Annotated in this window: 50 protein-coding genes and 5 pseudogenes (1 of these 55 only partly in view); 33 read left to right on the top strand and 22 right to left on the bottom strand. The window is 72.5% G+C overall.

Features of this window, described 5'->3' with window-relative positions; translation table 11 throughout:
- Both UW392_RS26960 and UW392_RS26955 read right to left on the bottom strand, forming a co-directional pair.
- A protein-coding gene (locus UW392_RS26960; protein WP_320777740.1) for a sensor histidine kinase crosses the window boundary here: on the bottom strand, positions 1 to 607 show its 5' portion. 593 nt of this gene lie to the left of the window's left edge; 607 of the gene's 1,200 nt are visible here — the first part of the coding sequence; the start codon lies at positions 605 to 607; its stop codon lies off the left edge, out of view.
- A 71-nt stretch (positions 608 to 678) separates the two neighbouring features.
- Positions 679 to 942 (bottom strand): hypothetical protein, encoded by a 264-nt coding sequence (locus tag UW392_RS26955; protein WP_320777743.1) that lies wholly within the window; start codon positions 940 to 942, stop codon positions 679 to 681.
- Between the two features lie 453 nt (positions 943 to 1,395).
- Here UW392_RS26955 and UW392_RS26950 point away from each other — a divergent pair, with 453 nt between their 5' ends.
- Positions 1,396 to 1,620, top strand: a complete 225-nt coding sequence (locus UW392_RS26950; RefSeq protein WP_320777721.1) for a hypothetical protein — start codon at positions 1,396 to 1,398, stop codon at positions 1,618 to 1,620.
- A 21-nt stretch (positions 1,621 to 1,641) separates the two neighbouring features.
- Here the strand turns inward: UW392_RS26950 and UW392_RS26945 are convergent, their stop codons facing one another.
- The gene (locus UW392_RS26945; protein WP_320777720.1) at positions 1,642 to 2,037 is read right to left on the bottom strand and encodes a ribonuclease; all 396 of its coding nucleotides are present in this window, start codon (positions 2,035 to 2,037) and stop codon (positions 1,642 to 1,644) included.
- Positions 2,038 to 2,180: 143 nt separating this feature from the next.
- Between UW392_RS26945 and UW392_RS26940 the strand changes: the two are divergent.
- A pseudogene (locus UW392_RS26940) lies at positions 2,181 to 2,288 on the top strand (dihydrofolate reductase); the annotation flags it as partial.
- Positions 2,289 to 2,385: 97 nt separating this feature from the next.
- Here UW392_RS26940 and alc read toward each other — a convergent pair.
- A complete protein-coding gene (gene alc, locus UW392_RS26935; protein ID WP_320777719.1) occupies positions 2,386 to 3,516 on the bottom strand; it encodes an allantoicase in 1,131 nt (376 codons plus the stop codon).
- 101 nt (positions 3,517 to 3,617) lie between these two features.
- Positions 3,618 to 4,967, bottom strand: a complete 1,350-nt coding sequence (gene allB, locus UW392_RS26930; RefSeq protein ID WP_320777718.1) for an allantoinase AllB — start codon at positions 4,965 to 4,967, stop codon at positions 3,618 to 3,620.
- A gap of 322 nt (positions 4,968 to 5,289) precedes the next feature.
- Here allB and UW392_RS26925 point away from each other — a divergent pair, with 322 nt between their 5' ends.
- The gene (locus UW392_RS26925) at positions 5,290 to 6,096 is read left to right on the top strand and encodes an IclR family transcriptional regulator (RefSeq protein WP_320777717.1); all 807 of its coding nucleotides are present in this window, start codon (positions 5,290 to 5,292) and stop codon (positions 6,094 to 6,096) included.
- A 50-nt stretch (positions 6,097 to 6,146) separates the two neighbouring features.
- Here UW392_RS26925 and UW392_RS26920 read toward each other — a convergent pair whose 3' ends face one another.
- A complete protein-coding gene (locus UW392_RS26920; RefSeq protein ID WP_320777716.1) occupies positions 6,147 to 6,461 on the bottom strand; it encodes a DUF5955 family protein in 315 nt (104 codons plus the stop codon).
- 203 nt (positions 6,462 to 6,664) lie between these two features.
- Here UW392_RS26920 and UW392_RS26915 point away from each other — a divergent pair, with 203 nt between their 5' ends.
- Together UW392_RS26915 and aceB are read left to right on the top strand one after the other, a co-directional pair.
- Complete coding sequence (locus UW392_RS26915; protein ID WP_320777715.1) at positions 6,665 to 7,285, top strand: nucleotidyltransferase family protein; 621 nt, start codon at positions 6,665 to 6,667, stop codon at positions 7,283 to 7,285.
- Between the two features lie 158 nt (positions 7,286 to 7,443).
- Positions 7,444 to 9,069, top strand: coding sequence for a malate synthase A (gene aceB, locus UW392_RS26910; RefSeq protein WP_320777714.1), 1,626 nt, complete (start codon positions 7,444 to 7,446; stop codon positions 9,067 to 9,069).
- 18 nt (positions 9,070 to 9,087) lie between these two features.
- On the opposite strand, the gene UW392_RS26905 is transcribed toward aceB, so the two are convergent.
- Genes UW392_RS26905 through UW392_RS26895 form a run of 3 tightly spaced genes read right to left on the bottom strand, consistent with a single transcriptional unit; the run spans position 9,088 to position 11,315 of the window.
- The gene (locus UW392_RS26905; RefSeq protein ID WP_320777713.1) at positions 9,088 to 9,384 is read right to left on the bottom strand and encodes a SelT/SelW/SelH family protein; all 297 of its coding nucleotides are present in this window, start codon (positions 9,382 to 9,384) and stop codon (positions 9,088 to 9,090) included.
- Positions 9,381 to 10,295, bottom strand: a complete 915-nt coding sequence (locus UW392_RS26900) for a HipA family kinase (protein ID WP_320777712.1) — start codon at positions 10,293 to 10,295, stop codon at positions 9,381 to 9,383. Before UW392_RS26900 ends, UW392_RS26905 begins: the two co-directional genes overlap by 4 nt.
- Before the next feature lie 27 nt (positions 10,296 to 10,322).
- Positions 10,323 to 11,315, bottom strand: coding sequence for a site-specific integrase (locus tag UW392_RS26895; protein ID WP_320777711.1), 993 nt, complete (start codon positions 11,313 to 11,315; stop codon positions 10,323 to 10,325).
- Here UW392_RS26895 and UW392_RS26890 point away from each other — a divergent pair.
- The 3 genes and pseudogenes from UW392_RS26890 (at position 11,284) to UW392_RS26880 (ending at position 13,182) form a co-directional block, all read left to right on the top strand.
- On the top strand, positions 11,284 to 11,571 hold the full coding sequence (locus UW392_RS26890; protein WP_414496705.1) for a hypothetical protein: 288 nt from the start codon (positions 11,284 to 11,286) through the stop codon (positions 11,569 to 11,571). The two genes, UW392_RS26895 and UW392_RS26890, sit on opposite strands and share 32 nt — an antisense overlap.
- Before the next feature lie 134 nt (positions 11,572 to 11,705).
- Positions 11,706 to 12,624, top strand: a pseudogene (locus UW392_RS26885) (mobilization protein); the annotation flags it as partial.
- Between the two features lie 135 nt (positions 12,625 to 12,759).
- A complete protein-coding gene (locus tag UW392_RS26880) occupies positions 12,760 to 13,182 on the top strand; it encodes an NUDIX domain-containing protein (protein WP_320777710.1) in 423 nt (140 codons plus the stop codon).
- Here UW392_RS26880 and UW392_RS26875 read toward each other — a convergent pair whose 3' ends face one another.
- The 3 genes from UW392_RS26875 to UW392_RS26865 all read right to left on the bottom strand — a co-directional run bounded on the left by UW392_RS26875 (position 13,183) and on the right by UW392_RS26865 (position 15,862).
- Positions 13,183 to 14,481, bottom strand: a complete 1,299-nt coding sequence (locus UW392_RS26875) for a helix-turn-helix transcriptional regulator (protein ID WP_320777709.1) — start codon at positions 14,479 to 14,481, stop codon at positions 13,183 to 13,185.
- Positions 14,482 to 14,661: 180 nt separating this feature from the next.
- Positions 14,662 to 14,958: a DUF397 domain-containing protein gene (locus tag UW392_RS26870; RefSeq protein WP_320777708.1), complete on the bottom strand. Its 297-nt coding sequence runs from the start codon at positions 14,956 to 14,958 to the stop codon at positions 14,662 to 14,664.
- Positions 14,915 to 15,862, bottom strand: a complete 948-nt coding sequence (locus UW392_RS26865; protein ID WP_320777707.1) for a helix-turn-helix transcriptional regulator — start codon at positions 15,860 to 15,862, stop codon at positions 14,915 to 14,917. The genes UW392_RS26870 and UW392_RS26865 overlap by 44 nt, the downstream gene beginning before the upstream one ends.
- 346 nt (positions 15,863 to 16,208) lie before the next feature.
- On the opposite strand from UW392_RS26865, the gene UW392_RS26860 reads away from it, so the two are divergent.
- The 8 genes from UW392_RS26860 (at position 16,209) to UW392_RS26825 (ending at position 25,344) form a co-directional block, all read left to right on the top strand.
- Positions 16,209 to 16,622, top strand: a complete 414-nt coding sequence (locus UW392_RS26860) for an ATP-binding protein (RefSeq protein WP_320777706.1) — start codon at positions 16,209 to 16,211, stop codon at positions 16,620 to 16,622.
- The gene (locus UW392_RS26855; RefSeq protein ID WP_320777705.1) at positions 16,619 to 17,020 is read left to right on the top strand and encodes a DUF6415 family natural product biosynthesis protein; all 402 of its coding nucleotides are present in this window, start codon (positions 16,619 to 16,621) and stop codon (positions 17,018 to 17,020) included. The genes UW392_RS26860 and UW392_RS26855 overlap by 4 nt, the downstream gene beginning before the upstream one ends.
- A 59-nt stretch (positions 17,021 to 17,079) precedes the next feature.
- Positions 17,080 to 17,691, top strand: a complete 612-nt coding sequence (locus UW392_RS26850) for a hypothetical protein (RefSeq protein WP_320777704.1) — start codon at positions 17,080 to 17,082, stop codon at positions 17,689 to 17,691.
- Positions 17,688 to 17,939, top strand: coding sequence for a hypothetical protein (locus UW392_RS26845; protein WP_320777703.1), 252 nt, complete (start codon positions 17,688 to 17,690; stop codon positions 17,937 to 17,939). Before UW392_RS26850 ends, UW392_RS26845 begins: the two co-directional genes overlap by 4 nt.
- Positions 17,940 to 18,144: 205 nt before the next feature.
- Positions 18,145 to 19,380, top strand: coding sequence for a hypothetical protein (locus UW392_RS26840; protein WP_320777702.1), 1,236 nt, complete (start codon positions 18,145 to 18,147; stop codon positions 19,378 to 19,380).
- 104 nt (positions 19,381 to 19,484) lie between these two features.
- Positions 19,485 to 20,822 (top strand): UDP-glucose/GDP-mannose dehydrogenase family protein, encoded by a 1,338-nt coding sequence (locus UW392_RS26835; RefSeq protein ID WP_320777701.1) that lies wholly within the window; start codon positions 19,485 to 19,487, stop codon positions 20,820 to 20,822.
- Positions 20,823 to 21,057: 235 nt separating this feature from the next.
- A complete protein-coding gene (locus UW392_RS26830; protein ID WP_320777700.1) occupies positions 21,058 to 21,444 on the top strand; it encodes an effector-associated constant component EACC1 in 387 nt (128 codons plus the stop codon).
- Positions 21,445 to 21,450: 6 nt separating this feature from the next.
- Positions 21,451 to 25,344: a caspase, EACC1-associated type gene (locus UW392_RS26825; RefSeq protein ID WP_320777699.1), complete on the top strand. Its 3,894-nt coding sequence runs from the start codon at positions 21,451 to 21,453 to the stop codon at positions 25,342 to 25,344.
- A 334-nt stretch (positions 25,345 to 25,678) separates the two neighbouring features.
- Here UW392_RS26825 and UW392_RS26820 read toward each other — a convergent pair.
- From UW392_RS26820 to UW392_RS26795, 6 genes and pseudogenes are all read right to left on the bottom strand, one after another.
- A pseudogene (locus tag UW392_RS26820) lies at positions 25,679 to 26,458 on the bottom strand (transposase family protein).
- A gap of 112 nt (positions 26,459 to 26,570) precedes the next feature.
- Positions 26,571 to 28,634 carry a TerD family protein gene (locus UW392_RS26815; protein WP_320777698.1) on the bottom strand — a complete coding sequence of 688 codons (2,064 nt, stop codon included), beginning with the start codon at positions 28,632 to 28,634 and terminating at the stop codon, positions 26,571 to 26,573.
- 85 nt (positions 28,635 to 28,719) lie between these two features.
- Positions 28,720 to 30,192: a DUF4041 domain-containing protein gene (locus UW392_RS26810; RefSeq protein ID WP_320777697.1), complete on the bottom strand. Its 1,473-nt coding sequence runs from the start codon at positions 30,190 to 30,192 to the stop codon at positions 28,720 to 28,722.
- A gap of 430 nt (positions 30,193 to 30,622) precedes the next feature.
- Positions 30,623 to 31,006 carry a DUF6281 family protein gene (locus UW392_RS26805; protein ID WP_320777696.1) on the bottom strand — a complete coding sequence of 128 codons (384 nt, stop codon included), beginning with the start codon at positions 31,004 to 31,006 and terminating at the stop codon, positions 30,623 to 30,625.
- A 29-nt stretch (positions 31,007 to 31,035) separates the two neighbouring features.
- Positions 31,036 to 32,529 carry a rifampin monooxygenase gene (gene rox / locus UW392_RS26800; RefSeq protein WP_320777695.1) on the bottom strand — a complete coding sequence of 498 codons (1,494 nt, stop codon included), beginning with the start codon at positions 32,527 to 32,529 and terminating at the stop codon, positions 31,036 to 31,038.
- A gap of 134 nt (positions 32,530 to 32,663) precedes the next feature.
- Complete coding sequence (locus tag UW392_RS26795) at positions 32,664 to 33,947, bottom strand: MFS transporter (protein WP_320777694.1); 1,284 nt, start codon at positions 33,945 to 33,947, stop codon at positions 32,664 to 32,666.
- A gap of 160 nt (positions 33,948 to 34,107) precedes the next feature.
- Here UW392_RS26795 and UW392_RS26790 point away from each other — a divergent pair, with 160 nt between their 5' ends.
- Positions 34,108 to 34,506, top strand: coding sequence for a helix-turn-helix transcriptional regulator (locus UW392_RS26790; protein ID WP_320777693.1), 399 nt, complete (start codon positions 34,108 to 34,110; stop codon positions 34,504 to 34,506).
- Between the two features lie 109 nt (positions 34,507 to 34,615).
- Here the strand turns inward: UW392_RS26790 and UW392_RS26785 are convergent, their stop codons facing one another.
- Positions 34,616 to 35,056 (bottom strand): molybdopterin-dependent oxidoreductase, encoded by a 441-nt coding sequence (locus tag UW392_RS26785; RefSeq protein WP_320777692.1) that lies wholly within the window; start codon positions 35,054 to 35,056, stop codon positions 34,616 to 34,618.
- Between the two features lie 162 nt (positions 35,057 to 35,218).
- Here UW392_RS26785 and modA point away from each other — a divergent pair, with 162 nt between their 5' ends.
- Genes modA through UW392_RS26770 form a run of 3 tightly spaced genes read left to right on the top strand, consistent with a single transcriptional unit; the run spans position 35,219 to position 38,014 of the window.
- On the top strand, positions 35,219 to 36,067 hold the full coding sequence (gene modA / locus UW392_RS26780) for a molybdate ABC transporter substrate-binding protein (RefSeq protein WP_320777691.1): 849 nt from the start codon (positions 35,219 to 35,221) through the stop codon (positions 36,065 to 36,067).
- Entirely contained in the window at positions 36,064 to 36,915 is an 852-nt protein-coding gene (modB, locus tag UW392_RS26775; protein ID WP_320777690.1) for a molybdate ABC transporter permease subunit, read from the top strand. The genes modA and modB overlap by 4 nt, the downstream gene beginning before the upstream one ends.
- Positions 36,916 to 36,922: 7 nt before the next feature.
- Positions 36,923 to 38,014, top strand: coding sequence for an ABC transporter ATP-binding protein (locus UW392_RS26770; RefSeq protein WP_320777689.1), 1,092 nt, complete (start codon positions 36,923 to 36,925; stop codon positions 38,012 to 38,014).
- 16 nt (positions 38,015 to 38,030) lie between these two features.
- Here UW392_RS26770 and UW392_RS26765 read toward each other — a convergent pair whose 3' ends face one another.
- The gene (locus UW392_RS26765; RefSeq protein ID WP_414496704.1) at positions 38,031 to 39,563 is read right to left on the bottom strand and encodes an IucA/IucC family protein; all 1,533 of its coding nucleotides are present in this window, start codon (positions 39,561 to 39,563) and stop codon (positions 38,031 to 38,033) included.
- 132 nt (positions 39,564 to 39,695) lie between these two features.
- Here UW392_RS26765 and UW392_RS26760 point away from each other — a divergent pair, with 132 nt between their 5' ends.
- Genes UW392_RS26760 through UW392_RS26750 form a run of 3 tightly spaced genes read left to right on the top strand, consistent with a single transcriptional unit; the run spans position 39,696 to position 43,345 of the window.
- Complete coding sequence (locus UW392_RS26760) at positions 39,696 to 41,207, top strand: IucA/IucC family protein (protein ID WP_320777687.1); 1,512 nt, start codon at positions 39,696 to 39,698, stop codon at positions 41,205 to 41,207.
- A 45-nt stretch (positions 41,208 to 41,252) separates the two neighbouring features.
- On the top strand, positions 41,253 to 42,524 hold the full coding sequence (locus UW392_RS26755) for a VWA domain-containing protein (RefSeq protein WP_320777686.1): 1,272 nt from the start codon (positions 41,253 to 41,255) through the stop codon (positions 42,522 to 42,524).
- Complete coding sequence (locus tag UW392_RS26750) at positions 42,524 to 43,345, top strand: hypothetical protein (RefSeq protein ID WP_320777685.1); 822 nt, start codon at positions 42,524 to 42,526, stop codon at positions 43,343 to 43,345. The genes UW392_RS26755 and UW392_RS26750 overlap by 1 nt, the downstream gene beginning before the upstream one ends.
- Positions 43,346 to 43,460: 115 nt before the next feature.
- Here UW392_RS26750 and UW392_RS26745 read toward each other — a convergent pair whose 3' ends face one another.
- Entirely contained in the window at positions 43,461 to 44,102 is a 642-nt protein-coding gene (locus tag UW392_RS26745) for a helix-turn-helix domain-containing protein (protein ID WP_320777684.1), read from the bottom strand.
- A gap of 86 nt (positions 44,103 to 44,188) precedes the next feature.
- Between UW392_RS26745 and UW392_RS26740 the strand changes: the two genes are divergently transcribed.
- From UW392_RS26740 to UW392_RS26700, 10 genes and pseudogenes are all read left to right on the top strand, one after another.
- Positions 44,189 to 45,397, top strand: a complete 1,209-nt coding sequence (locus tag UW392_RS26740) for a pyridoxal phosphate-dependent aminotransferase (protein ID WP_320777683.1) — start codon at positions 44,189 to 44,191, stop codon at positions 45,395 to 45,397.
- Between the two features lie 144 nt (positions 45,398 to 45,541).
- Positions 45,542 to 47,200, top strand: a complete 1,659-nt coding sequence (locus UW392_RS26735; protein WP_320777682.1) for an alpha/beta hydrolase — start codon at positions 45,542 to 45,544, stop codon at positions 47,198 to 47,200.
- Between the two features lie 58 nt (positions 47,201 to 47,258).
- On the top strand, positions 47,259 to 47,729 hold the full coding sequence (locus tag UW392_RS26730) for a hypothetical protein (protein WP_320777681.1): 471 nt from the start codon (positions 47,259 to 47,261) through the stop codon (positions 47,727 to 47,729).
- Positions 47,730 to 47,758: 29 nt separating this feature from the next.
- Positions 47,759 to 48,253, top strand: a complete 495-nt coding sequence (locus UW392_RS26725) for a type VII secretion target (RefSeq protein WP_320777680.1) — start codon at positions 47,759 to 47,761, stop codon at positions 48,251 to 48,253.
- Between the two features lie 36 nt (positions 48,254 to 48,289).
- Positions 48,290 to 48,889, top strand: a complete 600-nt coding sequence (locus tag UW392_RS26720; RefSeq protein ID WP_320777679.1) for a histidine phosphatase family protein — start codon at positions 48,290 to 48,292, stop codon at positions 48,887 to 48,889.
- Positions 48,890 to 49,013: 124 nt separating this feature from the next.
- Positions 49,014 to 51,749, top strand: a complete 2,736-nt coding sequence (lanKC, locus tag UW392_RS26715; RefSeq protein WP_320777678.1) for a class III lanthionine synthetase LanKC — start codon at positions 49,014 to 49,016, stop codon at positions 51,747 to 51,749.
- Positions 51,746 to 51,874: a SapB/AmfS family lanthipeptide gene (locus tag UW392_RS26710; RefSeq protein WP_320777677.1), complete on the top strand. Its 129-nt coding sequence runs from the start codon at positions 51,746 to 51,748 to the stop codon at positions 51,872 to 51,874. The genes lanKC and UW392_RS26710 overlap by 4 nt, the downstream gene beginning before the upstream one ends.
- A 91-nt stretch (positions 51,875 to 51,965) precedes the next feature.
- A pseudogene (locus UW392_RS26705) lies at positions 51,966 to 53,378 on the top strand (ABC transporter transmembrane domain-containing protein); the annotation flags it as partial.
- 235 nt (positions 53,379 to 53,613) lie between these two features.
- Positions 53,614 to 54,048 (top strand): annotated as a pseudogene (locus tag UW392_RS67065) (hypothetical protein); the annotation flags it as partial.
- Between the two features lie 130 nt (positions 54,049 to 54,178).
- Complete coding sequence (locus UW392_RS26700; RefSeq protein WP_320777739.1) at positions 54,179 to 56,026, top strand: ABC transporter ATP-binding protein; 1,848 nt, start codon at positions 54,179 to 54,181, stop codon at positions 56,024 to 56,026.
- Positions 56,027 to 56,066: 40 nt separating this feature from the next.
- Here the strand turns inward: UW392_RS26700 and UW392_RS26695 are convergent, their stop codons facing one another.
- A complete protein-coding gene (locus UW392_RS26695; RefSeq protein WP_320777738.1) occupies positions 56,067 to 56,666 on the bottom strand; it encodes a response regulator transcription factor in 600 nt (199 codons plus the stop codon).
- Between the last annotated feature and the right edge of the window lie 286 nt (positions 56,667 to 56,952).

The following is a 56,952-nucleotide window of genomic DNA, read 5'->3' as shown; positions in this document are numbered from 1 at the left end:
GGGCGATGGCCTCGCGGGCCAGTCGCTGCGCCTGCTCGGCCCGCAGCCGCGCCTCGTTCTCGGCGCGCCGGGCCCGGTCCCGCAGGCTGACGAGCAGTTGCCGTTTGGACCGGGCGAGCATGCCCCAGCCGAGCACCGCGGTACTGAGCAGCAGGCCGAAGGCGATGCCCCCGAGGTAGGACAGTTCGGGGTCCGGACGGAGCCAGAAGTACACGGGTACGAGCGCGATCGACGCGCCGCCCACCCAGGCCACGTACCGGAACGGCCGGTGCACGGCGAGGGTGAAGAGGGAGATGATCACGGCTCCGCCCGCCGAGGAGGAGACGAGCGAGACCGGGACCATCGCCACGGCGAGCCCCACCGGGTGGCGGCGCCGCAGCCAGACGGCGGCGCAGGACAGGGCGCCGATCAGCTGGTCCGCGGCCGCCATGGCCGGCGAGAGGCCCGGTTCGTGCTCCAGCGCGTCCGCTCCGAGCAGGCCGATGACGACCGCGAGCAGGAAGCAGGTGAAGTCGACCAGCCAGTCGCGGACGGTCCGCCGGGGCCGTCCGCCGGATCGCGACCGCGGGGCGGCGGGGTCGAGTGCGTCGAGGAGCGCGGAGGGCAGGAGCCAGTGCCGCCCGGCGAAGCCGGGGACGGCCTCGACCGCCCCACCGGGCCCACGCGACCCGCGCGGGCCTAGCGGGCCACCTGATCGACGCGGGCCTCGCGGGCCACCCGGACCAGGCGATCCACCCGATCCGCGCGATCCGGCCGCGTCGCCCACCCGGCCCGGACCGCCCGCGCCTCCAGCTTCGGCCGTGCTTCCAGCATGGTCTGGGCCTCCACCTTGGTCCGGGCCTCCAGCTTGGTCTGGGCCTCCGGACTCGTCTGGGCCTCCGGCCTCGCCCGCGCCTCCCGCGCCTCCCGCGCCTCCTGGACCGCCCGCGTCCCCGACCGCACCCGAACCACCCGGACCGCCCGTGCCCCCGACCGCACCCGAACCACCCATGTCCATTACCGCGGCCAGGCCGCCCGTGCCTTCCGCAGTACCCCGGCCGACAGCACCTCCCCCGGCGCCCGCCGGGCCGTCCCACGAATTCGGCGCGCCCGGCGCGCCCCTCCCGCCCGGCTCGTCCGCTCCGTCGTCTCCGTCCGGTCCGCTCGTCACGGTCGACAAATCTACGCAGCACTCGTCCCGGGCACCGCCTCCGCGACCGCATCCCCTACCGAAGTCGCAAGGCGGCGAACTTCCGTCGGCATGGGCGGTGGACGTTCGCCGCTGGGACGGTGGACTTTCGTCGCGGGCACGATGGACTTCCGTAGCGAGGACCGCGCGAGCGCGGGCCTTCCGTCGTACGGGTCTCGCCCCGCGGCCGATGTGCGTGGGGGGTCCGCGGGGCGAGAGTCTGTGCCATGAAGCAGTTGCTGGAGTTGCTGGGCGCCCTGGCCGTCCTGCAGGGAGCGGCGGGCCTGGCGCACGAGTTCACCGACTGGCACGTGGGGCTCGTGCAGCGGATCGGCTTTCTCGACGGTTACGAGATCTACGCGAGCGTCGCCCTGCTCGTCCTGGGTCTGGCGGTGTGCGCCGCCGCCGAGGGCATCGCGGGCGACCGGAAGGGCGGCGGGGGCCCCGGGTGAGCGCCGGGCCCCCGCCCGGTGTCAGCAGCCGTGGTCGACCAGGTCGAACGAGGCGTAGTGGTCGGCCGTGTAGTAGTCCTCCTGGCTTTCCTCACCGGTGACGATGCGGCGGGCGCCGCGCGTGGAGGAGCCCGGGGTGACCACCGTGTACTCGTGGTAGTAACCGCTGGACTGGCTGGGCAGGATGCCCTCACGGTTCTGGAAGACGGTCCCGTCCTGTTCGTACGGGTAGGGGCCGCCCTGCTCGATCAGGTCGAGCGTGTCGTGGGCCTGGGACGGCAGGTCGCTGTAGCAGATGTCGCCGACGGCCGCGGGCAGGGCCGCGGCCGTGGTCGCGGAGACGGTGCCGCCCAGCAGGAGGGCGGTCAGGGCTGCGGCGGCCGCGCCGACGCGTGCTGCGTGTGGGGGGAATCGCATGTCCCATGATGACGCGCGTAGACGATGGCATGTCAATGACAAGACCGAAGAATTATCCCTTCGGGTGTGATGAGTTTTCACGCGGTTAACCGACCGGCGCCTCTCAAACGTCCGCGGGCAGCTCGTACGTGCCGAACTCGGGCATGGGCAAGCTCGTGATCACCACCTTCGTCACCCTCGACGGCGTCTACCAGGGACCCGGCGGCCCGGGGGAGGACACCAGCGACGGCTTCCGCCGAACCCTAGGGGGCCTGCCTTCCGAGGTCGCGAGTCCGCTGTCCTCGGGGCAGACCCCTACGGCTGCCGGAACTCATCCCCCCGCGCGGCGCGGCGCGGGGCCCCCGCGGGTCAGCCGCCCAGTTCCTGGTGGCGGGCGGCCAGGCGGGTCGTGCCGTCGGCCGTGAGGGAGCCGAACAGGCGCAGCCGGGAGATACCGCCGTCGGGGTAGATGTCCACGCGCGCGTGGGTGCCGACGGCCTCCTCGGGGAGGACGAAGCGGTGGTCGGTGTCGGGCTGGAGGCGGGTGCGCGGCAGGATCTCGCGCCACTCGCCGTCCTCGCCGTCCTTGAGGGAGACGGCGGCCCAGCCGGCCGAGTTGCCCTTCAGATACGCCGTGTCGATCTCCAGGGCGCGGACGGCGGAGCGCTCGGCCAGGCGGTAGGAGATCCAGTCGTTGCCCCGGTCGCGGCGGCGCCGGGTCTCCCAGCCGTCGTCCATCTTGCGGGAGCGGCCGGGCTGGATGGTGTTGGTGGCGGGCGAGTAGAAGAGGTCGGAGGCGTCCTCGACCTGTCCGCCGTTCTCCAGGGCGACCACGTCGAAGGCGCCGAGCGCCGCGAGCCACGCCGGGTCGGGTACGACCTCGCCGTACACGCGCAGGCGGGCGATGCCGCCGTCGGGGTGCTGCTTGAGACGCAGGTGGGTGAAGCGCTGTTCGGCGGAGACGGCGAAGCCGTTGGCGGCGTGGCCGCCGACCGCGGTGCGCGGGACGAGCGTCGTCCACTTCACGTCCTCGGCGAGCAGTTCCTCCGGCGACGGGGAGCCCTGCAGCGAGGCGCCCTCGACGGAGACGGCCTGCGGGTAGTTGCCGCGGAAGTGCGCGGTGTCGACGACGATGCCGCGGATGACGCCGGGCGCGCCGAGGCGGATCAGCGCCCAGTCGTGGTCGTCGTCGGTGGGCCAGGGTTCGCCGGCGGAGACGCCGCGGCGCCGGCGGGTCTCCCAGCCGTCCATGATCTTGCCCTTGTGCCCGAAGTGCTCGGGGTCGAACTCGGCCCGCTCGGGCACCAGCAGGTTCTCGCGCTGGGCGAAGAACTCGTCGTTGGCGGCGACGACACCCGCGCCGAGCCGCCGGTCGGCGAGGTTGGCGAGGTGGGTGAAGGGGTGGTCGGCGGTGCGGTAGTCCGCGTACGGGTCACCGCCTCCGTAGGGGTTCGCGTCTCCGGTGAAGGTGGCCGACGAGGAACTCTGCTGGGCCGTCACGGTGATCGGGTCTTCCTTTCGGTTAGGGCTGGGGTGGGAGTGGGGGCGGGGGCGGGGGTGGTGGTCAGCGGCTTTCGGTTCAGGCGGGGCGGAGGTGGCGGTCAGCGGCCGCGGGTGAGGAGGCGCCCCTTCGGCTCGGTGAACGTGCCGTCGGCGGCCACGCGCTGTCCGCGCAGCCAGGTGGACTTGACGACGCCGTGGAGGGTCCGGCCCGCGTACGCGGTGACGCGGTTGCGGTGCTGGAGGGCGGCCGGGTCGACGGTGAACGTCTCGTCGGGCGCGAGGACGGCGAAGTCGGCGTCGCGGCCCACCGCGACGGCGCCCTTGCGGTCGAGGCCGACGAGTGCGGCGGTCCGGGCGGACATCCAGCGGACGACGTCCTCCAGGGAGTGCCCACGCGCGCGTGCCGCGGTCCACATCGCCGGCAGGCTGAGCTGGAGGCCGGAGATGCCGCCCCAGGCGGTGGCGAAGTCGTCCGTCTTGAGGTCGGCGGTGGACGGCGAGTGGTCGGTGACGACGCAGTCGATGGTGCCGTCGGCCAGCGCCTGCCACAGCAGGTCCTGGTTGGCGGCCTCGCGAATGGGCGGGCAGCACTTGAACTCGCTGGCTCCGTCGGGCACTTCCTCGGCGGTCAGGGTCAGGTAGTGCGGGCAGGTCTCGACGGTCAGCCGGACACCCTCGGCGCGGGCCTCGGCTATCAGCGGCAGCGCGTCGCTGGAGGACAGGTGCAGGACGTGCACGCGCGCGTCGTACCGCTTGGCCTGTGCGACGAGGCCCGCGATGGCGGTGTCCTCGGCGTGCCGGGGGCGGCTGGCGAGGAAGTGGCTGTAGCGGGGGCCGCCGAGCTGGGGGGCGGCGGCCAGGTGGTGCGGGTCCTCGGCGTGCACGATCAGCAGGCCGCCGAAGGAGGAGATCTCGGCGAGGGAGCGGGCGAGCTGCTCCTGGTCGAGGTGGGGGAACTCGTCGACGCCCGAGGGCGACAGGAACGCCTTGAAGCCGAAGACACCCTCTTCGTGCAGCGGGCGGAGATCCTTGACGTTGTCGGGCAGGGCGCCGCCCCAGAAGCCGACGTCGATGTGGGCCTTGTCGGCGGCGACCTCGCGCTTGACGCGCAGGTGGTCGGCGGTCGTGGTCGGCGGCAGCGAGTTGAGCGGCATGTCGACGAGGGTGGTGATGCCGCCGGCGGCCGCGGCGCGGGTGGCGGTCCAGAAGCCCTCCCACTCGGTGCGGCCGGGGTCGTTGACGTGTACGTGGGTGTCGACGAGGCCGGGCAGCACGACGTGGTCGCCGACGTCCTCCAGGCGGGCACCGGCCGGGACGGGGGCGTCGTGCGGCAGGACGGCCGAGATCGTTCCCCCGCGCACCAGGATCGACGCGGAGCGGGTCCCTTCGGGAGTGACCACCCGCGTCGAGCGCAGCACCAGTTCAGCGTTGGATTCAGCTTCGGACACACGAACCCCTCTCTCGCCGCCGTCGTCGTCCCGCGGACCCGCTTCGGGGGACCGGCGTCGACCGCCACGCAACAAACTTCAACGTTCTGTTGAAGGAGTCTTCCTCCGCCGCTTCCGCGCCGTCAAGAGGCACACTGCCCGTGGACTCACCCGTGGACGCGCCCGTGGACCCACCCCTGGACGCGGTGGACGCACACCACTGGACGTTTCCACAAAGCGGAATTAAACTTTCGGTACGCAGAACGTAGCTACGTACAAGCAGGGAGTCAACCGGCCGCCGGGTAGGCTTCTGCCCTCCCGTCCGCCCCGAAAGGAACGCGCCGTGCCGACGTCCAGCGCCAGCACCACCGACTCCGCCAGGCCCTCCGCGAGCGGTGGCGTCCAGTCCCTGGAGCGCGCCTTCGACCTGCTCGAACGCATGGCGGACGCGGGCGGCGAGGTCGGCCTGAGCGAGCTGTCCGCGAGCAGCGGGCTGCCGTTGCCCACCATCCACCGCCTGATGCGCACCCTGGTCGCCTGCGGGTACGTACGGCAGCAGCCCAACCGCCGGTACGCGCTCGGCCCGCGGCTGATCCGGCTCGGCGAGTCGGCCTCCCGGCTGCTGGGCACGTGGGCGCGTCCGCACCTGGCCCGGCTGGTCGAGGAGACCGGTGAGACGGCCAACATGGCGCTGCTCGACGGCGACGAGATCGTCTACGTGGCGCAGGTGCCGTCCAAGCACTCGATGCGCATGTTCACCGAGGTCGGCCGGCGGGTGCTGCCGCACTCCACCGGCGTCGGCAAGGCGCTGCTCGCCGACTGCCCGCCCGAGGAGGTGCGCGCGCTGCTGGGCCGTACCGGCATGCCGGCCGCCACCGAGAAGACGATCACCACGCCGGACGGCTTCCTCGCGGCGCTGGAGGAGGTGCGGCGGCAGGGGTACGCGATCGACGACAACGAGCAGGAGATCGGCGTGCGCTGCCTCGCCGTCTCCGTGCCCGACTCCCCCACCGCCGCCGCCATCTCGATCTCGGGCCCGGCCGGCCGGGTCACCGAGGACGCGACCTCCACGATCGTGCCGGTGCTCCAGCAGGTGGCGGCGGAACTGTCGCAGGCGCTGCTGGCGTCGGGGGGACACCCGGCGGCCTGACGAGTCCCGCCGGGGGCTCCGCCGCCCTCCGTCATCACCGCCGCGTCACCTCACCGCCGCGGCGACTCCCCGAAGAGTTCCACGGCGTGGCGGACCTCCGTCAGTCCGCCCGACAGCGCGCTGACGGAGCCGATCGCGCCGGCGAGCAGCAGCAGCGAACGCCGCAGCCGCGGCACCTCCGGTACGCCGTGGGCCGCCATCGCGGCGAGGTCCGCCAACTCCTCCTCGGCGACGCCCCGGTCGGGAAACTCGGTCGGCAACGCGGCGAGCCGTCGGCGCAGCCGGGCCACCGCGGTCCGCAGCTCCCTCACCCGCACGTCCTCGTCACCGTCGGCCACTTGCCTCTGCTCCACGCTACGCAACACAGCCCCTCCCCCTCGCACGCCGTTGTGCGCCGTCACGTGATCCCGCTTCCCCATGTCCCCTCGGCGCTGGTCGGGCGCCGCAGGGGGCGGAGGTCAGTTAACGCCACCCGCTACCGCACGCGCCACAGCGGGGGCCGAAATTCAGTCCCGCGAAATACGGTGCTCGCCGGGGCGTCGTCCGGCCGGTCCGGTATGCAGGACGCATGACGGACCATGAAGATCCCGGAGCCCCGTACGGAGGCCAGGTCATCGGCCTGCTGCTCGCGGCGGGCGGTGGCCGGCGGCTGGGCGGACGCCCCAAGGCGCTGCTGGAACACCACGGCCGGCCGTTGGTCGAACACGCCGTCCAGGCGTTGCGCGCGGGCGGCTGCACCCGCGTGCACGTCGTGCTGGGCGCGGGGGCGGACGACGTGCGCGCCCGCGCCGCTCTCGACGGGTGCGTCCTGGTCGACAACCCGGCGTGGGAGCAGGGCATGGGGAGTTCGCTGCGCGCCGGGCTCGGCTCACTGGCCGGGACGGACGCGGAGGCCGCGCTCGTCTGCCTGGTGGACCAGCCCGGCATCGGCGCCGAGGCGGTGGCCCGGGTGCGGGCCGCGTACCGCGACGGGACGTCGCTCGTCTCGGCCGCGTACGACGGCGTGCGCGGCCACCCCGTCCTCTTCGGCGCGGCGCACTGGGCGGACATCGCCGCGACTGCCACCGGGGACCGGGGGGCACGCGCCTATCTGAAGGACCACGCGCGTGAGATCGCGCTCGTCGAGTGCGGTGACGTGGCACGCCCCTACGACATCGACACCCCCGCTGACCTGCGCCACCTCGCCTGACACCCGGAGACGCTTTCCCTCGACCCGGAGAATCTCGACATCAACAAACCATTGAACTTCCACCATAAGGAAACTACTATCCACTGACCAGAAGCGCCCGACCGACCGCTCCGCGGGTCGCGGTACGCCCTGAAGCCCGCTGAAGGAAGTGACGTCTCATGTCCGCACCAGCGCCGTCCCCGCTGGCCATCGTCGACGCCGAGCCCCTGCCGCGGCAGGAGGAGGTCCTCACCGACGCGGCGCTCGCCTTCGTGGCCGAGCTGCACCGCCGGTTCACGCCCCGGCGTGACGAACTCCTCGCACGCCGCGCGGAGCGCCGCGCCGAGATCGCCCGCACCTCCACGCTCGACTTCCTCCCGGAGACCGCCGCGATCCGCGCGGACGACTCCTGGCGGGTGGCTCCGGCGCCGGACGCCCTGAACGACCGCCGGGTGGAGATCACCGGTCCCACCGACCGCAAGATGACCATCAACGCGCTCAACTCGGGCGCCAAGGTCTGGCTCGCCGACTTCGAGGACGCCTCCGCGCCCACCTGGGAGAACGTCGTCCTCGGCCAGGTCAACCTGATCGACGCCTACACCCGGAACATCGACTTCACCGACCCCGCGTCGGGCAAGTCGTACGCGCTGAAGGCGAACGAGGAACTCGCCACCGTCGTCACCCGCCCGCGCGGCTGGCACCTGGACGAGCGCCACCTCGTCGACGCGGACGGCCGCCCGGTGCCCGGCGCGCTGGTCGACTTCGGCCTGTACTTCTTCCACAACGCCCAGCGCCTGATCGACCTCGGCAAGGGCCCGTACTTCTACCTGCCGAAGACGGAGTCGCACCTGGAGGCCCGCCTCTGGAACGAGGTGTTCGTCTTCGCCCAGACCTACGTCGGCATCCCGCAGGGCACCGTCCGCGCGACCGTCCTCATCGAGACGATCACGGCGGCGTACGAGATGGAGGAGATCCTCTACGAGCTGCGCGACCACGCCTCGGGCCTGAACGCCGGCCGCTGGGACTACCTCTTCTCGATCGTGAAGAACTTCCGGGACGGCGGCGAGAAGTTCGTCCTCCCGGACCGCAACGCGGTGACGATGACCGCCCCGTTCATGCGGGCGTACACCGAACTCCTCGTCCGCACCTGCCACAAGCGCGCCGCACACGCGATCGGCGGCATGGCGGCGTTCATCCCCTCGCGGCGGGACGCGGAGGTCAACAAGGTCGCGTTCGAGAAGGTCCGCGCCGACAAGGACCGCGAGGCCGGTGACGGCTTCGACGGTTCCTGGGTCGCCCACCCCGACCTGGTCCCGATCGCCATGGACTCCTTCGACAAGGTCCTCGGCGAGAAGCCGAACCAGAAGGACCGGCTGCGCGAGGACGTCGACGTCAAGGCCGCCGACCTGATCGCGATCGACTCCCTCGCCGCCAAGCCGACGTACGCGGGCCTGGTCAACGCGGTCCAGGTCGGCATCCGCTACATCGAGGCGTGGCTGCGCGGCCTCGGCGCGGTCGCCATCTTCAACCTCATGGAGGACGCGGCGACCGCCGAGATCTCCCGGTCGCAGATCTGGCAGTGGATCAACGCCGGTGTCGTCCTCGACAACGGCGAGCCGGTCACCGCCGACCTCGCCCGCAAGGTCGCCGCCGAGGAGCTGGCGGACATCCGCGCGGAGCTGGGCGACGAGGCGTTCGCGGCCGGGAACTGGCAGCAGGCCCACGACCTGCTGCTGACCGTCTCCCTCGACGAGGACTACGCTGACTTCCTGACGCTGCCGGCGTACGAGCGGCTCAAGGGCTGACGCCCGGCGAGCCGACGCTCACTTCGCCCGTTCCGAGTGGCCCAGGGTCTTGCCCGGGGCCACTCGGTCGCGTACGGCGCGCTTCACCGCCGTCGGCTCCGGGAACCCGTGCTCGCGGCGGTCCCAGACCACCTCGCCACCGGCCCGCACGACGAACACCCCGCCGGTGCCGGGCTTGAGCGCCAGCTCGGTCACCTCGGCCTCGAAGGTGGTCAGCAGTTCCTGGGCCAGCCAGGCGGCGCGGGGCAGCCAGCGGCACTGGGTGCAGTACTCGATCTCGACGCGGGTGGCGTTCCCCTGCTGCGTGTCCGTCACTTCAGATGCACCGACCAATCCTGTTCCGCCGCCGGTTTGCCGTGCAGGTCGGGGACCCGCTTGAGCCAGTCCGGACGCCCCCGGCGGGTGAGCGCCGCCCGCCGCTCGTCCTCGGCGGCGAGTTCCTCCCGGGTGGGGAAGTCGGTGGGCAGCCACACCTCTGACGCCCGTACGCGCGCGTGGAGATGCCGAACGTACGCCTCGCGCACGTCGCCGGGGGACGTGAAGCCGTCGTCAGCGGCCAGCCACGCGTCGGGCACCTCGGCGGTGATGTCGCGCAGCAGCCCCTCGGTCACCTTCGGCGCCAGCTCGGCGTCGGCGGCCCGCACGTCGGGGCCGTACCGCCCGAGGGCGTGGTGGCGGAAGTCGTACGCCTTCGCCGGGTCGGCGCTGTCCCAGCGGTGGTGGAAGACGAGGGCGGCACCGTGGTCGATCAGCCACAGCCGCGGCGGGACGGTGCCCAGTGTCGGCCAGATCAGCAGGTTGCAGCTGTGCACCGTACGGTCGACGTTGGCCGTGAGGGCGTCGAGCCAGACGATCCGTCCCGCCTCCAGCGGATCGACGGGGAACGTCCGGGCGGCCTCGGGGGTGAAGTCCGCGGCACCCGGCAGATGGTCCATGCCCAGGTTGACCCCGGCACTGGCGCGGTGCAGCTCGCGCACCTCCTGGTGCGGTTCGGCGTCGGCAATCGCCGGGTCGAAGTCGATCAGCACCAGCTCGGGAAAGCGCAGCCCGAGCGCGCGCGCCAGCTCCCCGACGACCACCTCGGCGACCAGCGCCTTGCGCCCCTGCGCGGACCCGGTGAACTTCACGACGTACGTCCCGAGGTCATCGGCCTCGACGAGCGCGGGGACGGAGCCGCCGGTGGTGAGGGGTTCGAGGTAGCGGGTGGCGGTGACGTGTCTCAGCATTTCCGCAGCCAACCTGCCCCCTCGGCCTTACATTCCACGGCCACCTCCCGAACCAGTCGTCGAGCGGAATGGCCCGCTGACAGCCGTGGGGAGAATCTGGGGAGTCTGGAGCGACATGCTGTTCCCTGTCCTCCCCAGCAGTCCGTCGATGGCCGTGCGTTTCTTGCTTCCTGCTTCTGGCATGAAGTGTGCATAGTAACCGAGGGTGATCGCCGGTGAGGAGTGCCCCAGCCAGCGGGCCACGGTCACCACGGACTCCCCCGCCTCCAGCATGATCGAGGCGAAGGTGTGCCGCAGCACGTGGAAGCCGTCGTGCGGGGCCGCCTCCCACTGCCACTGCTTCGCCCCCTCCGCCTGCGGCCGGATGACGCCGGCCTTGGCCAGCGCGGGCTTCCAGGTGTAGGTGTTCCACGTGTTCACCGCGATGGCGTTGCCGTAGCGGGTGGTGAGCAGCAGGGGGTACTTCCTGCGCTGAGCGGTCGCGGCCGGCCTCTCCCACGGCAACTCGACCTCCAGGGGCGGGAACGCCGCGACGTGGCGCTTCAGCGCCTCGGCCACCACGGGGGGGCATGTCGACGATGCGGGTCTTCTTGCCTTCGGCAGGGCGAAGTAGAGCCTCCCATTGACCGCCTGGACCTGGCGCCGGACGCGGAGCACGCCCCGCCCGTAGTCGATGTCCTCCGGGCTGAGCCCGAACACCTCGCCCTGCCGGAGCCCGCACCCGAGACCGAGCACGACGGCGATCCGGTTCCGCGGGCTGATCACGTCGCGGACCCGCAGCGCGGTCTCCAACGGCCACACCTCACGGCGCCCCTGCGCGGCCCGGGGCCACCGCACGGACTTCGCACGCATGGGGTTCGCGGCGAGCCGCTTGTCGTCCACGGCCGCCTCCAGGATGGAGGACAGCTCGGAGAGGATGCCGCGACGGTAGTCGACGGAGGGGACGGCGCCTTCCATCGTCGCGATGTAGACGCGCAGGTCGGCCGCCGTGATGTTCTTGAGGGGCGTCGGCGAGTGCATCGCCGCGTGTGCCGAACGCCCGCCCTCCAGCTTCCTGGGCCACCTCGGACGCGAGGTCCGCACCCTGCTCGCGGACGGCATCACCCCCGACCGCGTCCGCGCCGCGCTGGTGCTGCACCGCCCCAAGGGACTGCACCCCAGCACCCTGCCCAGCCTCGTCAACGAGGTGATGAACGCCGACACCTCACGCAGCACCCCGCTCCGGGCATGGACCAACCCCTCCGACGCCACGGCGGCCTACGGAGGCCAGCTGTGAACACCACCACCAGCCGCAGACGCCCGCCGCGGCGCGTCGGCGCCATGGCCCGCATCGACGCGATCCTCGCCGCCCGCGACCTCGACCCGGAGGCCGCCGCGGCCACGGAAATCCCGCCGGACGAACCGGTCTCGGCGCTGGAGCTGGCCGATGCCCGCATCCGCGAGCGCTGGACCACCGACACCCCCGCCCGAGACGCTGCCGCCCCCCTCAGCCCGACCACCGACCCGGCCGGACGCGGTACACCGCCCACGGCGGCTGCCGCACGCCACAGCACCGCCTCCGCCGCCTGGCAGGCAATCCTGGTCATCGAGCACGGCGACGACACGGGTGGCCGCCGGACACATCGCCGCAGCCGGCGAAGTCCTCGACGCACTGGTCCAGACATCCACCGCCCGCACCCGCCACACCCTGCGCGACGCGGCCCGCGCATTCGAGCGCGCCTCCCGCTCCCACGTCCACGCCCTGCGCCAGGCCGCCCGCGCCCTCGTCCATACCGGCACTGCCCTCGGCCGCGGCGAAGACGGCGCGACCACCGCGATGGCCATCGACATGCTGTTCTTCCTCATCACCGCGGCCGGCCACTGGCACGCGAAGAAGGGCCACGCCCAGCAGGCCGCCGCCGCACACCGGGCCGCGGAGCACCTGCGCGCCGCCTACCGGACCGCCGCCGCCCACCCCCTCAACAGCATGTACCGGCGCGGCCGACAACTGAGCCGCACCCGGCTGGACCAGCAGAGCACGGTGGTGCACCAGGCGATACCAGAACTGGCCGGGCGCATCCTCGCCGAACCAGGCTGGTACGCCCTCGCCGCCACCCTCACCGACGCCGAAACCGCCGGCCACGACCCGGCAGCCCTCCTTGCCGAAGCCACAGCACGACGGGAACTCGGCACGGCGGACTCCGTCAGCGACGTACTCGTGTGGCGACTCCGCCGGGTCGCAGAACTGCCCGCCGACACAAACACCACCATCCCCGGCGCCCCCACCACACCGGCACCGGCAGTCCCGCCAAGCCAACGAAATTCTCGACGACCGAGACACCAACCATGACCTGCGCTGCCGTCCGACTCGGGACCCTGCGCCCCGCCACTGTCCGCCCCTTCCCCGTACCCCGACCGGAATAACGCTCGCGCTGTTACGAGAGTGGTCACCCCGTCTGGGCCGAAGCCACGCCATGCTGCACGCATGAACGATGACCAGATCAGGGGAACTGCGGCCATGCTCGTCAACGACCGTCAGGAGTATCTGCTGCACCTGCGCGACAACATCCTCGGCATCTGCGACCCGGGCGTCTGGTCGGTGCCCGGTGGCAATCGAGAGCACGGGGAGAGTCTTGAGGACGCCATCCGGCGGGAACTGGCCGAGGAGACCGGCCTGACCACCCCTGATCTCAAACGGTTCACCGTGGCCGAGATCGCCGTCCCGGACGGCACGGTCAAGGGCTACGTCCAGGTCTTCCGCGGCCGGTGGAACGGCGACGCCGCAGCGCTACCGCTGACGGAGGGCGTGATGCTCCACTGGTTCTCGGCCGACGTGATGCCGCGCCTGCGCATGAGCCCATGGGTCGAAGCCGCCGTCAGCCTCGACCGGACCCGGCCTCTCGTCTAGTCAGCGGGTGACCGCGAGCGCGAGTTCCCGTACACCGGGTGTACGCGAGTGACGGGAAGACAGGTCTCCGACGATGGTGCGAATCGCTGGCCGGTCGCGTACCTCGCCCGGACTGACCCGTATGGCGGCGAGCAGCTCTCGGGCGGTCTGCTCCGGCTTTCCCCACTGCCACCAGGCACGGGCCATGTCGGTGTGCATGCGGCTCTTGCGTTCCGGGGTCGGAAACAGGTCGGCTCGCAGGTCACGGCCGGCGTCGAGCGCCGCCCCCGCGTCACCGAGGGCCCAGTGGACACCCACGGCGTAGAGATTCACCGCTGCGGGTGAGATGCGGAACAGGCCCCCGGCGAGGGGAGCCTCCGGCAGGCGTCGAGCCGCTCGTCGGGCTTCACCGATCATGTCCAGGGCCTGCCCACGGTCTCCAGCGCGCGCCGCGGTGTACGAAGTGGTGCATAGCATCTGTGCGTACGCGGCGGCTTGTGCATCGGTCGCCAGCCCCGTCGCCTCCACATCCGCGACCGCGTTCAGAATGAGCCGCTGCGCCGCGGCCGGCTGGTCCTGGTGACGGAGCACGATGGCAAGTTCCCGGGCCGCCGCTGCGGCGGCGAGCGGCGAGCCAGACAGGGAGGCGTACGTCATGGCCCGGTCAGCGGTAATCCGCGCACGGTCGTGCCGACCGATTTTCACCAGTACCTGCGAGGTCAGGGTGTAACAAGCGGACAGGCGGGCGTGATCGAGGTCTGCCCTGGTCCGTGCCGCGTGGTGGGCGTCCCCCAGGACGCCGGGGAGGTCACGGAGCAGCGCCGCGTGCTGTCCCGCGTCGAAGCGACCGCGCGCGGCGGCGAGCCGGGCAGCGACGGGAGCGGCGTCGCCGGACGGACTCGGTGTGCCGGCCAAGGCGTTGTCCACGGCCAGGAGCAGCGAGGCGGGCACCGCCGTTCCCGCTGCGGCGAGCAGAGTGCGGCGGCGCATAGGGTCCTCCTCGGCGTCACGCTGGGCGTCGTGCGCCACTGTAGTGCCGGAGGACGCCGCGACATCGGTGAAGCCACAGGCTGCCGCCAGTAAGGGTGACGGGAGGCCGACCGCGTCGGCTGCTGCGCGAAGCAATGCCATGTCGGTGACGCGTCTCGATCCCTCCAGCCGGGAGACGGTGGAGGCGGAGCATCCGATCAGAGTGCCGAGGTCGGCCTGTTTCCAGCCTCGCAGCAGACGGCCCAGGCGGATGAGGCCGCCCGGGGTGCGCTGCCGGACGAGGGCGTGCGCCTCCGCAGAGGTCCAGACGCCTGATCCGATGGCGAGCATCGTCAGCCCTCCCGCATGCCCAGAGAACTGGGGACCCCACCGTACGAACTGGGTGGGGCCGCGTCGACGTCGTGTGCAGTATCTGCACACCGGCCGGAGAAGATGAGCGACCCTCGAACTCACGTCCCGAACGGCCCCCTCACACAGTGAAGGGGCCATCAGGTCGCGGGACCACTCGGATCAGACGTATGCGTCAGTGGGGAGGTCGCCGTGGCTCACTCCGGTGATGAAGGAGGTCCACGCGCTGCGCCGGAAGACCAGTGCGGGGCCCTGCTTGTTCTTGGAGTCGCGGACCCCGACCTGCGTGCTCTTCAGGTCGGCGGCCTCGACGCAGTTGTTGCCGGTGCCGTCGCTGTAGGAGGACTTGAACCAGGCTGCTTCGGGGGCGACGTCAGTGGACGGCTGGGGTATGCGATGAGTGTTGATGGCTCCGCTACTTTCCGGTGAGTTGTTCGAGGAATGCGATGGTTTCCTCAAGGCCGAGTGCGGCCCCGACCATCGCGCTGAACCGGCGTGTGAACCGGTCGACTTCGCGGGGCTTGTCCGATGTGGAGACGGCTCCCCACGCGTTGTCCGTCTGGATCCGGGACGGAAGTTCGCCCAGGTCCAGGATCGTGAAGTCGTTGCTTGAGCGGTAGCCGCGCTTGAACGGCAGAACCTGGATCGAGATGTGGTCCTGCCGGGCCAGCTTGATGATCTCGTGGTACTGCTCCCGCATGGTGTCCTCGTCCCCGACGGGAATGCGCAGAGCCGCCTCCCCGAGAACGACGCGAAGCCGCACGTCGTCACGTTCCAGTGTTCTGCGCTTCCGCTCCATCCGCAGGTCGACGTTGCGGCGTACGAACTCACTCGTGGTGTCCTCGACGGGGCGCTGCACCTCGAAGAGGGCCCGCGCATAGCTCTCCGTCTGCAGCAGGCCGTACACGACGGTCGGGTGGTAGGCCAGAATTTCCCTCGCTTCGGCCTCCAGGCCGACGAAGTGCGGCATCCCCGTCGGCATGAACGCGCGGTACTGCGTGAGCCAGTCGTCGTTCGGAGCCTCTCGGTTCAGCTCGACCAACTGCTCGACCAGTTCCTCGTCGTCGACCTTGTACCGTCGCAGCAGCAGGCGCAGATCCCCGGGGTTTCTTCGGAAGTTGAGTTCGCCGTTCTCGATCCGGGCGAGCGACGCCTCGGACAAGGCCCTGAGACCACGTACGGCGTCCTTTCGGGTCATCCCTCGCGCCCTGCCGTCTTCGACCGGCGGGCAGTTCTCGCGCAGTTGTCTGAGTTGGATACCGAGCTCCAGTCGTCGCCCGGTCGCCCCTCGCCTTGCCGCCACCTGTGCACCACCCCCACGCTTACGCGCTGGTCGAGTATGACCCTGCGCAGAGTGTGGCATCCACCGTGCAGTCGGTGCAGCCCCCTGCGCAGGTTCCGGCATAGTCCATTTACGCCTCCACTGAATTTTCAGCGGGGATCCAGTTGATTCTCTATGCGGTCTACCGCCACGGTAGTTGAGCCAACACAACCCCTGCCAGACAGGCACTGAAGCTTGCATCTCAGTGCCATGCCGTCCGTCCTGTCGTAGCCCAACGCGCTGGACGTCCGAAGGCTCGGAATGACACAGGCCCCGCCCCGCTGGTCACGCCGACGGGAAGCGGCGGTTCTCGGGAGCCAGCAGCACGGTCCTCACCCCTCACCGGCCTGGACCGCACCCACCCCCACGGAGGGACCACGTTGTGATCATGACCGGTAGCAGAGACGCGGGTACCGCGACGCCCAGCTACACCGAGACACTGCCGTGCCTCAGGCAGTCAGCCGAGGGGGTTCGTCGACTCATCTCCACCGCGCTGCGGCGATGGGGAATGACCGCCGCCGTCGACACCGTCGCACTCGTCGCCTCCGAACTCGCGACGAACGCCATCCTGCACTCCGGACGTCCCAGCTTCCGGATCAGGATCTCGCGCACCGATGCCCGGACCGTCAAGGTCCTGGTCTCGGACAGGAACCGGCAGGTTCCGGTGGTTCGCGGCGCGGACACCATCGCCGAGGACGGACGGGGGCTGCTCCTCGTGGACAAGCTGAGCGCCGGCTGGGGCTACGACCGCACGCACTGGGGCAAGACGGTCTGGGCCATTGTGAAGGTGCCGCCCGCATGACCGCCGCGGCAACGTGGCGCTCTCCGCTGGACACCGGCGAGCTACGGACAGTACTCGACTGTCTGAAGCGGCGCTGGCAGCCGGTGGACCTCGCGTCGGTATTCGACGCCTTGGACCTGGTGCTGGGAGAACGACCACCGGACGTCGGCCAGGTGGCTGCGATCACGGAACACCTACGCGCCTCACTGACCGACCTGGCCGAGGTCGTCGTCACCGACGGGGGCGCTTCCACGGATCCGACCCTCCACACGCTCATCCAGTGCGGCCGCTCACTGGCGGCCGAGCCGACGTCCAATGGCCGTGGACCGTCGCTGGGGCTGGTGCGGCGCCTGGCGTGGAACGTGTCCGACCTCCTCGACCACCTCATCGAGCAACGCTACCTCTTGGACATCGACTGATGGACACGCTACGAGGACCGACCCTGGTCCCCTACGTCACTCGTCGCAGGGGCGAGGACATGGTGCCGCACTCCCAGCTGACGTTTCGCCACCGCTGGCCTACGAGCCAATTCGAACTGGGTTACGTCGACGAGCGGAGGGAGGACCGTGACCTGCGCGGAGTGCTGTGGGCCCGATGCGGGCAGAACCCGCTGAACCGCCGAGGGATGCTCACTGGCGAGCCACGGTGGCTGGAGATGCACCCGTTGAGGCAGCGCGAGTGCATGCTGCGTCTGCGGTGCCAAGTGTGCGTCCGCCCGGCGAAGACGCCGCTGGGATGGGTCTTCTTGGCGCCACCGGACTGGACGTCGCCACACAGGACGCTGGAAATCACTCACCAGCCGCCTGTCTGTGCCCGTCACATCCGCCCCTCGGTCACATTCTGTCCAGCTCTCGACGGGCATCCGAGGGTCTACCTGGTACAGCGCGCGCCGCTCTACGGCGTCGAGGGCTACCTGTACGGATACGGCGCCGACGGCATCGACGTCGTAGCCGACACTCCGGACTTCGCCTTGCCCTACGGCCACACCAACCTGACAACGTTCCTCGCCTCCAAGCTGATCCGCCGCTTCACGGACTTCCGACTCGTCGACCTACAGGAACTAGTGAAGAGCCTGGAGGGAGCCGCATGAGACGCCCGAAGCCGCAGTCCAAGGCCCACTTGCCGCAGGTGGAGCTGAACCGGCAGCGCAACATCCGACGCATTCTCGATCCACCCAGGCCGACGCCCACGGACCACTTCTGGCGCCTCCGGTCGACGATAGAGGAGTGGTGGTGCCGGCACTTCACCCAACGGGACCTGTACCGCCTCCTCGACCGGTCCCTCCTCAGGCTGGACGTCGACGACCCGGAGACCTACCCGGACCGAACGGAGCGGTGACTCCGTGGGGCCCGCCGCTGTCCTGCAACCACACATGCACGACTTGCATACGGCGTGCACGCCTCGACAGTCGACCACTGGGTCGGCCAGGCCGCTGGTCGACTGCCATCAAGCCCCGAACGAAAACCGCCTCATCGCTCGACCGCGCCCCAGTTCGTCCGCGGCCACTCAGCAGCCCGGACAGTCACCATGAAGGACGTCAGCTATGTACCTGCCCCACCCCGTCATCGATCAACTGTCCAGCACACAGGTCAGGAACTGGAACCAGCACTTCGCCGGAGACGGCCACGAGCGTCCCCGCAGCGTCGAGGAAGGGATCTGGCGCCGCACCCAGGACCCCGCGAACGCCGAGCAGTCCGGCTGGAGCGAGGACACCGAAGGCCGCCGTCGCATCGTCCACTACCGGTACGACTACGACCTGGACTACACGTTCCCCGTCCCCCGTCTGGTGCTTTCGGAGCTGTACCTGTACGTCTCCCACACGGCGCCTGCCGAGGAGATCGGCACCTACGGCAAGCGTCTGCTGGGCTGGCTCGCCGAAGGCCGCTGGAAGATGAAGGCCGACGGTTGGCACCGCGGGGACCTGGTCGTCACTCTGCACGAGTACGACGACCACCCCCAGGACGAGCGCGCCGACCGAGACACACCCTCCGGATTCCGCTCGCTGGACGTCCTGATCACCTCGGAGGGCTACCGCGAGCCCTCCCGCTGCCTGCGCAACCTCCCGTGGAACGTCCTCGCCGGCGGCATCCGGATCAAGGAGCGACGCGGCAACCCCATCTACGCCGAAGACCTGACCGGTCTCCTCGACTTCCTGCCCTTCCAGGTCGAGGTGGGCTGTGGCACGTCGATCGAGGCCGGCATCCCGCCCCTGCACTTCCTGCACGAGGTCTACCGAGTCACGACTCGAAGGGACAACGCCCTCACCCAGTCCCACGCCTTCACCCTCAGCCCGCAGGCCGACACCCTCGTACAAGAGGTCCTCCTCGACGCCACGCACAAGGCGGGCTCTTTCACCCGCATGTTCGCCGCCTGCTTCACCGCCGAGCCCACCCCCGCCCACCACGCCCTCGCGGCTTTGCACGCAGCCGGACACCTGGTCGGTCCGGTCATCACCCACAACTTCGACGTCCTCGCCGCACGAGCCGGCCTGCCCGAGGTGTTCGTCCGCCGCTACGACCAGAAGGTCCCACCGGTACCGCTCCTCGACGAAGCGAAGGCGCTCCTGGTCATCGGCCTGCACGCCGACCGGCGCGAGGTCCAGCGACGGGCCCGGGAAAGGGGGCTGCGCCTCTTCTTCGTCGACCCCGAGGGACTGACCGAGAACGGTGTCTTCAAGGCGTACCCCATCGAGGGGGCCCGCGAAGGCGACGTCGTCGTCCGCGCGCGAGCCGTCCCGGCGCTCGGACGCCTGTGCGACCTCCTCGGCATCACCCTCTGACCGACGGGTGACCAAAGCTCGACACCCGTCGTTGCGGGGGCAATACCGCGCCGTGGGGCGCCCTGCTCACGTCCCACGGCACCCGACCGACGACAAGGACACCCATGCGCGTTTCAGTGATCGGATGCGGGCACCTCGGCACCCCGCACGCCGCCGCGATGGCCGAACTCGGCCACGAGGTCCTCGGGGTCGAACTGAACCCCGACACCTGCAAGATCCTGCAGACCGGCCGCAGCGTCTTCTACGAGAAGGATCTGGACGAACTCCTGGACAAACACGTCTCCGGCGGCCGACTGCGGTTCACCACCAGCCTGCACGAAGCCGCCGACTGGGCCGATCTGCACTTCATCGCCGTGGGCACGCCGCTCCGCAGCGACGGCCGTGGCTACGACGTCGGCCAGGTCATCGGCGCGGTGCGCGCTCTGGTCCCGCTGCTCACCCGGCCCGCCACGATCATCGGCAAGTCCACCGTCACGGTCGGCACCGCCGCCCGCCTCCAGGAAATCCTCGACGAGCACGCGGGTTCTCCCGACGTGCACCTCGTATGGAACCCCGAGTTCCTGCGCGAGGGCCACGCCATCGCGGACACCCTGCGCCCGGACCGGATCGTCGTGGGCCTGACCGCCCCGGAAGCGGAGCAGGCCGTACGGGATGCCTACGCGCCGATCCTCGCCCGCGGTGACGCCGAACTGATCGTGACCGACCCGGCCACCGCCGAGGTCCTCAAGAGCGCCGCGAACGCCTACCTCTCCACGAAGATCAGCTACATCAACGCCATGGCGGAGGTCTGTGAGATCACCGGCGCCGACGTCGCCACCGTGGCGTACGGCATCGGCATCGATCCCCGCATCGGACACGCCGGGATGCGCCCCGGCATCGGATACGGCGGCGGCTGCCTCCCCAAGGACGTCGCCGCCTTCACCCACCGCGTCGGCGAACTCGGCGCGACGGGTGCCGCCGGCCTCCTCAACGCGGTCGAGCACATCAATAACGCCCGCCTGGACGCCGCCCGCGACCTCGTCGAACACGCCCACGGCCGCCCTCTCGACACAGCGACCGTCGCCGTCCTCGGCGCCTCCTTCAAGGCAGGCACCAGCGACGTCCGCAACTCCCCCGCCCTGCACTTGGCCGGCCTGCTGCACTCATCCGCCGCAAGCACCGTCATTCACGACCCCGAGTCCGTGCCCGCCGCTCGCCGACTGCACCCCGAGTACACCTACGCGGACGACCTCGACACCGCCCTGCGGGACGCGGACGTCGTGGTCCTGGCCACTGACTGGCCGCAGTTCACCCAGGATCCAGCTCTGCCTGCCAGGGCCGCGACTCGGGTTCGGCGTCAGGTTTTGGTCGATGTGCGCACGGCCGTCGACACGGACACTTGGACCGACGCCGGCTGGACGGTGCACCAGCTTGGTCGTCCCGTACAGCGCGCGACGGTCTGACTTCCCGGGCAGGGCTGCGGAACCGTTGTACGGACACTTCGCCCGTGGACGCCGGGAAAGACGTGAGCGCGGAAGTGTGCTCGACGCAAGGCACATGTGCCCCCGGCCATCGTCGGCCAGTTTCACGCCAACGCCGGAGACCTTCGGCGCTCGTGGGCGTGTGTTGTCAGTTCTGGACACTAGTCTCGGTCACCCGGCAAAGGGCCGGTGAATCCAGGGGGAGCACAAGACCGCCATGCCCGACAATCACACCGGATACCTGATCTCCGTCATCGACGATGATCCGCTGCGCGCCCGTAAGGACGCACGCGAGTTACTCGCCGCGCTCGGCGAGGCGGACCCGTCTGCGGGGCTGGATCTGCCCAAGTCCGGCAGCGCGGCAGGAGTCGGCGACAAGGGCGGGCCGTCCGTCGAGACCGTCGGGTTGCTGCTGAGCGCCGGCTCGTTCGTGGTCGCGCTGGTGCAGACGTGGCTGGCGCGCGTTCCGCAACGCACCATCGTGGTCAAGCGTCCCGACGGGTCAACCCTGCACATCACCGGCAAGGAGGCCCGCGAGGACGACACGCTGATCGAGCGATTCATCACGGACGACGGCGACGGCGACACGGCGACGACGGGGTGAGCGGCAATGACCGACAACGACCGGCACGCGTTGCTCGTCGGCGTCTCCACGTACGACAGCGAGAGTTACTCCGACCTTCCGGCCGTACGCGCCGATCTGCACTACATGCAGGCAGTGCTGGAGAACACCGAGATCGGCATGTACAACGAGTGCGCTCTGGCCGCAGAACCGACACGGGCGGAAATGCTGCACGCCGTCGAGACATTCCTGGAGGCGCGACAGCCGAGCGAAACCGCGCTGCTCTACTTCAGCGGGCACGGCGAGTTCTGCGAGCAGGACGGCCAGCTGTACTTCCTGACCCGAGACACCAACCCGTCCGACCTGCCTGGCACGGCCGTACCGGCGGAATTTCTGGAGCGGATGCTCCAATCCTGTCGGGCCGCCTCCAAGCTGGTGCTGCTTGACTGTTGCTCCAGTGGGTCAGTCGTCCAGGGATGGACCGCGAAGGGCCCGTCGGGGGAACCGGACCCGCCCTCGCCGAGCACGCTGCTACGGCCGACGGGCGTGTACTTCATCACTGCGTCCGACGCCCTCCAAGCAGCCTCCGCGATGGCGCCGCCCGGGTCGAGCCTCGGCACGTCCCGGTTCACCGGGGAGATCGTCGAGGGGCTGCGTAGCGGCCGGATCAAAGAGGGCGGCTGGATCACCCCGGACGACCTCTTCGACTACCTGACCACAGAGATGACCCGCGACGGCGTACCGGAGGAGCAGCGGCCCACCAAGTCCACGATCAGGGCGACGCGTCGCCTTCCCTTTGCCCGGTCAGTGGCACGGCCGGTGCGGCTCCCCGTGCTTCCTCACGACGGTGCCGAAGCCGTCCGGCATTCCCCCACGCTGCTGAAGGCCCGGGAGCTAGCGGAGGCGGACGAGCGGGACGGCGTCGACCGGCAGGGGCTGCTGAGGTACTACGCGGACTGCCTCACCGCGCAGGCGGCGGCCGGGATGCGGCCCGAACGGAACAGCGGCCGGAACAAGAAGTACTTTCTGTTGGCCCAGGGTGAGGAAACCATCCAGTCGGGGCGGGGACCGCACATCGTCGCGCCCGGAGCGCTGCCCCGGCCGGAGGGGCGGAGCGGCTCGGACACCGAGGCGGGGGCACGGCAGGAATGCTGGTACGGCTATCCGGCGATCACGCTGCCCGCGCGAGACGCAGGCCGAGGACGGCGCGCCACGGTGGAGCTGGCGCCGTTGCTCATCCAGCAGATGGAACTGGCGCCGGACGAGGAGGGCCGGGATGTGCTCCGGCCCAGCGGTGTGCCTTCTCTGCACAGCGGTGTCGTCGCGGAGCTCCTGGACGCGAGTGACGCGGCCGACCTGGTCGCGCGCTGGCAGCCGGCCTGGCAGGAGGGTAATGACGCCCAGATGCTTCGCGCTGTGCGGGAGCTGCTGGACGAGCTCGGGTTGCCGGAGCTCGAGCCGCTGGACCCGTCCGCGCTGAGCGAGCGCACGGTGATGCAGGCGCTGCGGCCCGGCGCGCACAACACGGCCGTGCTGCTCGTGCCCTCGGGCGCGGAGACCATGGCCACCCAAGCTCTGGTGGACAACCTGCTTCAGATCTCCACGCGAACAGTACAGATGACGGGCACTGCTCTGGACGCCCTACTGAACGGAGAGGCTCGGCAGATGCCGACTGCCGTCGCTGCGGACCCGGTTAGGCCCATCGCTCCGGGACCGTGCAACGAGAGCCAGGAATCGGTGATCTCGTCGGCGATGACCCAGCCGCTGACGGTGGCGACCGGGCCTCCCGGCACGGGCAAGAGCGAAGTCGTCACGGCGGTCGTCACCACCTGTGTGGCCGCGGGGCAGTCGGTGCTTGTCGCCTCCACGAACAACGAGGCCGTGAACGTCGTCGCCCAGCGCTGCGACGACATCGCGCCCGGTCTGCTGATGCGGACAGGCAACGCGGAGGCGCTGGAGCGGGAAGCGGCCAAACTGGAATGGCTGCTCGACGAACCGACTGAGGTGCCGCGACGCGGATCGGCCACAGTGGGCGGTGAGCTGCGCAACACCCGGGGGACGTCCGAACGGCTGCGGGCACAGGCTGCACACCGCGTTGGCGAGGAAGGACATCTGCTGGAGCTGCTCCGCAGCCGGGAGGAACGGGCTGCGGACCTGGAGTTGCCCCTGCACCTACTCGAAGGGATCTGGTCGGCGAACGTCGCCGGCGTCGTATCGCTGGGCCGGTGGGCGGAGCGGGCAGGCAAGACGGCCGTGGCCCGCTGGTGGCAGCTCGGGGCGTGGCGGCGCGGACGCACACTCGCCACACTCGTCGCCGCTGGAGCGGACCGTGCGGACGGTGCCGGACCGGCGTGGCCCGAGTGGGCGACGGGACGGCCCGTGCCACCCGAACTGCTGGAATCGCTGGCCGGGATCGTGTCCGTGGAGCGGGAGGTGCGAGAACTCGTCCACCGGCATGCGGAATGGGACGAGGAAGGACTCAAGCAGTCCCGGCTCGCGGCGGCTGAGGCGCTGTCCTGGCTGTCAGCTGAACTGTCCCGTGCCCTGTCGGCCGAGGCCCTGGGCCGGGCCACCGGGCTCATGAATCAGCGGCTCCAGGCGCTCCGCCGCCGCTCCGGCTACCAGCGCAGCCAGAAAAACCTGATGACGCACATCAAGGGGTGGGCCGTCAGCACCCACTCTGTGCGACAACTGGAACTCGCCCCAAAGCTGTTCGATCTGGTCGTCATCGACGAGGCCAGCCAGTGCTCCATCCCGTCGGTGCTGCCGCTGCTGTTCCGGGCCCGCCGGGCACTGATCATCGGTGACCCCATGCAGCTCGGGCACATTCCCGGCGTGTCACCGCAGCAGGAACGTCAGGCACGAGTGCGGGCCGGGCTGAGCGCCGCACAGCTGGAACACCACCGCCTCACCTACCACGTGTACTCCTCGTACCACGCGGCCGAACAGCACGGTGACAGCGCGCTGCTCCTCGACGAGCACTACCGCTGCCACCCTCGGATCGCTGACATTGTGAACGGCCATTGCTATGGCGGCCGGTTGCGAGTGCTGACCGACGTGCGACGGCAGGTGCCGGCGTACGACCCGGTGGGAGCGGCCGATCCGGCACCGGTGCTCGGCTGGGTCGACGTACCGTCCGGAGAGTCGGCGCGCGGTATCGACGGACAGTCCTGGCGGAACGCAGAGGAGGCGGCGGCCGTCCACAGCGTGGTCGACGCTCTACTGGCAGGACTTCCGCAGGAGGCGACGGTGGGAGTGGTCACGCCGTTCCGGGCGCAGAAGGAGACACTGGCACGGATGTGGCGAGACGACGACCGCGTCCGGGTCGGCACCGTCCATACTTTCCAAGGCGGTCAGCGGGATGTAATGGTGCTCAGCCCGGTCGCGGCACCCAACACACCGCCCCGCACAACACACTGGGTCGCGAGTCAGGTCAACCTGTGGAACGTGGCGGTCACCCGGGCCAAGTCGCAACTGATCACGGTGGGCGGCCGTGCCTTCTGGCAAGACCAGAGCGGCCTGCCCGCCCTGCTCGCCGCGCGTTCGGCACCATGGGGAGCGGGCGACGACGGCACGAGGACCGAGATAAGCACATCCGGTGCGGTGACCGGGGCCCGCGAGGACCTCGCCGACCGTCTGCAGCGATACCTGGCCGCACGGGGCGTCACCGATCTGGAACGGGCCGTACTGGTGGGCGGCCACCCTGTGGACCTGCTGTTCACCGACGCCGGCAGGAACACGGCGGTGCTGATCGACCCCGGCCCGGAGCCCGGTGCGGACCCCGCACGGCACCTTCGCCTGATCCAAGCGCGAGGCGACCTGCTCACCGGCCTGCCCTCCGGAGGCCACGGGGCCAAACCCTGCCCTGTGAGCCGTACGGTGCGGGTGCCCGCCTGGCGAATCATCGCGGGCGGGACCGCGCTGGCACCGCTAATCGGCTGAGCGCCTACGGGACGGTTGCGTGGCACCGGAATGCCCGCTCCTTCGTGACCGCCTGGGAGTGGCAGCCGGAGAACTTCCTTCTGCGGTGAGTGGCTCAACAGCGTGCGGCTCGCGCGCCTCAATGCCCTCGGTCCCTGGGATGAGGTCGGTCTGTAACGGTGCGGGCGCGGAACGACGGGCGGTGTCCGGGACCGGCAAGACGTTCCGGCGTTGCAACTCGGCGACGCTGACAGCGGTGCCATGACGATACGGTCGAGCGGCTCGTTCTGAGTCGACTGCAGCTCGACCAAATGCCACAGGACAGCCAGCACATACTGAGGCTTTTCCATCTTGATCAGTTGGCGAGTTCGAGGGCGACGACGGCTCGGACTATGGCGGTGATCCGGGTGGTGCTGCAGCGGAGCTTCCGCAGGATCCGCCAGCCCTTCAGGATCGCCATGGCGCGTTCGCCGAGGCTGCGGATCTTGGCATGGTCCCGGTTGTGACGCCGACGCCAGCCGCGCAGATTCCTGCCGCGGAACGGGACTCGGATGGCCGGGCTCGCACCCTGATACGCCTTGTCTGCCCAGCACTTGATGTCGCCGGCGGCCGGCGTGGCCGGGATGTCGTGGGTCCGGGCCGCGGTCAGGTCGTGCGTGGCTCCCGGCAGTGCGTCCGAGGCCCAGATCAGGCGTCCGGTGGGGTCGGCGAGAACCTGCACGTTCATGCCGTGGTGCTTCTTCTTCCCCGAGTAATACGGGCGGTCGGCGGCGATACGGTCGATGGGCAGGAGCGTGCCGTCGAGGATCACGTACGCCTTCCTGCGGACCGTGTCCATGGCCTGCTCCAGCGTCGGAGCCAGCGGGGCAGGAGGTCGACGGCCTCGCGTATATAGCGGTAGACCGTCGCGATCCCGATGCGGAAACTTGCCGCGAGGCGGGCGTTGGGGGTGCCCGCGGCCGGAGGCTGGGGGAGTGTCACCGCAGCGCAGGTGCGCGAGGACGAGCAGGGCCTGCCGGCCACAGGCGAGGCGGCGCCGGCGGGATCCGATCCGACGCCGGTGACCCGCGAGCAGACCGGCGAGACGCTGCAGGGTACGGCTGGACAGATTGATGGCAGACGGGTAGACAAGCACGAGAGCTCCTGGCGGACTGGTGATCTTGGTCGTGAACCCGTCTACCAGGGGCTTTCTTCATGCCCGCCACCGGGGCGCCGGCCCAACCACCCGTCAGGTTGGAAAAGGCTCACTACCTGCCTTTCATCGAGGAGACATCCGTCGGCTTCGCGTGGGACTGGTGACGGTCGCGACGGTCCAGGTGGACGGCCACCGTCGAGTAGAAGCGGTGCACGGCGTCGTCGACGCTTCGGATGAAGCCCGTCTCCGCGGTGCCGCGGGTGCTGCCCATGCTTTTGAGCAGGGACAGACGGAAGCCGGTGATCTGCGCGCCGTTCTTCGGGAGGAGGTCCCCGGGTTCGGGACGCAGGCGTTCCAGCGTGCCGCGCGGGCCGCCGGTCTCCGTGTCGACCAGGGTTTCGATGTGCAGGTCGGCCGGCGCCTCGGCCAGCTTGCGGATGAGCCGCTTGGCCCAGGTCAGCGGGTAACCCTCGGTCGGCGCCGCCGTCTCGATGGACGTACGCAGCTTGCCGGTGCGCAGGTCGGCGGTGAGGGACAGGACGCCGGGGGTACCGTCGATACGGAGTTCCGCCTGCAGACGGCCCTCCAGGCAGAGCCGGTCGGCCATCTGGGCGCGGAGCAGGCCGGAGTCGACGCCACGTTTGGCGCGTCGGACCGGGAGTACCTTCTGTCCGAGTTCGCCGCCGAGGCCGAGGCAGACCTGACGGACGAGGCGTTCCCAGCTCTCGACGACTTCCAGGGCGCGGGCGTCGCCCTGGCACAGGGTCTCGTCGTCGATGCCGTTGCGGACCGGGACCCAGGCCGGCCCCATGTTCTGGAAGCCGTGGCAACCGGAGTTGTCGTGCTGGACGTAGTGCAGGAGTTCCTGCAACAGCCAGGCGTGGGCGCTGTTGCCGACCCCTTCGTGCCGGATGAGCATCTGTGCCTGGTGGGCGATCTCGGCCCAGGACAGGTGCCACAGGGCGACCTTGTGTTTGCGGCGGTTGTCGACCTTGACGTCGACGAGGGGGCTGCCTTCGAGGGCCACGTCGTTGGAGAGGGTGATGACGGCCTCGTAGCCGCGGCGGGCGGCGATGTCCATGTACGCCTGGACCTGCTCGGACTTCAGGGCGTTGCCGTTGGTCTTGGTCTCCACGAGAGCGGTCCAGAGCTTGCCGGCCCGCTCCACCCGGATGACACCGTCGGGCCGTCGGGGTGAGTCGCCGTTGGGGAGGGTGACCTCGGTGAAGGTCTCCATGCGACCGGCCGGTGCGCCGAAGGCGGCGGTCAGGCGGCGCCCGAACTCGGGGACCTGGGACATCACCGACAGCAGCACCGAGGTGGCGCGCATCTCGCGGTCACGGTCGCTCTTGACGGCGGAGACGGGGAAGAGCCGGGCCTCCCTCCAGGACTCGTTCTCCGCCAGAGTCTTCCTGGCCGTCGGCGGGAGCGTGATCTTCTTCTTGGCGGTGCGGGGGCGCGGTGCCCTGGCCGCCGGAGCCTGCGCGGCCGGGACCGGCCGCGCAGGCTCCGGCACGATCTCTTTCGCAGGCCCCGGCACGATCACGACCGTGGGGGCCGCGGCCGGGGCGGCACCGGTGGTCACGACCGGCCCGTCGTCGGCGGCCTCGGCGCTCTCCTCGGTGGGCGTGTCGTCGTCGATGTCGACGCCGTAGTCCGTCGCGAGGCCGGCCAGGCCGCTGTCGTAACCCTGGCCGATGGCCCGGAACTTCCACTCTCCCTGGCGCCGGTAGAGCTCGGCGAAGACGAAGGCGCTCACCGAGCCGGGGTCGTCGATGGCGAAGCGGAGCAGGTCCTCTCCCGAGGCGTCGGCCAGCGTGGCCCGCAGTCCGTCGAGTTCGTCGAAGCGCGCTCCCTCGTACCGGCTCGCGGCGATCACCATGCGCTCGACGCCGGACGGCACGGCAGTCAGGTCGAAGACGATACGGTCCTCGCTGCCCTCTCCCGTCGGCTTCTTGCCCAGCAGTTCGACGCTTCCGTCGGCGGCCACGGGATTGTTGTAGAAGCAGAAGTCGCCGTCACCACGGACGTGGCCGTTCTCCCCCAGCAGCAGGACGGACACATCCGCGTCGCCCTCACCCGACCGACTCGCCCACTGCAGGCTCACGATCACGGAGCCGGTGTTCTCGCTCAGGGCCGCCAACGCGACATTGGCACCCTTCGTGATTTCGTACATGGATCCCCCCACACGAGCACAGTGCGGCAACTCTAAGGCGGAAAAGTGCACTGTGCAGGCTGTTGTCGGCACATTCCGCGAAGAATCAGCGCACCGGTCCGTGCCCGTGCTGCGCGGGCGTGCGGCTCGCGCGCCATTCGGGGGCCTCCGCCGTCTCGGTGAACTCCAGGAGGTGCTGGCCGGCCAGCCGCCGCAGTGCGGTGCGGACCTCCGCGGGGGTGGTGTAGAAGAACTCCCGCCGCGTGTTGACGCGGTTGACCCGTCGGTCCTCGAACTCCTGGTGCAGCCGGCGCTCCAGACCCACGGCGTCCTCGCTGAAGATCAGCGCGTGGACGTCGAAGCGGAAGGGCACCGAGGCGTCGCCGAGTTCGTTGACGCGGTCCATGGGGTCGAGGCGCCGGGTCAGGCCGATCTTGACCATGCGTTCCCCGAACGCGCCGATGTTGGAGATGACGTAGACGTATCCGGCCCGGATATTGGCCTCGCGGGCCTCCACCGCACGCAGGTCGTCGTCGAGCTGGGCGAGCCTGCCCTCCAGCTCCGCGATACCGGCCGCGTCACCGGTCCCGGCGCGCAGCCGCCGCAGCGCGCTCTCGTAGTGACCGCGTTCCTTCTCCAGCCGCTGCCGCTCACGTTCGATCTCCCGTTGCAGCCGCTCCTCCTCCCGCTGCGCGGCGCGCAACTCCCGCTGCGCCTCCTTCTCCGCTTCCTTGCGGGCGAGGTGGTCGGCGGTCAGCTCCAGTTCCTGGACGCGCAGCCGGTGGTACTCGTCGCTGATGCGGATGTGCATCGTGGCGCCGAGCCGCGCGATCGTCTCGCGGGTCTTGCCCAGCCGGTCGATCAGCGAGGACAGCCGGTGGGGACGCATCCCGCGTACCGCGTTGTCCGCCTCGGCATTGTAGGCGCGCAGCATCAGCTTGGAGAAGTCCCGCACCATCTTGCGTCCCTGGGCCAGGGAGCCGTTGACGGTCCAGTCCTGGGCCGCCAGGACCGCGCCGTTCTCCCGGGCCAGCCGCTTGTACCGGGTCTTGATCTCCTCCAGCCGCCCCGCGTACGCCACGGCGTCGGCCAGCGGGTGCCGGTACTCGTAGATGCCGGCCTCCTGCAGCATCCGCACCTCGTCGATGACCACCAGGTCCGCCTGCGCGGCGGCCACCTGCCGCTGGGCCTGCTCCGCCTGCTGCCCCAGCGCGTGAGCCTGGTCGCGTACGTCGACCAGTGACCGCGCGGCCCGTTCCGCCGCGTGTTCCACCTTGGCGTCCAGCAGACCGTCGATGCGCTGGAGTTCGGCCTGCTTCTCCTCGTGGGCCTGCCGCAGCCGTTCCTGCTCGGCGGCGATCGTCGCGCTGTCGGCGCCGATCACCCGCGCCAACTGGTCGGTGAGCTGGGTCACCTGTGCCGCCAGCGTCCGCGCTCGCTCCTCGCTGCGGGCCAGTTCGCCCGCGAGGTTCTCCGCCGCCGCTTCCGCCTGCTTGCGCCGCCGCCCGAACAGGCCCCCCTGAGCGACTCCCGCCCCACCACCGGGAGCCGGTCCCGCCGCCGACGACTGCTCCGGCACCCACAACTGCCAGCCCGGCGGAGGCGCCGGCCAGGAAGGATCCGGCCGCCAGCCCTGCGGAGGAACCCACCCCGGCGCGGGCGCCGGCCAGCCGGGCGGAGGATTGAAACGGTACGACGTCATGCGGCCCTGCTCCCCGATTACGGAGGCCACGAAGGACGCCGACGAACAGCGGACTCCCCCGAGACCGGTCTTGCGTGTGAGGAGTACGACTGCTGAGGGGGCCTACTGGTTGCATGCGAGGACGCGCGGGCGGGAGAAGCGTGCCTTGCCGCCGGCCCTCGGGGTGGACTCTGGCGGCATCCTCCCGGCCGGGGTCCGCTGCACGGCAGACACGTGCGCGTAGGTGTGCAGGTGTAAGGACCGGGTCAGGGCCGGGTCGTCGAACTCACGGGCGGGGGTGCGCGGTCGTGACGTCGTCGCTTCGACGTCACTCGGCCGTGCCGTCCTCGGAGTCGGGGCCGGGGTCTGCCGTGAGCAGCATCAGTTCGTCGTCGTCCCACCGCACCGCGATGGCCTCCCTCGGGTCCGAGCCGACGACGGCGTACGCGGTCGTCGGCTCGTGGGCGGGCGTGGTGTCGGGGTCGTTCGGGGTGTCGAGGCAGGGCGGGAACTCCGCGGTGCCGAGCGCCGCGCCGAGGGTGAAGTCCGGGCCGGTGGCGTCGGTGTAGGTGCGGCCTCCGTAGGTGGCGGTGATCGCGCAGGAGGCGGCTGCCTCGCCGCCGCCCCCGCCGGACGCCGTACAGGCGGTCGCCGTCAGCACGGCGGCGGCGACGGCGGCGAGGGCGGTAAGGGTGTGGGTGTGTCGTCGCATCTGTGGGTCCTCGTTCCGTCGGGTCGGTTTCATGACCTGGACGGAGTGCGGGGCCGGAACGTTCGATCACCGGACTCGGCGGCGTCGGCGGCGGCGTTGCCGAACCACCGCGACAGTCCGGCCACCAGATCGCTCCGGTCCTCGCCGGCCCACACCACATGGCCGTCCGGCCGCAGCAGGACCGCGGGTACGGGCAGGTCCGCGCCCGTGTCGACGACGTGATCGACCCGGTCCGCCCAGCCCGCCACCGACAGCAGGCCGGTCCGGTCGAGCAGCAGTCCCCTGCCGCCGCGCAGCAGCGCGTAGAGGCGTCCGGGCGGCTCGGCCAGCCGCACGTCCCGCAGCCGCCGGCCGAGGAGGCCGTGGTCGTCGCCGGAGCCGACGTCGTAACGGATGTCCAGCGCCGCGACCTTCTGTACGAGGTAGCGGTTCACCTCCTCGAACCCCGTCAGTTCCGCCAGCAGCCGCCGCACCGCCCGCGGGCCCGGCTCGGTCGACAGCAGTTCCATCTGGGCGCGGGTGGTGGCGAGGACGTCGGCGGCCACCGGGTGCCGTTCGGTGTGGTAGCTGTCCAGCAGGCCGGGCGGGGCCCAGCCGGCGATCTCCGCGGCGAGTTTCCAGCCCAGGTTGAACGCGTCCTGGAGGCCGAGGTTGAGGCCCTGTCCGCCGGTCGGCGGGTGGATGTGCGCGGCGTCGCCGGCCAGCAGGACCCGGCCGGTGCGGTAGCGCTCCACGAGGCGGGTCGCGTCCCCGAAGCGGGAGAGCCAGTGCGGGGAGTGCACGCCGAAGTCGGTACCGGCGTACATCCGCAGCCGCTGCCTGAACTCCTCCAGCGTCGGCGGCACCGTACGGTCCTCGGCGAGCCCGTCGGCGGGCACGACGACGCGGTACGCCCCGTCGCCCACCGGCCCGACACCGAAGCGGAGTTCGGTCCTGCGGACGTCGGCGACGACCGCGGCCACCTCCTCGGCCGGAGCGGTCACCCGCATCTCGCCCAGCAGTGTCTCGACGGTGGCGGGGTCGCCGGGGAAGCCCACGCCGAGCAGGGTGCGCACGGTGCTGCGGCCGCCGTCGCAGCCGACGAGCCAGCGCGAGCGCAGTACCGTGCCGTCGGCCAGCTCGGCGTCGACCCCGTGCGCGTCCTGGCTCAGTCCGGTCAGCGCGCTGCCGCGCCGGACGTCGGCGCCGAGCCGCGCGGCGTGTTCGGCGAGCAGGCGGTCGGTGACGGTCTGCGGGATCGCGAGGACGTAGCCGTGGTCCGTGTCGAGCAGGTCGGGGGCCGACCGGGCGAGTCCGGCGAAGAAGCCGGTGACCGGGCGTTGCCTGCCGTGGGCGAGGAAGCGTTCCAGCAGGCCGCGCTGGTCGAGCACCTCGACGCTGCGCACGTGCAGGCCGAGCGCGCGGACGTACGGAGCCGGCTCCGGTTCCTTCTCCAGCACGACCACCCGTACGCCGTGCAACCGCAGTTCGGCGGCGAGCATCAGGCCGGTCGGCCCCCCGCCGGCCACGATGACATCGATCATGACGGCACTCCCCCCGGCCGCCTCGGACGCGGCCCCGGCCGGTGATTGTGCGGCACCGGGAGGGCCTTGCCGCAAGGCCCCCCGTGCCCTATAGCTTGGTAGTGGCGGAGCGGCGGGGGCGTCCCGGTCCGTCCTCAGGCCGGGCGGGCGGTGGCCGGCAGGTCCCGGCCCAGCCGTGCCAGCGGCGACAGCGCCATCACCACCGGCGACAGCAGCATGGCCGCCGCCGTCACCAGGAGGCTCGTCCGCAGGCCCCACTCCCGCGCGAGGAGACCGCCGGTCAGCGACCCCGGCGGGGCCAGGCCCATGCCGACGAACGTGATGGTCGCGGCCGTACGGCCCTGGAGGGCGTCCGGTGTGACGGACTGCCGTACCGCCATGACGGTCACGTTGACCACCTGGCCCCCGCACCCGAACACGAAGCCCACCGTGAGGAGCACGGTCACCGTCGGCGCGGCGGACCCGTGCAGCGCCGGTACGCACAGGTACGCGCCGTCGCCGAGGACGGCCGCGCCCACGAGCACCGGGCCGTGGCCGAACCGTCCCGGCAGCCGTGCGGCCAGCAGTGAGCCGAGCAGCGCGCCGGGTCCGCCCGCCGCGAGGACCAGCCCGACGAGGGTGCCCGACAGGTGCAGTTCGCGGGTGAGGAAGAGCAGGTGGACGGTGATCAGGGCCGCGTAGGAGAACTGGAAGGCGGCCGAGGCCAGACACACCGTCCGCAGCGCGGTGTGACCCGCGACGAAGCGCAGGCCCTCGCGGATCCGCCGCAGCACGCGGGTGCGGGAGCGGTCCTCCGGCTCGCCCCGTTCCGGGAGCGACTCGGCGTCGGTGCGTATCCGCCGGATCGACAGGAACGACAGTGCGAAGAAGACCGCCGTCGATGCGGTGGCGACCGGCGCCGTGAGCAGCGACACCGCCGCGCCGCCGAGCGCGGGGCCGCCGATCTGCGCGGCGGACCGGCTGCCCTCCAGCGCGCTGTTGCCCCGTACCAGCTGGTCACGCCGGACCAGACGGACGAGGGAGGTCTGGTACGCCACGTCGAAGAAGACGGACAGGGTGCCGACGGCGAAGGCGAGCACGAGGAGGGCGGCCGGGCCGAGCCGGCCGAGGAGCGCGGCGACGGCGGCACCGCCCAGGAGCAGCGCACGGGCGGCGTCCGTGCGGACCATCGTCGTACGGGTCCGCCACCGGTCCACCCAGGCCCCGGCGAACAGGGAGAGCAGCAGGATCGGCGCCTGCCCCACCGCGCGGAGGACGCCCAGCTGTCCCGCGTCGGTGTGCAGCGTCAGGACGGCGAAGAGCGGAAGGACCACAAGCGTGGTGTGTTCGCCCAGTTGGGAGGCGGTCTGGCCGATCCACAGCCGGCGGAAGTCGGCGTCGCGCCAGAGTGTCCGGGCGCGGGTGGGTGTCGTGGGCACCGGCCATGCCTCGGTCTCTTGTGGGCTGCTTCAGGTGACGCGGGCGTCCGCACAGTAGTCGTGCCCCGACCGGGCGGTCCAGTACGTATCCCTCCGGTCTCTCCGGGTACCCGCGGGCGGTCCGGCGGGGAGGTCGTACCCCTCACGTATCGTGACCGCCATGGAGTCCTACACGATCGGCCAGGCGGCGCGGCTGCTCGGTGTCAGTCCGGACACCGCGCGGCGGTGGGCGGACGCCGGGCGGGTGGCCACGCACCGGGACGAGAGCGGCCGGCGGCTCGTCGACGGCCGGGACCTGGCCGCCTTCTCGGTGGAGCTGGCGAAGGCGGGCGGCGGCGAGGAGGAGACCTCGCACACGTCCGTGCGCAACGCGTTCCCGGGCATCGTCACCGCCGTGAAGCTCGGTGACGTCGCCGCCCAGGTGGAGATCCAGGCCGGTCCGCACCGGCTGGTGTCGCTGCTGACCCGCGAGGCCGTGGAGGAACTGGGCCTGGAGGTCGGCATGGAGGCCACGGCCCGGGTGAAGTCGACCAACGTGCATGTCGACCGCGCTCCGTGACCTCCGCCGGGTGAGCGTCTCCCGGGCTCACGCCCAGGCGTAACTGCCCGGGTGAGCGTCTCCCGGCCTCACGCCCAGGCGTGACCGCCCGGGTGAGCGTCTCCCGGGCTCACGCCCAGGCGTAACCGCCGTCCACCCGGATCGCGTCCACGCCGCTGATGTGCCGGGCGCCGCAGCGGTCCTGGGGCAGGACCAGTTGCGGGCCCTCGCGGTCCAGCGGGGTGCCGTCGAGGGTGACGGCGAGCAGGACGGGCGCGCGGCCGAAGTCCGGGTCGATCTCCGCCCAGGAGAGCAGCGTCCGATGGCCGTCCGCGCCGGAGACCGCGATGAGGAAGCGCAGCCGGTCCTTGCGGCGGACGGGGTCGAACCCCGGTCCGGCGTCGGTGAGGACTCCGTGCAGGAGCGGGCCGGTGAAGCGGTGGTGCCGGATGCCGCTGGTGGCGCACTCGAAGCTGACGTCGGCGGTCTGCTGCGGCCAGGCCAGCAGGTCGGGCACGGTCAGCCGGGCCGGTCGGGTCAGGTCGCCGCCCAGGGCGAGGGATCGGCTCATGGGCCACCACCTCCGGGTAGACGGTACCCGCACCCGACCGCCGTACAAACGCACATGCCAGCTTCCCGGATCGGAATCTTGGATCATGCGAAGGCACAGGCGACATTCACCTCGCACGTGCAGCACTATGATCTGGTCATGACCCGAGGGAGTGGATTCGTGATGACCTCTACCGTGCGCCGTGACCGCCGCACCCGCCGGACCGCGCGGGTGGCCGGCGCGGGCGCCGCCGCTCTGCTCGTCCTGACCGCCTGCTCGTCGTCGGACGACTCGGACGCGGGGTCCGGCTCCTCGGCGTCGGCGTCGGCGTCCGGTTCGGGCTCCTCCGACCAGGTGTCCGGCACGGTCACGGTGTTCGCCGCGGCCTCGCTGAAGGAGAGCTTCACGGAGCTGGGCGAGCAGTTCGAGAAGGCGCACCCGGGCACCGAGGTGACGTTCAGCTTCGGCGGCAGCGACTCGCTCGCGGCGAGCATCACGGGCGGCGCCCCGGCCGACGTCTTCGCCTCGGCCAGCCCCAAGACGATGAAGATCGTCACGGATGCCGGGGCGGCCGACGGCACCCCGGAGACCTTCGTCCGCAACCAGCTGGAGATCGCCACCCTGCCGGGCAACCCCGACAAGGTCGCGTCGCTGAAGGACCTCACCGACTCGGAGCTGAAGGTCGTGCTCTGCGCCGAGGAGGTGCCGTGCGGCGCCGCCGCGAAGACGGCGCTGGACGCCAGCGGCCTGAAGCTCACCCCCGTCTCCTACGAGCAGGACGTCAAGGCCGCCCTGACCAAGGTGGAGCTGAAGGAGGCCGACGCGGCCGTCGTCTACAAGACCGATGTGCGCGCGGCGGGTGACAAGGTGGAGGGCGTGGACTTCCCCGAATCCTCCGAGGCCCTCAACGACTACCCGATCACCGGGCTGAAGGACGCCCAGAACCCCGACGCGGGGCAGGCGTTCATCTCGCTCGTGCGGTCGGCCGAGGGGCAGAAGGTGCTGACCGAGGCCGGGTTCATCAAGCCGTGACACAGGACGGCAAGGGCGTCACCGAGACCCTCGGGGGCGGGCCGCGGCGCCGGCGCGTGCGGGCCCAGGTCCGCGGTGTGCCGCTGCCGCTGCTGGTGCCCGCGCTGCTCGGTCTCGCCTTCCTGATCGTGCCGCTGGTCGCGCTGCTCGTGCGCACCCCGTGGGGCAGCCTGCCCGAGCAGCTGACCAGCGCCGAGGTGTGGCAGGCGCTGCGGCTGTCCCTGGTGTGCGCCACGCTGGCGACCGCGGTGAGCCTGGTGATCGGGGTGCCGCTGGCGTGGCTGCTGGCCCGGGTCGACTTCCGCGGCCGGGGTCTGGTGCGGGCGCTGGTGACGCTGCCGCTGGTGCTGCCGCCGGTCGTCGGCGGTGTGGCGCTGCTGATGGCGCTCGGCCGCAACGGCATCGTGGGCCGGTGGCTGGACGACTGGTTCGGTCTCACGCTGCCGTTCACCACCACCGGTGTCGTCATCGCGGAGGCGTTCGTCGCGATGCCGTTCCTCGTCATCAGTGTCGAGGGCACGCTGCGCGCCGCTGACCCGCGGTTCGAGGAGGCGGCCACCACGCTGGGCGCCTCCCGCTTCACCGCGTTCCGCCGGGTGACGCTGCCGCTGATCGCGCCGGGCATCGCGGCCGGTGCCGTACTGGCCTGGGCGCGGGCGCTCGGCGAGTTCGGCGCGACGATCACCTTCGCCGGCAACTTCCCGGGCCGTACCCAGACCATGCCGCTCGCCGTCTACCTGGCCCTGCAGAGCGATCCGGAGGCCGCCACCGCCCTCAGTCTCGTACTGCTGGCCGTGTCCGTCGCCGTCCTCGCCGGGCTCCGTGACCGTTGGATGACCGCGGGATGAGCGCCTCATGACCGAGACCCACAAGGCCGACCGTTCCCTCGCCACCTCCCCGGGCGAGGGCCTGGACGCGCGGCTCGTCGTCGCCCGCGGCGACTTCCGGCTCGACGTGGCGCTGACCGCCGCGCCGGGCGAGGTCGTCGCCCTGCTCGGCCCGAACGGCGCCGGGAAGACCACCGCGCTGCGCGCCCTGGCCGGGCTCACCCCGCTCGGCGCGGGCGGGCGGCTGCGGCTGGACGGCGCGGAGCTGGAGCGCACCCCGCCGGAACTGCGCCCGGTGGGCGTCGTCTTCCAGGACTATCTGCTCTTCCCGCACCTGACCGCGCTGGACAACGTGGCGTTCGGGCCGCGCTGCCAGGGCGCGAGCAAGGCGGAGGCACGGGCGCGGGCGGCCGAGTGGCTGGACCGGCTCGGTCTCGCCGGCCACGCCGGGGCCAAGCCGCGGCGGCTCTCCGGCGGGCAGGCGCAGCGCGTCGCCCTGGCCCGCGCGCTGGCCACCCGGCCCCGGCTGCTGCTGCTCGACGAGCCGCTGGCGGCGCTGGACGCCCGTACCCGGCTGGAGGTCCGCGCGCAGTTGCGGCGCCATCTGGCCGAGTTCGAGGCGGTCGCCGTGCTCGTCACCCACGATCCGCTGGACGCGATGGTGCTGGCGGACCGGCTGGTCGTCGTCGAGGACGGCCGGGTCGTCCAGGAGGGCGGCCCGTCGGAGATCGCCCGCCGGCCGCGTACCGACTACATCGCCCAGCTGGTCGGCCTGAACCTCTACCACGGTGAGGCGGACGGCCACACCGTCACGCTGGACACCGGTCCGTCCGTCACCACCACCGAGGACCTTGCCGGGCCGGTGTTCGTGGCGTTCCCGCCGAGCGCCGTGACCGTGTACCGGACCCGGCCCACCGGTTCCAGCGCCCGCAACCTCTGGCGGGGCGAGGTGACGGGGCTGGAGACGCACAGTGACCGCATCCGTGTGGCGCTCGGCGGTGAACTGCCGCTCGCCGCGGACCTCAGCGCGGTCGCCGCGGCCGAACTCGACCTCCAGCCCGGCACGGAGGTCTGGGCGACCGTCAAAGCCGCCCAGACCCACGCCTACCCCGACCGGTGACCGCCCGCCCCGGCGGTCACCGGCCGGCCAGCGGACTGGGCAGCGGCAGGTAGCGGGCGTCGGCTCCGTCGGCGCCGGTCCACCGCAGCAGCAGGTTGGTCTTGCCGGGCAGGGTGGGCGCGGCGAGCAGGGCGGGTATCTCGGGCAGGTCGTGCCGGGCCAGTTCGCGCCGTACCGCGGGCCACGGGTCGAGGCCCGGGTGCCGTTCGGCGAGCGCCCCGGCGACCTCGGTGAGGTGGTTGACGACCAGGCAGTACACCAGCCGCTCCCAGCCGGCCGCCCGGCCGACGTCCCGCACCAGCTTCACCCCCTCGGCGTCGCGGTACAGGACCTGGACGGGCATGCCGTGCGCGTCGACCGCGACCAGCGTGTTCTGCAGGTGGGCCTCCAGGACGACGCCGTGCGTGGCGAAGGCGCCGAGGGCCGGTGGCACGGCCTGGGCGAGGTACGCCGCCCACCAGGCGTCCGGGTCGGCGGTGGTGTCGAGGGGGCTGCCGGGGAACCCCTCGACGAGACCGGCGGCGAGCAACGCGGTGGCGCCGGGCAGCAGATGGCCGCCAAGACCGTCACGGACCAGTACGGCGAGTTCCTCGAAGGCGAAGGAGGCGGTGCGGTAGCCGGTGTCGCTCAGCCAGGCCGCGGGGGACTCCGCCGCCGCGAACGCCGCGCGGGCCGCCGCGTCCGTGCGCCGCAGCTTCAGCAGGTCGTGGCGCCACAGCCGCCTGATGTCGTTGGTGATGCGCACGTCGAGGCTGAATTTGAGGAACACGTCCCGCTCGGGCGCGTGGACGGTGCGGATCGCCGCCGTGGGGTGGACCGGTGCGGCCGTCTCGCCGAGCCGGACCAGACGGCCGTCGGCGAAGGCCGGGGCGAGGGCGTCGGCGACCAGGGCGAGCTGCCAGGGGTGCGCGGGCAGCAGCCGGTAGCCGGGCGGGGCCGTGCCGAACGCGTCGAGGGCCGAGGTGACGCCCTCCTCGACGACCGTGTCCGCGCGCACCCCGAGCAGTGCCAGCGGGAACCGGGCGTGCGCCTCGGGGGCGTAGGGCAGCCAGGTCGCGGCCGGGCCGCCGCCGCGGGCCTTGGGCGCGGGGTGGTGGGTGTGGCCGGTGAGCAGCGCCTGTTCGGAGCGCAGGTACGGGTCTTCGGGCGGGACGGCGGCGGCGCGCGCGGTCAGCAGCGCGGCGAGGGCGTCGCGGCTGTCGGTCATCTCGCCGGGCAGTTCGTGGTTGTCCACGCCGGTGTACAGGCGCAGTTCCTCGGCGACGAGCTTCACCAGTTCGGTGTGGCCGAGGGGCCGCCAGCCGTCGGCCGTGCGGACCTCCGGGGCGGTGGGGCGCCGGTGGCCGCGCACCCGCAGCAGCCGGCCGCCGGCCGGCAGGCGGTACACGGAGCGGCTCTCGTCGCCGTCGCCCGGCTCGGGCCGGGCGACCTCGCGCAGCAGGCAGTTGAGCAGCGGCACCGCCGCGCGGGCGTCGGCGCGGGCGGTGACGTCGTCGGGGGTCACGGCGTCACCGCCGGTGGGCGGGGGCAGGACATCCACGCGTTCCACTCGTTCCCTACTGTCGGTCAATGGGCGGAGATGATCAGTATGTCTGCCCTCGTCAGCCCGGCGTGACGCGCCGTTCGCGCACGGGCCCGCCGGCCGTCCCGTTCACCCAGTCCGTACCCGAGGAGTCCGACCGTGCACCGTCCCCCCACCGCCGAGACCGAGGTCGCCGAGGAACTGGCCGCCGTGCGGCCCGGCCTCGTCGCCCGGTACACGGCCGAACTGCCGGGCGCCCGCTCCGCCGTGCTCTCCCGCCTCTGGCGTGCGCTGGCCCATGAACCACTGCCGTGGGTCGCCGGCCGGGAATCCGTCCGTGACGGTCTCGTCGTGCGTCTGCGGGACGGCCGCCGGCTGTACGGCCCCGGGGCCGACCCGTATCGCACGGGCGGCTACGTCACCACCGTACGGTGCGAGGAGGCGGAGTACGCCGATCCGGCCGGGCTGATGACCGCGCTCGCCGTACCCCGGGGGGACGGGTTCGCCGCCGAACTGGGGCACAGCGTCGCCTCGCTGGCGCTGTCCCGGGCGGCGCAGCCCGAGCCGGACGGGCCGCCGGAGCGGGACTGGGAGTGGGAGCAGCGGGTGGTCGACGGCCATCCCTTCCACCCCAACTGCCGCTCGCGGCCCGGGTTCACCGTGGCCGAGCAGCTCGCCTACGCGCCCGAGCACCGGCCGGTGGTGGGGCTCGCGCGGGTGCCGGTCCCGGCGTCGCAGTGCCTGGTGACGGGCGCCTGGCCGGCGGAACTGCGGGACGGGGACCGGCTGCTGGTGCCGGTGCACCCCTGGCAGGCCGCGCACGTCCTGAAGGGGGCGGACGAGGCGGGCCACCGGATCGACGCGCATCCGCTGATGTCGCTGCGCACCCTCGCCGTGCCCGGCGGCCCGCACGTGAAGACCGCGCTGAGCGCCCGGCTGACCTCGTCGGTGCGGGACATCTCCGTCGCCTCGATCGGCGCCTCGGCGACGCTGTCGGCGTTCGGGGAGGCGGTGGCGGCGCGCTGCGACGGGCTGCTGCACATCACCCGCACCCTGGGCGCGGCGACCGCGTACTCCCCCGACCTCGCGGCCGTGCTGCGCGAGTCGCCGGAGAGTTACGCGGGTACCGGCGAGCGGGTCGTGCCGGTGGCGGCGCTGGCGACGGCGTCGCTGTCCCGCTCACCGGACCTGCTGGCCGGTTTCGCGCGGCTCGCCGTGCGGGTGGGGCTGCGCGCGCTGGAGCTGGGCGTGGCCCTGGAGGCGCACGGCCAGAACCTGCTGGTGGTGCTCTCCCCGGCGGGCGAGCCGGTACGTCTGGTCTACCGGGACCTGGCCGACCTCCGGGTCAGCCCGGCGCGGCTGGCCCGGCACGGCATAGCGGTCCCGGAGCTGCCGGAGCGGATGGTGACGGACGACGTCACGGTGCTGCGCCGCAAGCTGTTCGGGTCCCTGGTGGCCGGTGCGCTGGCCGGGACGGCGGGGACGGGGGCCGCGCTGCGGGACGCCCTGGAGGCGGCCGTGCGGGAGCTGCCGCGCACCGGGGACCTGGACGCGCTGCGCGAGGAGCCGCTGCCCGCGAAGGCGCTGACGCTGATGCGGCTGGCGCCGCCGCGCGGACCCGGCGACCAGTGGGCGGAACTTCCCAATCCGCTTTCCGGGGCGGTGTGCTGACGGCTCGTTTTGGAGCAGGGCGCCGCGGGTCAATAGGATCCGCCGATGATCACAAGTACACGGCTGGCGGCGGGCGTGTGCGCCCTGCTCGCCGCGCTGACGGCCGGGCTCGCCCTCCCGGCCCCGGCGGCCGCCGGCGAACCCACCGGCGAGGACGCGCCGCAGGTCGACCTCGTCCTCGATGTCAGCGGCTCCATGCGGACCAAGGACATCGACGGCGGGACCCGGATGGCCGCGGCGAAGCAGGCGTTCAACGAGGTGCTCGACGCGACCCCGGAGGAGGTGCGCCTCGGCATCCGGACGCTCGGCGCGGACTACCCGGGCGACGACCGCGAGACGGGCTGCAAGGACACCGCGCGGCTCTATCCGGTCGGGCCGCTGGACCGCACCGAGGCGAAGACGGCGGTCGCGACGCTGACCCCCACCGGGTGGACGCCGATCGGCCCCGCCCTGCTGGCGGCGGCCGACGACTTCGAGGAGAGCGGCGCGTCCAAGCGGATCGTGCTGATCAGCGACGGCGAGGACACCTGCGCGCCGCTCGACCCGTGCGAGGTGGCCCGGGAGATCGCGGCCAAGGGCATCGGGCTGACCATCGACACCCTGGGCCTGGTGCCCAGCGCCAAGCTGCGGCAGCAGCTCAGCTGCATCGCGGAGGCGACCGGCGGGACGTACACCTCGATCGAGCACACCGACGAACTGGCGGGCAAGGTCGGCCAGTTGGTCGAGCGGGCGGCCGAGCCGGTGGTGACGCCGGTCGCCACCGAGGGCGCGACGGCGTGCGCGAAGGCGCCGACGCTCGAGTCGGGGCTGTTCACCGACCGCGAGGAGTTCGGGCAGCAGCGCTGGTACCGGGTGGACCTGAAGCCGGGCCAGGAGCTGCGCGCCTCGGTGAGCGTCTCCGCCGACCGGGCCGTGACCCGCTCGTACGGGGTGCTGCTGCGGGCGGTCACCGCGCACGGCCGGGAGATCGTGCGCGGTGAGGCCGGGGGTGACGGCCGTACGGACGTCGTCTCGACGGGGCTGCGCTACCCGAAGGCGGAGGCCGACGACGACGAGGACGCCGGGACCACCGAGGCCGTGTGCCTCCAGGTGACGCACTCCTTCGCGCCCGCGTCGGGCGTGAAGACCACGCCGGGCCTGCCGCTGGAGCTGACGGTCGACGTCGTGGACGGCCCGGACCAGGCGTCCGACGTGGCGTCGTTCGGCCTCGGCCGGGGCTGGTGGCTGCTGGGCCTGCTGGTCCTGGTGGGCTTCCTCGCCGGACTGGTGTGGGGCTGGGTGTCGCGCTGGCGGGTGGCCGTCTGGAGGACGAACTGATGCGATCGACGCTACTGACGCGCGTGACGCGGGCCGGGAAGGCGACGGGTGCGGCGCTGCTGGCGCTCGGCCTGGCGGCGGCCCCCGCGGCGGCGGACTCCTCGCCGACTCCGTCGGCCGGTGCGGACGGGCCCACGGAGGCGGGCACGTCGTTCCGTACGGCCACGGAGGTCGACCAGGGTCAGCGGGCCACGGCGGACGGCTCCGCGGGCGACTACCTGTACTGGTCGTTCCCGGCGGACGCCGGGCAGCGCGCCACGGTGAAGGCGACCGTGAAGCTGCCCGAGACGCACGCCGCGCAGACCTGGCAGGTCGACGTGTACGACGGTCTGCGCCGCCGGCAGGCCTGCCAGTACGGCGCGCAGACGCGCACCGCCGCGGCGGGCACCGGCTCCGTGGAGCTGGCCTGCGTCCTGCGCACGGTCCGGGCGTGGACGGAGCCGTGGGCCGACGACCCGCTGCCCGGCACGTACTACGTCCGCCTCACGGTCGTGAACGTGCCGACGTCCGACCTCGGTCTGCCGGTCTCCACCGAGGTACGGGTGGACTCCGAGGACATGGGCGGCGCGGCGGCGGTCGACGGCTCCCTGTCCGAACCGCTGGTGCCGGGCATCGCGGTGACGTCGGCGAAGGACGACGACGAGGACGGCTCCGAGAAGTCCGCCGTGCTCTCCGCGATCGAACCCGAGGACGGCTGGTCCTCCGGCTGGTGGTCGGACCGCTGGGTGTGGACCGGCATCGGCGCGGTCCTGGCCGCGCTGGCGGGCATCGGCGGCTACGCCCTGACCCGCGGCAACGGCCGCCCACGCCACCTCCCGTAGAACGCGCCCCGTAAGGGGCGCGGGGAACCGCGCGACCGGCCACGACGCGCCCGCGGCCGAGAACGGATCGGAACCGGGGCCCGCCCCTTCGCAGGGGCGGGCCCCGGTTCCGCGTTCACCCCTCCCGCAACGCCTTGGCGAACACCCCGTCCCCGGTCACCTCGATCCGCCCGTCCCGCACGGCGTCCGCCACCCGCACCTCACCCCGCCCCACGGCGACACACGTCTCCGCGTCCAGGACCAGCCGCGCGTCCGGCTCGGCGGGCGCCGGCCCCTCCCCGTAGGCCGGCCCCTCGACCGCACCGGCGTACAGGTGGAACACCCCGTCGTGGAAGTCACCGCCGCGCAGCCGTACTTCCACCAGCCCCTCCCCCTCCAGCCCCCGCAGCAGGGGCAGCGCGCACCAGTGCGCCCGCACCGCGTCCGTGGGCCGACGCTCCCCCAGCTCTCCCGCTCCCCACGCTCCCAGCGCCTGGAGCACCGGCAGCAACTCCCTCCCGCGCGGGCTGAGTTCGTAGACGTAGGCCGCGGCGGGCGGCGGCAGCCGGCGGCGGGTGGTGAGGCCGTCGCGCTCCATGTCCTTCAGCCGCGAGGCGAGTACGTCCGTGCTGACGCCCGGCAGGTCCGCGTGGAGGTCGGTGTAGCGGCGCGGACCGGCGAGCAGCTCCCGGACGATCAGCAGGGTCCAGCGGTCGCCGACGACGTCGAGCGCCCGAGCGGCGGAACAGTACTGGTCGTAGCTTCGGCGAGGTGACATGCGACGCAGTCTAGACAATGTGTTGGACTTTCCAAGCTGCCACTTGGTAAAACCAAGCAACACCAGCTACCGAGGGGAAGCGGCGCATGGAGTTCCGGCAGTCGAACAAACTCAGCGAGGTCTGCTACGAGATCCGCGGCCCGGTGATCGAGCACGCCGACGCGCTGGAGGAGGCGGGGCACAGCGTGCTGCGCCTCAACACCGGCAACCCGGCGCTCTTCGGCTTCGAGGCGCCGGAGGAGATCGTCCAGGACATGATCCGGATGCTGCCGCAGGCGCACGGCTACACCGACTCGCGCGGCGTCCTCTCCGCCCGCCGGGCGGTCGCCCAGCGCTACCAGAGCCTCGGCCTGGAGGTCGGGGTCGACGACGTGTGGCTCGGCAACGGCGTCTCCGAGCTGGTCTCGATGGCCGTACAGGCACTGATCGAGGACGGCGACGAAGTCCTGATCCCCGCCCCGGACTTCCCCCTGTGGACGGCGGTGACGACCCTCGCCGGCGGCAAGGCGGTGCACTACCTCTGCGACGAGCAGGCCGACTGGTACCCGGACCTCGCCGACATGGAGTCGAAGATCACCGACCGCACCAAGGCGGTCGTCATCATCAACCCCAACAACCCCACGGGCGCCGTCTATCCGAAGGAGGTCCTGGAGGGCATCCTCGACCTCGCCCGCCGCCACGGACTGATGGTCATGGCGGACGAGGTGTACGACCGCATCCTCTTCGACGGCGCGGAACACCACTCGACCGCCGCGCTCGCCCCCGACCTGGTGGTGCTCACCTTCTGCGGCCTGTCCAAGACGTACCGGGTGGCGGGGTTCCGCTCCGGCTGGCTGGTGGTCACCGGGCCGAAGCAGCACGCCCGGGACTACCTGGAGGGCCTGACGATGCTGGCCTCCATGCGGCTGTGCGCCAACGCGCCCGCGCAGTACGCCATCCAGGCCGCGCTCGGCGGCCGGCAGTCCATCCACGAACTCACCGCGCCCGGCGGCCGGCTGTGCGAGCAGCGCGACGTGGCCTGGGAGAAGCTCAACGAGATCCCCGGCGTCTCGTGCGTGAAGCCCAAGGGCGCGCTGTACGCGTTCCCCCGCATCGACCCGAAGGTGCACCGCATCCACGACGACGAGAAGTTCGTCCTGGACCTGCTGCTCCGCGAGAAGATCCAGGTCGTCCAGGGCACCGGCTTCAACTGGCCCTCCCCCGACCACTTCCGCATCCTCACCCTGCCGCGCGCCGAGGACCTGGAGGCGGCGATCGGCCGGATCGGCCGCTTCCTGGACGGCTACCGGCAGTAGCGAGGGCGATAGCCGCAGGCAGCACCCATGATTCGGATTCGGCTAAGCTGCCCCCGTCGAACTCATGAGTGAGTAGCAGCAACGGGGGTTGCCAGATGTTCGCTTGCGTCGCACAGCCGTGCCCGGAAGGGCTGGACGGCTGACGTGGCTTCCGATTTCACACGGCTGATGAAGCAGGACTTCTCCGATCTGGAGGCCGCGGCCAAGTCCTGGCGCGCGCTGTCCACGACGGCGGACTCCCTCGTCGAACGCCACCGCCACCAGGTCACCGGCCCGCTGCACCACGCCTGGAAGGGCGACGACGCCGACGCGGCCCTCTTCTACCTGGAGGACGTCGAGTCCCGCCTCGGGGTGGTGGAGACGGAGGCGATGGCCGTCGCGGAGGTGCTGGACACCACGGGCTTCTGGATGGAGGCCGCACAGACGAAACTCCGCAACGCGGTGCGCCGGGCGGAGGAGAACCACTTCGAGGTGGACGACGACGGCTGGGTCAGCGACCCCACCACGGCGGACCTGCCCCGGCAGGACCCCGACACGCAGGCGCTCATCGCCGAGCGCAGCGCCCTGCTCGGCGAGCACCGCGCCGGCATCGACGAGGCGCTGACCGAGGCGCGCAAGGCCGACAAGGACGGCGCGAAGGCCCTCGCCGAGCTGAACGGCGACATTCTCACCGACCCGTTCAACCACGACGCGGCGGCGGAGTCCGCCCTGGACGTCAAGGCCGCGATGAAGGCCGTCGGCGTCCAGGAGCCGCAGATACCCGACGACGACCCGAAGGCCGCCGCCGAGTGGTGGAAGGCGCTCAGCCCCGAGGAGCGGCAGGCGTACACCACGCTGTACCCGAAGCAGATCGGCGCGACCGACGGCCTCCCCACGGACGTCCGCGACGACGCCAACCGCACCGCCGTCACCCAGGAGCTGAGCGCGCTCCGGGACGGCGACTACTCGGAGAACTTCCCCGGCGAGAGCACGGAGACGGTCAACAAGCGGCTGAACAACCTGACCCTGCTCAACGACCGCCTCGAAGCGTCCGACAGCGCGCCCGAGGGCAAGGAGCTGTACCTCCTCGGCTACGACTCCAAGGACGACGGCCGGGCCATCGTCGCGATGGGCAACCCGGACACCGCCGACCACACCGGCATCCTGGTGCCGGGCACCAATACGACGATGGAGGAGGTGCCGGGGCAGATCGAGCGCATCGGCACCCTCCAGCGGTCGGCGGAGCGGCAGTCCGACGGCGAGAGCGTGGCCATGATCACGTGGCTCGGGTACGACGCCCCCGAGGCCAAGGCGACCGACTTCAACAGCGTCGGCGGCACCGGACGGGCCGAGGACGCCGCACCCGACCTGCGGCGGTTCGTGGCGGGCACACACGCCTCGCACGAGGGTCCTGGCCACACCACCGTCATGGGGCACAGCTACGGCTCCACCGTGGTGGGCGCCGCGGCGGCGGGCGGCTCGGGGCTCGGCGCGGACGACATCGTGGTGGTCGGCAGCCCCGGCATGACGGTGGAGGAGGCGAGCGACCTCCAGATGGACCCCGAGCACGTGTGGATCGGTGGCGCCGAGGACGACCCCATCATCAATCACGCCTCCGACCTCACCCTGGGTCGGGACCCGATGCTCGGAGCTTTCGGTGGCAACAACTTCGCGGTCGACACCCACGGACACAGCGGCTACTGGGACCAGGGCAGCCAATCGCTCGACAACCAGGGACGCGTCATCGCGGGGAAGCCGGCCGCGGAGGTCCCGAAGAAGGGCGGCGAACTGCCGCCCGAGGGCTACATCGTCCCCGGCCTGTAGGCCGCTCCTGCGCACGGCGCTCGCCGTGTGCGCGATCCTGCTCACCACCGGAGGCTGCGTGTCCCAGAGCGACGACCCGAACGAGCCACTGCCCCGCATGGAGAAGGACGCGGCCCGCAAGTGGGCCGCGGACTACACGGCGTACCTGGCCCGGCTGACCGACGTCGAACTCGACGACTCGACCGTCGAGGTGAACTTCGAGACCTGCCTCGGAGCCCACGACGAGGTCGCCGAGGACGGCCGGTACAGCCTCTTCTACTACGTCTACTCGCCGGCCCCCGTCACCGAGCACACCCGCGTCGTGCGGACGCTGCGCCGGGAGCTGACCCGGAAGGGCTACGAGATCACCGCGTACCGCGAGTTCCGTGACGCCCGCTACTCGGCGATCCTCGACGCCCGCGACAAGGACAACGGCTACACGGTCTCGGCCGACACCGTCGGCTCCGGCAGGAGCAAGCCCCAGCGGCTCTCCTTCGCCGTCCGCACCCCCTGCATGCTGCCGCCGGGCGTCGAGCAGCAGCAGTTCTGAGCCACCCCCACTTCTGGAAGGAACCGGACGTGTCCCAGCAGACGGACGTCGACCCGGCCGTGCTCCGTGCCTCCGCCGGGGCGGCCGACGGTGTGGCCGACACCCTGGACAGCCCCGCCGACAAGGCGGTCAAGGAGGCCGACACCGCCGGCGGCTCGCTCGGCGGGTGGGCGACGGGCGCCGCCCTGACGGAGCTCTCCACGAGCTGGCGGCCCGCGCTCGACGGACTCCGCGCCCGGCTGCGGGCGGGCGCGGAGAACCTGCGCTCCTCCGCCGACGGCCACGAGTGGAACGACCGGCACACCGGCAAGGACTTCGAGTCCATGGACACCGCCACGCAGGCCACCCCCGGGGTGATGCCCGCCGTCCTGCGCCCGGCCGGCGACGAGTCGCATCCCGTGGGTCACCCGTCGGGCGGCTCGTCCGGGGGCTCGGCCGTCGACTCGTCCGGCGGGCCCCTGCCGGACCCGCGCACCTCCTACGGCACCAACATGCCGACGTACGACGGGAACGGCTTCGGCTGAGGTCGCCCCGGGCCGCCCGATCCGTACCCTGTAGGCATGGGTGATCTCTTCCTCGTGCGGCACGGCGAGACCGAGTGGTCGCGGTCCGGGCGGCACACCGGCCTCACCGACGTGCCGCTGACGGACCACGGCCGCGACGAGGCACGCTCACTGGTGCCGTTCATCCGCTCGCACCGGATCGGCGCGGCGTTCGTCAGCCCGTCGCAGCGGGCCCGGGAGACGGCCGAGCTGATCGGACTGCACGGGGTGCGCGTCGACCCGGACCTGCACGAGTGGGACTACGGCGCCTACGAGGGCGTCACCACGTACGACATCCACCGCGATCGCCCCGACTGGTTCCTCTTCACCGACGGGGTCGAGGCGGGGCCGCCGGAGCACCCCGGGGAGAGCCCGGAGCAGGTCGGTGAGCGGGCGGACCGGGTGCTGGCCGAGGTGGAGGCGGCGTTCGCGAACACCGAGGGGTGTGTGGTGCTGGTCGCGCACGGACACTTCCTGCGGGTGCTCACCGCCCGGCACCTGGGGCTGCCGCCCTCCTCCGGCGCCCTGTTCCAGCTGGCGACCGGGACGCTGTGCCGGCTGAGCACCGAGCACGGCCGTCCGGTGATCGCCGCGTGGAACGTCCGGCCGCCGGCCTGAGGGACCCCGCGCGCGAAGTTACTCGTGCGTTCCGCACACCGGAGTCGTGACACCGGTGACTGTGCAAGCCCGTGGCCCACCTGTCAGCGTCGTATCCGACAGCGACCGGTGGGAGGGGGAAGCCGTGAACAAGGGCTACGCGGTGTTCTGCGACGCGGACCCGAGCTTCTACGACGCCCCGCACCGCGTCGCGCCGCGGCCCGGCACCGGCCGTGCCCGGTACGCCGCGGCCTCGTGGCCCGTGCCGGAAGGGTGGCGCCGCAACGAGAGCGGGGACTGGCTGGCACTGCGTCCGGCCGACGCCGTCCTGCCCGACCAGGGCTGGAAGATCCACGTCTCCGCCTGCCTCGACAACGCCGAGTCGGTGCTGGAGCGCGTGTGGCGGAGCTGCGTCGCCGGGGGTACGGCCTTCAAGTTCGTCCCCGGCCGCTACCTGCTGCACCAGCGCAACGCCAAGTACGCGGACCGGGCCGGGAGCGGCAAGTTCATCACCGTGTACCCGGCGGACGAGACGCTCTTCGAGAAGCTCGTGAGCGAACTGTCGCAGCTGCTGGCCGGTGAGCCGGGCCCGCACATCCTGAGCGACCTGCGGATCGGCGCGGGCCCCGTGCACGTCCGGTACGGCGGCTTCACCCGCCGCGAGTGCTACGACGCGGACGGCGAGCTGCGGCCGGCCGTGACCGGGCCCGACGGCACCCTCGTACCCGATCTGCGCGGTCCCGTCTTCCGCGTGCCGCGGTGGGTGACCCCGCCCGCCTTCCTGCGCCCGCACCTTCAGGCCCGCTCCGCACTGACCGTGGCCGGTCTTCCCTATGCCATCGAGTCGGCGCTGCACTTCTCCAACGGGGGCGGCGTCTACCTCGCCCGGGACACCCGTACCGGCGACCGGGTCGTGCTGAAGGAGGCCCGGCCGCACGCCGGGCTGGCCGCCGACGGCGCCGACGCGGTGACCCGGCTGCACCGCGAACGCCGGGCGCTGGAACGGCTGTCGGGGCTCGGCTGCACCCCCGAGGTGCTCGGTCACCTGACGGTCGGGGAGCACCACTTCCTCGTCCTGGAGTACCTCGACGGCAAGCCGCTCAACACCTTCTTCGCCCGCCGGCACCCGCTCATCGAGGCGGACCCGGACGAACGGCGGCTGGCCGAGTACACCGCGTGGGCCCTGGACGTCCACGCGCGGGTGGAGCGGGCCGTCGCCGACGTGCACGCGCGGGGCGTGGTCTTCAACGACCTGCACCTGTTCAACATCATGGTCAGGGACGACGACAGCGTCGCCCTGCTGGACTTCGAGGCCGCGCACGGCATCGACGAACCCGGCCGGCAGACGGTCGCCAACCCGGGGTTCGTGGCACCCGCCGGCCGGCGCGGCACGGCGGTGGACCGGTACGCGCTGGCCTGTCTGCGGTTGGCCCTGTTCCTGCCGCTCACCAGCCTGCTCGCGCTGGACCGGCGCAAGGCGGCGCACCTCGCCGACCTGGTGGCGGAACGGTTCCCGGTGGACCGCGCGTTCCTGGACGCGGCGGTCGAGGAGATCACGGGGGACGCGACGACCGTAACGTCCGGCGCGACCGGGACATCCGCAACGCCCGGGACGACCGGTGCCGTGCGGGCGGTGGGCGGTGCGGGCGGTGGGTCGTCGGTGCGGCCGTCCGCCGGGGAGGTCGTACCGGTCCGGCCGGGGGACTGGCCGCGCAGCCGGGAGTCGATGGCCGCGGCGATCCGCGCGTCGGCCACCCCGGACCGGACGGACCGGCTGTTCCCCGGCGACATCGCGCAGTTCGCGACGGCGGGCGGCGGGCTGGCCTTCGGCCACGGCGCCGCGGGGGTGCTCTACGCCCTGGCCGCGAGCGGCGTCCCCCGCGAGGAGGCCGACGAGGACGCCCTGCGCTGGCTGGTGGAGCGGACCGAGCGGCTCCCGTCGGGCCTGCCGCTCGGCTTCCACGACGGGCTCGCCGGGATCGCCTGGACGCTGGAGCACCTCGGCCGGCGCGAGAGCGCCCTCGACCTCGCCGGGCTCCTGCTCGACCGGTCCTTCGACGGACTCGCCCCCGACCTGTGGGGCGGCACCGCGGGGCTGGGGCTCGCCCTGGACTCGCTGGCCGCCACGACCGGCGAGGGCGCGCTGCGCGCGGCGGCCCTGCGCTGTGCCGACCTGACCGCCCGCGCCACGCCGGCCGCGGACTCCGCCCGGCCCCGCGCGGGGCTGCTGCACGGCGCGGCGGGCCGGGCCCTGCTCTTCGTGCGCCTGTACGAGCGCACTCGGGACTCCGTCCTTCTCGACCTCGCGCGCGACGCGCTCCGCCAGGACCTGGCGCGCTGCGTGCGCGGTGTCGGCGGCGCGCTCCAGGTGGACGAGGGCTGGCGCACCATGCCCTACCTGGGCGCCGGCAGCGTGGGCATCGGCATGGTGCTCGACGACTACCTGGCACACCGGGACGACGAGGAGTTCGCGCGGGCGAGGACGGAGATCGTGGCCGCGGCGCAGGCCATGTTCTACGCCCAGCCGGGCCTCTACCGGGGCGTGGCCGGGATGGTGCTGTACCTCGCCCGCACGACCGCCACGGGGCCCGGTACGGGCCCGGAGGCCGTGCGGCGCCAGCTCGACGCCCTGTCCTGGCACGCCATGTCCTACCGGGGGCGGCTCGCCTTCCCCGGTGAGCAGATGATGCGGCTGTCCATGGACCTCGCCACGGGGACGGCCGGCTGTCTGCTCGCCGTCGCCTCCGTCCACGGTGACCCGCCCGCCGGGCTGCCGTTCCTGCCGCCGCCCCGTACGGGCGGGCGGCCCTCGGACTCGGCTCCCTCGGGAGTCGTGGTGCACGATTCCGCTCAGTTCCCACCCCAGAAGGAGATGTCATGAACCTGTTCGACCTGCAGTCCCTGGAGACCCCGAAGGAAGAGGCCATGGGCGACGTCGAGAGCGGCAGCCGCGCGAGCCTGCTCCTCTGCGGCGACAGCAGCCTCAGCGTGACCACCTGTAACTGACGCACGCCGACCGTACCGGCGCCCCGGATCCCCCGGTCCTGGGCGCCGGTGCCCGCTGTGCGCCCGTACGGACCGTACGGAAGGGAGACCGGTGGTGGTGACGACCGGGCGCCGGACGAGCGGTACGGGGCCGGGCCGCGCGCCCGCCCTGCTGGTACTGGTCTGCTCGGTCGCGGCGGCGGCGACGGCGGTGGCCCAGCCCCTCGTCCTCGGCCGGACCCTCGATCTGCTGCTCGGCGGCGGGGACCCGGGCCCCTGGCCCGCCCTCAGTGCCACCCTGCTCCTCGGCGAACTGCTGCTCGACAGTCTCACCGCGCTCTTCACCGGCCGTTGCGGCGCCGCCTGGACGGCCGCCCACCGCGTCCGCGCCCTCGCCGGACTGCTGCGCGCCGTACCGGACCGGGTACGGGAGTGCACCCCGGGGGATGCCGGGACCCGGCTCACCCTCAACGCCGCCGACGCGGGAAGCGCCCCGGCGGCCCGCGCGGCACTCGCGGCGGCACTCGTCACCCCGGCCGGCGCACTCGTGGCCCTGGCCGTCGTCGACGTGTGGGTGGCGGCGTGCGTGCTGGCCGGGCTGCCCGCCCTCGCGCTGGTGCTGCGGACGTTCGCGCGGGACACCGGCGCGTCGGTGGCCGCCTACCAGCGCACCCAGGCGGAGATCGCCTCCCGGCTCCTCGAAGCCCTCGCCGGCCGGGCGACCGTCGCCGCGGCGGGCACCGTCGCCCGGGAACGCGCGCGGGTCCTCGCCCCGTTGCCGGACCTCGCCTCGCTGGGCCGGCGGATGTGGGCGCTGCACGGCCGGGCGCTGGCCCGCGGCGGCGTCCTGGTGCCGCTGCTGGTACTGGCCGCGACGGCCGTCGGCGGACTGCGCCTGGCGGCGGGCGCGCTGAGCGTGGGCGACCTGCTCGCGGTCGGCCGGTACGCGCAGTTGACGGCCGGTTTCGGCGGCGCCGCGACGCTGCTGGGCGCGGTCGTCCGGGGCCGTGCCGCCCGGGTCAGGACCCGGGACCTCGAACGGCTGCCCGCGCTCGACCACGGCCCGGAGCGGCTCCCGCCGGGCGGCCCTGGCACCCTCGAACTGCGCGGTGTGCGGGTGGTGCGCGACGGCCGCGAGGTGCTGCGCGCCGACGGCCTGCGGATCACGGGCGGCACGACCGTCGCGCTGGTCGGCCGCAGCGGCGCGGGGAAGTCCGTGTTCGCGGCCGTGGCGGGGCGGCTGACCGACCCCGACGAGGGACAGGTGCTGCTGGACGGGGTCCCCCTCGACCGGCTGTCCCACGAGGCGCTGCGCACGGAGGTCGCCTTCGCCTTCGAACGGCCCGTGCTGGACGGGGGGACGGTCGCCGAGGCGGTCGCCGCCGGGGCGCGGCGGGTCCCGGACGAGGAGGTGCGGCGGGCCGCCCGCGCCGCGGGGGCCGACGGTTTCGTCCGCCGGCTTCCCCTCGGGTACGGGACGCCCTTGGCGGCGGCGCCCCTCTCGGGCGGCGAGTACCAGCGGCTCGGGCTGGCGCGGGCGTTCGCGCACGCCGGACGACTGCTGATCATGGACGACGCGACGTCCAGCCTGGACACCGCCACGGAGCACGAGGTCGACCGCGCGCTGCGCCGCTCGCTCCGCCCCGGCACCCGGCTGCTCGTCGCCCACCGTCCGTCGGTCGCCGACCGGGCGGACCTGGTGATCTGGCTGGAGACGGGCCGCGTACGGGCGGTCGCCCCCCACCGCACCCTGTGGCGCACTGCGGAGTACCGCTCGGTGTTCGCGACGGACGGCGACACGGCACCACCGAGCGACCGGGACACGGGCCGGCCCGGGACGGAGGGGGAACGGGCCCGGGACGGGGGAACGCGGGGCGGCACCAGGGACGCGCGGACCGATACCGAGGGCACGCGGGCCGATACCGAGGGCGGCCGAGCCGACGTCGAGGACGCTCGGACCGACACCGGAGAGACGCGGCCCCACCCCGAGGGCGGCCGAGCCGGTACCGGGGGCACGCGGGCCGACGCCGAGGGCGGCCGAGCCGGTACTGGGGGCGCGCGGGCCGATGCCGAGGGCGGCCGAGCCGATACCGGGGGCGCGCGGGCCGACACCGAGGGCGCCCGAACCGACACCGGAGAAACGCGGCCCCACGCCGGAGGCGCCCGAACCGACACCGGAGAGACGCGGCCCCACCCCGAGAGCGACCGAGCCGGTACCGGGGGCGCGCGGGCCGACGTCGAGGGCGGCCGAGCGGGCGGCGGGGGTGTGGCGGGCGCGGGTGTGGGGGCCGGGTCCGAGACTCGGCAGGTGCGGTCGTGAGTCGCGTGGTGCGGGGGCGGGCCCGGGGGGCCGGGCCGGGGGCGGTGCGTCGGATCGGGCCGTCCGCGCGTCGGTTCCTCGCCCGCCGCAAAGGGGTGCTGGCACGGCTCGCCCTGTGGTCGCTGGCGGAGGCGGGCCAGGCGTTCCTGGTGGGACTCGCGGTCGCCCGCGCCGTCGACCAGGGGTTCCTCGCCGGGGACGTGCGGCGGGGCCTGCTGTGGCTCGCGGCGGCCCTGGCCGGTGTCGTGTGCGGCGCGCCGGTGATCCGGGGGGTCTTCGCCGAACTGGCGGGGCTGACGGAGCCGTTGCGCGACGGTCTGGTCCGGCGCGTCGTCGACCGGTCCCTGGCCGGTGCGGTGGCCGCGCCGGACGGGCCGGGCGGCACCGACCGGGCGGCCGTCTCGCGGCTGACCAACCAGGCCGAGATCGCCCGCGACAGCTTCGCCGGCCTGGTCCTGACGCTGCGTTCGTTCGTCTTCACCGCGGCCGGGGCGCTGCTCGGCCTGCTGTCGCTGCACCCCGCCCTGCTCGTGGTGGTGCTCCCTCCCCTGCTGGGCGGAGTGCTCCTCTTCCTGGCGACGCTGCGGCCCATGGCGGCGGCCCAGCGGCGGGCGCTCGTCGCCGACGAGGCCCTGGCCGACCACGCCGCCCGGACCCGTGCGGGCCTGCGCGACCTCACGGCCTGCGGGACCGGCCCCGAGACGGCCCGCCGGGGCGCCGCCCTCGTCGACGAGGCCGCCGCGGCGGCCCGTGCGCTGGCCGGCTGGGCCGCCGTACGGACGGCGGCCCTGGGGGTCGCGGGCCACCTGCCCGTCCTGGCGCTGCTGCTCGCGGTGGAGTGGCTGCGCGGCCGGGGGCTCACGGCGGGCGCGCTGCTGGGCGCCTTCACCTACCTCGCGCAGTCGCTGCTGCCCGCCCTGCACACGCTGATGACCGCGCTCGGCGCGGCGGGGGCCCGGCTGCTGGTCGTCCTGGACCGCATCACCGGCCCCGAACCGGCCCCGGAACCAGCCACCACCCCTCCCACCCAGGTGGCGGCGTACCGCGTACGGCCACGCGGCACGACCACCGCGACCGCAACGGCCACCACGGCCACCGCGACCGCAACCACCGGCCGACCCCCCGCGGTGGAACTCCGCTCCGTCACCCTCTCCTACGGTGTCCGGGCCGAGCCGGTGCTCGACGGGGTGGATCTGTGTGTCGCCCCCGGTGAGCACCTCGCCGTCGTCGGGCCGAGCGGTATCGGGAAGTCGACGTTGCTGCGGCTGGTCGCGGGGACGCTCGCGCCGAGCGGCGGGGAGGTACGGGTGGCCGGGCGGCCGGTGACCGGACGGGACGCCCGCCGCCGGGTGCTGGTCCCCCAGGAGGCGTACGTCTTCACCGGCACCGTCCGGGACAACCTCGCGTACCTGTGCACGGACGCGGCGGACGCGGACCTCGGCGCCGCCGTCGGCGCACTCGGGCTGCGGCCACTGGTCGACCGGTTCGGCGGGCTCGACGCCGTACTCCGCCCGGACGAACTGTCCGGCGGCGAGGCGCAGTTGATCGCGGCGGCCCGCGCGTACCTGTCCCCCGCCCCCCTGCTGCTGCTCGACGAGGCCACCAGCCGTCTCGACCCGGCGGCCGAGGCGCGCGTGGAGGGGGCCCTGGCCCGGCGGCCGGGAACGCTGCTGGTCGTGGCGCACCGGCTGTCCTCGGCGGTGCGGGCCGACCGGGTGCTGGTCCTGGACGGGGTGGGCGCGGTGTGCGGCACGCACGAGGAGGTGCTGGCCCGTTCCTCCCTCTACCGCGACCTGACGGGCCACTGGAACGGGGACCCGCGCCCGGAGACCCGTGGGCACCCGGGGACCTGAGCGCGGTGCGTGAGCGCCGGTCGCCGCACCGCGCGGTCCGTCACGTCCAGCCGGCGCTCTGGACGATCCGTATCGCGTCGACGCGGTTGCGGGCGCCCACCTTCCGGATCGCGGTGGCCATGTAGTTGCGGATGGTCCCCCGGGAGAGGTGCAGCCGGGCGGCGATCTCGACCATCGGCGCCCCCTGGGCGGCCAGGGACAGCACGCTCAGCTCACGGGTGGTCAGCGGCATGGCCGCGCCGACGAGGAGCGCCACGGTGAGCGCCTCGTCGAGGAAGCGCTCCCCCGCGGCCACCCGGTGCACGGCCCTGATCAGCCGCTGCGCGGGGGCGTTCTTGTCGACCAGTCCGAGCGCGCCGCCGTCGAACGCCCTGCGGGCGACCCCCGGCCGCCCGGGGGTCGTCAGGACGACGAGGCGTTCCCCGCACCGCGCCCGGAACGGCGGCGCGTCCTGTCCGCGCCCCGGCCCGTGCAGGTACTCGCCGTCCACGACGCACACGTCGGTCGGCAGCACCTCGTGCTCCGGCGGGTCGGCGAGGGGCGACATCGCCGCGACCTCCAGTGTGTCGTCGGATCTGAGCAGCTGCGCCAGCGCCGACCGCAGCAGTTCCTCTTCGTGCACCACGTGGACACGGACCATCTCCCACCCCTCGTCCGCGGCCGTCCCGTCGGGCAGCCGTTCCGGTGTCTCCCGCACCAGGGGCCCAGGTGCCCCGATTCCCTCCGGGGGAACACGGCGCGTCGGCGCACGGCGGGCGCACCGGACGCATCGCGCCGCCCGGGAAGGTGAGAGGGGGCGCTCCGGGTCACGTGGGGGCGGGCCCGATCGGCGCTGACACGCCCCCGGCCGGCCTCCGGAGCCGACGCGTACGCCACGCGGTCGCCGTCCGCCGCGCGGGCGCCGGCGCCCTCGGTCCCTGGCCACG

The sequence above is a fragment of the Streptomyces sp. CRN 30 genome, from assembly GCF_034105845.1.
The sequence above is the reverse complement of the archived record's forward strand: the minus strand, read 5'-3'. Positions and strand labels throughout refer to the sequence as shown.

Bases quoted from the DNA above. Each gene is read 5' to 3' on its own strand.
- UW392_RS26950 (WP_320777721.1), top strand. From the start codon at position 1,396: ATGAAGCAGTTGCTGGAGTTGCTGGGCGCCCTGGCCGTCCTGCAGGGA.
- UW392_RS26945 (WP_320777720.1), bottom strand. From the start codon at position 2,037: ATGCGATTCCCCCCACACGCAGCACGCGTCGGCGCGGCCGCCGCAGCC.
- UW392_RS26915 (WP_320777715.1), top strand. From the start codon at position 6,665: ATGACGGACCATGAAGATCCCGGAGCCCCGTACGGAGGCCAGGTCATC.
- aceB (WP_320777714.1), top strand. From the start codon at position 7,444: ATGTCCGCACCAGCGCCGTCCCCGCTGGCCATCGTCGACGCCGAGCCC.
- UW392_RS26900 (WP_320777712.1), bottom strand. From the start codon at position 10,295: ATGCTGAGACACGTCACCGCCACCCGCTACCTCGAACCCCTCACCACC.
- UW392_RS26895 (WP_320777711.1), bottom strand. From the start codon at position 11,315: ATGCACTCGCCGACGCCCCTCAAGAACATCACGGCGGCCGACCTGCGC.
- UW392_RS26880 (WP_320777710.1), top strand. From the start codon at position 12,760: ATGAACGATGACCAGATCAGGGGAACTGCGGCCATGCTCGTCAACGAC.
- UW392_RS26875 (WP_320777709.1), bottom strand. From the start codon at position 14,481: ATGCTCGCCATCGGATCAGGCGTCTGGACCTCTGCGGAGGCGCACGCC.
- UW392_RS26865 (WP_320777707.1), bottom strand. From the start codon at position 15,862: ATGCCACACTCTGCGCAGGGTCATACTCGACCAGCGCGTAAGCGTGGG.
- UW392_RS26860 (WP_320777706.1), top strand. From the start codon at position 16,209: ATGACCGGTAGCAGAGACGCGGGTACCGCGACGCCCAGCTACACCGAG.
- UW392_RS26855 (WP_320777705.1), top strand. From the start codon at position 16,619: ATGACCGCCGCGGCAACGTGGCGCTCTCCGCTGGACACCGGCGAGCTA.
- UW392_RS26850 (WP_320777704.1), top strand. From the start codon at position 17,080: ATGGTGCCGCACTCCCAGCTGACGTTTCGCCACCGCTGGCCTACGAGC.
- UW392_RS26845 (WP_320777703.1), top strand. From the start codon at position 17,688: ATGAGACGCCCGAAGCCGCAGTCCAAGGCCCACTTGCCGCAGGTGGAG.
- UW392_RS26840 (WP_320777702.1), top strand. From the start codon at position 18,145: ATGTACCTGCCCCACCCCGTCATCGATCAACTGTCCAGCACACAGGTC.
- UW392_RS26835 (WP_320777701.1), top strand. From the start codon at position 19,485: ATGCGCGTTTCAGTGATCGGATGCGGGCACCTCGGCACCCCGCACGCC.
- UW392_RS26830 (WP_320777700.1), top strand. From the start codon at position 21,058: ATGCCCGACAATCACACCGGATACCTGATCTCCGTCATCGACGATGAT.
- UW392_RS26825 (WP_320777699.1), top strand. From the start codon at position 21,451: ATGACCGACAACGACCGGCACGCGTTGCTCGTCGGCGTCTCCACGTAC.
- UW392_RS26815 (WP_320777698.1), bottom strand. From the start codon at position 28,634: ATGTACGAAATCACGAAGGGTGCCAATGTCGCGTTGGCGGCCCTGAGC.
- UW392_RS26805 (WP_320777696.1), bottom strand. From the start codon at position 31,006: ATGCGACGACACACCCACACCCTTACCGCCCTCGCCGCCGTCGCCGCC.
- rox (WP_320777695.1), bottom strand. From the start codon at position 32,529: ATGATCGATGTCATCGTGGCCGGCGGGGGGCCGACCGGCCTGATGCTC.
- UW392_RS26790 (WP_320777693.1), top strand. From the start codon at position 34,108: ATGGAGTCCTACACGATCGGCCAGGCGGCGCGGCTGCTCGGTGTCAGT.
- UW392_RS26785 (WP_320777692.1), bottom strand. From the start codon at position 35,056: ATGAGCCGATCCCTCGCCCTGGGCGGCGACCTGACCCGACCGGCCCGG.
- modA (WP_320777691.1), top strand. From the start codon at position 35,219: ATGACCTCTACCGTGCGCCGTGACCGCCGCACCCGCCGGACCGCGCGG.
- UW392_RS26770 (WP_320777689.1), top strand. From the start codon at position 36,923: ATGACCGAGACCCACAAGGCCGACCGTTCCCTCGCCACCTCCCCGGGC.
- UW392_RS26755 (WP_320777686.1), top strand. From the start codon at position 41,253: ATGATCACAAGTACACGGCTGGCGGCGGGCGTGTGCGCCCTGCTCGCC.
- UW392_RS26750 (WP_320777685.1), top strand. From the start codon at position 42,524: ATGCGATCGACGCTACTGACGCGCGTGACGCGGGCCGGGAAGGCGACG.
- UW392_RS26745 (WP_320777684.1), bottom strand. From the start codon at position 44,102: ATGTCACCTCGCCGAAGCTACGACCAGTACTGTTCCGCCGCTCGGGCG.
- UW392_RS26740 (WP_320777683.1), top strand. From the start codon at position 44,189: ATGGAGTTCCGGCAGTCGAACAAACTCAGCGAGGTCTGCTACGAGATC.
- UW392_RS26720 (WP_320777679.1), top strand. From the start codon at position 48,290: ATGGGTGATCTCTTCCTCGTGCGGCACGGCGAGACCGAGTGGTCGCGG.
- UW392_RS26710 (WP_320777677.1), top strand. From the start codon at position 51,746: ATGAACCTGTTCGACCTGCAGTCCCTGGAGACCCCGAAGGAAGAGGCC.
- UW392_RS26695 (WP_320777738.1), bottom strand. From the start codon at position 56,666: ATGGTCCGTGTCCACGTGGTGCACGAAGAGGAACTGCTGCGGTCGGCG.